Here is a 57065-nt window from a genome sequence, read left to right as displayed (position 1 = left end):
CACTCGCCGCACCCAGATCCAGACCACTTACGACCTGATCGACAGCAACGAGACCACCGAAGCCAAGTTGATGACCGGCAACAGTGGCTATGACCTGGCCAGCCCGTCCAACCACTTTCTGCCGCGCCTGATCAAGGCCGGGGCCATTCAGGAACTGGATCGCAGCAAGCTGCCGAACTGGAACAACCTCGATCCCAAACTGATGAAAATCCTCGAAGCCAGCGACCCGGGTAACCGCTACGCGATTCCCTACATGTGGGTGACCACCGGCATTGGCTACAACGTTGACAAGATCAAGGCGATCTTCGGTAGCACCGACGTGACTCAGTCCTGGGACATGCTGTTCAAGCCAGAGAACATCGAGAAGCTCAGCCAGTGCGGCGTGGCGTTTCTCGACAACCCGACCCAGATCGTATCCATTACCCTCAAGACCCTGGGCCTGGATCCGCATAGCCAGGACCCGGCTGAGCTGAAAAAGGCCGAAGCCGCCTTGATGGCGATTCGTCCCTACATCAGCTACTTCCACCAGTCGAAGTACGTCAGTGACCTGGCCAACGGCAATATCTGCGTGGCCATCGGCTTCAGCGGCGACGTATTGCAGGCCATGAGCAGCGCCCACCAGGCCGGCAACGGCGTGAACATCGGCTACAGCATCCCGCGCGAAGGCTCCACGGTAGCGGTCGACATGGTGGTGATTCCCAAGGGTGCGCCGCACCTGGAAAACGCCTATGCCTACCTCAACTACCTGCTTGAGCCGAAGGTGATCGCCAACATCAGCAACGCGGTGAAGTACCCCAACGGCAATGCCGCCGCGCTGGAGTACATCACACCTGAACTGCGCGACAACCCGGCGATCTATCCACCGTCTTCGGTGCTTGATTCGCTGTTTCCGATCAAGACCCTGTCACCGGCAGGCATGCGCTTGAGCACGCGCCTGTGGACGCGGGTGATCAGTGGGAAATAGCAGGCCTGGCATTGCGCTCGCGGGCGTAGGCCAGAAAGCGCTCTATGTTGTCATTGCAAAGCAGATCGACAACCTTGACCACTTCCTCTTTCGGCCAGCTCCACCATTGCGACGCCAGTAGCTGCGTTCGAGTCTGCTCATCGAACCGCCAGCCGACCACGCGGGCAGGATTGCCGGCAACGATGGAGTAAGGGGCGACGTCGCGGGTGACCACGGCGTCTGCCGCAACCACTGCGCCTGTTCCGACGGTAACGCCAGAGAGGATTGTGCACTGTGAACAGAGCCATACATCGTTGCCGATGATCACATCCCCACGCGAGCCGCCGTAGTCACGAATATGAGCGGCTTGCGCCAGTTTGGCGGGGAAAGGGTAGGTCGTTACCCAGTCCGTGCGGTGGTGCCCACCGAGGATAATCAGGACGCCTTGAGCGATGGAGCAATATGCACCTATCTCCAGGTGTTTGCCGTCTCCGTAATCCTTGACGGTCGGAAGACCATAGGAGCCTGTGCCGTATCCGTATTGAGGGTATTTCTTTTTGAAGATATACGCCCCCCGGTCAAATTCCGGCACCTGCTTGAGGCGTGCCTTGCGCCGGCGACTCTTCGCCTCGGGGTTGCCCCACTTCATATAGAAAATGACAGTGAGCAACGAGCATAGGGAAATCGCCAGGGCGATCCATTCGATCATTTCTTCTCCTAACGTAACGCGTGTACAGGCGCTGGGCAGTGTCGCATTGTGCGGTATCGGTGGCTCGGGCAAAGATTTACACAACAATGCTTCACCTGTGCACACATGGGCAGAAGCGCGAGCTGCACGGGTCAGGCGAGGAGGGAGTTGATCAAAAGGCCAGTTGGCACCTTGAGGTGCTGGGCCGAAGTCTCAGAAGCGCTGAGACCCATGAAGCAGTGGAGCGGGTGAAGGGAATCGAACCCTCGTTATCAGCTTGGGAAGCTGGAGTAATGCCATTATACGACACCCGCTTGCAGGGCTGACGTTGTACCAGAAGCGCGCTGCGATTTGAAGCCTTGTGGTGCAAAAAAGCCTGGGGCGGTGGCCGGTAGCGCGAGGTCATGCATCTTCCTTCTGCCCGATCGGGCCGTTGATGCAGGAGGCTGCGCTACCGCCAACCAGGGTATTCAGATCGCCAGGGCATGATGTTCCTGGACGTACTGATTACGGCTGCGCGACTCTCGGACGGCGGGCTTGAGGAAACCCAGCAAGGCGTCACGCGTGGCATTGCTGGCCGCCTTGTGTTCCATGTCGAGGAAGTGGCCGGTGGCGCGGATTTCACTGAAGTGGCTGTTGCGCACGTGCCGGCTGAACTGCCGGGCATCATCGCTGGTGGTGTATTCGTCCCACTCGCCGTTGATGAACAGCACCGGAATGTCGATCACCCGGGCCGAGCGCAGGGCGTTGTCGAGGTCGTGGTCGAGCACCTGGTTGATGTGAAAGTGCATCTGCGCGTATTCGTGGTTGTCCAGGCTGCTGACGTGCCGGTAGTTGAAGCGCTTGAACAGCGACGGCAGGTGTTTGCCGATGGTGTCGTTGACCAGGTTGCCAACCTGGTAGCGGTCACAGGCACTGAGGTACTGGCAGCCACGTTCAAGGTAGTCGCGCATCGGCTCGTTGATCACCGGCGAGAACGAACTGACCACCGCCTTTTCGATGCGCCGCGGCTTGTGTGCGAGGGCCAGCAGGGTGCAGGCGCCGCCCCAGGAGAACGACATCACATGGTCGGCACCGAAGTGGTCGATCAGTTCGAGGAGAATCTGCCCTTCGGTTTCCTTGGTCAGCAGCCGCTCGTGGCGGTTGTGCGCCTTGGACTTGCCGGCGTAGGGCTGATCGTAAAGCACCACGTTGAATTGCGGATGCAGACTGCGCACCGTCTGCGCAAACGAGGCCGTCGTGGCCAGCGAGCCATTGATCAGGATGATCGTCTTCTCAGCGGCGTCTGCGCGATAGAACTCCGTGTAAACCCGATACTGACCTTGTATATCAAGCACAGCAATTTCTGGCCTCATGTCGTCGACTCCTGGCGCAAAAAGGGTGTTCGCACATGCAAGGATGCGCGTTCTTTATGACAGGTAGGCATACGCCTTGAAGAGAAACTGAGGGCCCTTGTCGATCCTGTAACGCCGGTCGACGGGTATTGTTGTAGGTGGGCAATCTGCCGGACTCCAGTGCTTCAAGGCACGGGTAGCCAGCAAAAAGGTGTCTTGGACTGCGGGCGTGACCGATGAGTCACATGCAGACCGACGATTGGATTCAAGCAGGCAGCGGAGTAACCCGCAAGTGCCTTTGGGGAAATTGAGCAAACTTTTCTGCCAGGCGGTCGTGACCTCAGATCGCCAGGATTTCCTCGGGATAGAGCGCGCGGTACTCGCCGGGACGCAAGCCCGGGTCCAGTTGCAGCGGTCCCATGGCTTCACGGTGCAGGCGCAGCACCTTGTTGTCGAAGTGGCCGAACATGCGCTTGACCTGGTGGTAGCGCCCTTCAACGATACTTAGGCGCGCGCTGCGCGGGCCGAGCAGGGTCAGTTCGGCGGGCAGGGTGGTGAGGTCTTCGAAGGCGAAGTAGAAGCCTTGCTGAAATTTTTCGATGTAGTGGGCTTCGATGACCTGCTCGGTTTCGACGTAGTAGATCTTCGCCAGTTTGGTTTGCGGCTGGGTCAGGCGTCGTGACCACTGGCCGTCGTTGGTCAGCAGCATCAGGCCGGTGGTGTTGAAGTCCAGACGTCCGGCAATGTGCAACTCGTGCTTGTCCGTTTCATCGATCAGATCGAGCACGGTGCGGTGCTCGGGGTCCTGTGTAGCGCTGACGCAGCCCTGGGGTTTGTGCAGCATCAGGTAGCGCGCCGCACGCCCGGCCTGCAGCAGCTGTTCATCGACTTCGATACGGCTGAACTCCCGCACTTCCAGGCGTGGGTCGCTGACACAATAACCGTCCACGCGCACCCGCCGCTCCGCCAGCAGCAAACGTACTTGCTGACGGTTGAAGCAGGGCAGGTTGCTGAGGAATCGATCGAGACGCATACAGGGCCAGGTGCAGGGCGTTGCAGTTTAACCCTCGCCGGCGGGTTTTGCCGCTTGCAGTTGTTCCAGCACCTGGGCGCAGGCGGGGCACAGGCAGGCCTTGTTGCGCTGTTCGGCGGGCAACGCCTCAAGCACTTCGGCGGCGATGCTGACGCTGTAGCACCAGCACGCCTGGGCCGCCGTGCGCGGGTCGGCGAGGCTGCAGCGGTTGCTGGCGCCACAGGCGGGGCAGCGTTGGGTGTCATTCATAGTCGGACCTGGGCATTTCCACGCAGACGCGGTTGCGTCCACTTTGCTTGGCGCGGTACAGCGCATGATCGGCGCGGGCGATCAGGCTGTGCAGGGTATCCTCAGGTTGCAGGCTGCTCAAGCCAATGCTGGTGGTCAAGCGGATCACTTTGTCGGCGAAGCTGAAATGCCGTTGCTCGGTGTGCAGGCGGAGTTTTTCCGCCACCTCCTGGGCATGCGCGCCGTCGGTATCCTTAAGCAGCACGATAAATTCCTCACCCCCCCAGCGACAGATAATATCCGCCTGGCGCAGGCAGTTTTCCAGGACCTCGGCGAACTGACGCAAGACTTCGTCCCCGGCCAGGTGGCCATGGGTGTCGTTGAGTTGCTTGAAGTGATCAAGGTCGATCAACAAGGCGACCAGTGGCCTGGGCTCGCGCTGGGATTCTTGTAGCGCCTGCGCTGCCAGCAGGTCGAAGCCGCGGCGGTTGGGCAGGCCGGTGAGGCTGTCACGGGTGGCCAGGGTCTCGATGTTGTCCTGATGGCGCTTGACCATGGCGTTGAGCAGCGACAGCACCACCAGGCCGATGATGGCGCAGATCACCAGGTTCAGGTACAGCGACTGGCGGATGTTGTCCAGGGCACCGTCTTCGCGTTTGTCGACGAACAGGTACCAGTTCAGTTCGGGCACCAGGCGCACATTGAGAAAGTGACTGTGGCCGTCGCTGCTCAGGTATTCATGGCTGCCGCTGACCGGTGTCGGCATCTGCCTGAGCAACTCGCGCAAGCCATCGAGCTCGCGCAGCGACTGGCCCGTGCGGGCGCCATGGGCACCGCCCTTTGAGCCGGTCAAGACCACATTGCCTTGCGGATCGACGAAGTACACCTGACGCTGGTAACGCTGCTGGTAATCATCGATCAGGCGCACCACGGCTTCGACCGTAAGGCCGATGCCGGCGACGCCGATGAAGTTGCCGTGGTAGTCGAACACGCGGTAGTTGATGAACACCGTCAGCTTGTCCTGGTTGGCCATGTCCAGGTCGACGTTGATTTCGTAGGGGGTGTCCATTTTCAGCACCCGGTAGTACCAGGTGTCGCGCGGCTCCTGCGGGTCGATTTGCTTCAGCACGCCCTTTTGCGCCTGGTAGTAGTTACCGCTGGCGCTGGAGACGAAAAATGCGGTGTAGGCATGGTACTGGTCCATGACTTCGGTGAGGTAGCGGGAGATTTGCGCCGTGTCGCGTTCACCGGCCAGTGCCCAGTCACGCAAGAAGGTGTCATGGGCCATCATCGAGGAGATCAGGATCGGTCGCACCAGGTCCTTCTGGATTTCCGAATAGACCGTGTCGGAGGTCAGTGGCAGTTCGGTGTTGACGATGCTGTCGCGGATCGAACTGCGCGAGGCGAAATAGCTCAGCAGCGACGTGGCCAGAAAGCCGCAGCCGAGCAACAACAGCAAGGTCAGAATCAGCGAGCGCTGCGAAAACAGGGCGGTGCGAGGCAATATGGCAGTCCCTTGATATAAGCCAATGCCGTTCATTCTAGTGTTACGGCCGGAAAATAACTGGATAAATATCAAGGGTATTGCCCTTGTTGCAAATTATTGCGGCAAGGGCACTGGATCGGCTTTATGTGGTCTTAATCTGTGTCGGTCAGCGCTTGCCGATCGACGCCGACCAGCGCCGCTGGGATGGGCAGTTTCGCGGTCCAGGAGGCCGCCATGTATCGCCGACTTGTGCTTGTTGCAGTGCTGAGTTTGCTCACCGCCGGCTGTGTTCCCTATGGAGGAAACGGTTACTACCATCGCACCGAAGTCTATACCGCTGATCGCTATGGTTATCCGGGCTATTACTCGCCTGGTTATCAATACAACCGTGGTTACTATGTGGTGCCGCAGCCGCGTTACTACACGCCGCCACCGCGGTATTACCGTTCAACGCCGCATTACTATTACCGCTCGACACCCCATTACAATCGCGCGACGCCGCACTATTACCGCTCGGCACCGGATCATGACTACAAACCCCACCCAGGTCGTGGGTATGACCGTTATCGCCAGGGCAATTCCCGCCACGACCGCAATGCTGATGGCCGGCGCGACGGCAACTGGCATCGTTAGGCCATTCAGGCCAGGTCCGCCAAGGGGTGCCGACCTTCCCACGCCTTGCCGAAATGTGCCTGAACAACCGCGGTTGGCACCTGAGCAACATCTGCCCAGTGCCAACGCGGTTTCTGGTCTTTGTCGATCAGGCGCGCGCGTACCCCTTCGCTGAACTCCGGATGCTGGCAGCAATTGAGGCTCATGGTGTATTCCATCTGGAATACCTGGGCCAACGACAGGTGCCGAGCCCGTTGAGTCTGCTCCCAGACCAGGTGAGCGGTCAGCGGACAGCCTGCAAGCATGGTTTGCGCGGCTTTGGCCAGCAGCAGGTCGGGGTGATTGCGCAGTTGTGCGATGGCGCGCCAGGCGCACACCGGATCGGCGACATCGAGCAGCGCATCAATCTGTTTGCGCCGTGGCAGCCACTGGGCTTCGGGCAGTTCACTTTGAACGCCGTGCTGTTGGGCCTTGAGCAGGCTGTTGAGCTGCAGGGCGGTCTGTTCCTGCCAGTTCAGTTGCAGCAGGTCGTCGAGCAGTTCTTCTTGCTGGCTTTCCCCGAGCAGACGGTCAGCCAGGCCCAGGTCCAGGGCATCAATGGCGTTGATCGGCGCCCCGGTCAGACCGAGAAACAAGCCGAGCTTGCCGGGTAACCGAGCCAGGAACCAGCTGGCGCCGACATCGGGATACAGGCCGATACTGATTTCCGGCATGGCCAGGCGGCTGCTGGGTGTGACGATGCGCACGCTGGCGCCTTGCAGCAGGCCCATGCCGCCACCGAGCACATGGCCATGGCCCCAGCACAGCAAGGGCTTGGGGTAAGTGTGCAGGCGGTAATCCAGACGATATTCCGCGGCGAAGAAGTTCGCCGCCAGCGTCGGCACCTGGCCTGGATGGTTGCGACAAGCCTCGGCCAGGCTGCGCACCTCGCCGCCCGCGCAGAATGCCTTGGCGCCGGTACCGCGCAGCAAGACGCAGACAATATCCGGGTTGTCGGCCCAGTCTTTGAGTTGTTCGTCGAGCACCTCGATCATTGGCAGTGACAAGGCATTGAGGGTCTGCGGCGTATTCAGTGTGGCGATGCCGATACGGGCACCATCGACGCCGGTGAGTTCTTCGCACTGTACGGCAGCCATGGCGGACCTCTTCGTTTTGATCCGGACAAGTATGGTCGCTGCTGGCGATTATGGCGGTCGCCGGTCGGATCGATTGACAAGCACCGGCAGCTTTCCTAGTGTCGCGCCATTGTTTACGGATGGCCCCATGACTGACGACGATCGCATCAAACTTGAACCGAGCTGGAAAGAAGCGCTGCGCGCCGAATTCGACCAGCCCTACATGCAGCAACTGCGTGAATTCCTGCGCCAGGAATATGCGGCGGGCAAAGAGATCTATCCGCCGGGCCCGTTGATTTTCAACGCGCTCAATTCCACGCCACTGGATCAGGTGAAAGTGGTGATCCTCGGCCAGGATCCGTACCACGGCCCCGGTCAGGCCCATGGTCTGTGCTTTTCTGTGCAGCCGGGAATCCCCACGCCGCCTTCGCTGGTCAATATCTACAAGGAATTGCACCGCGACCTGAACATCGAGATTCCCAAGCATGGCTGCCTGCAACGTTGGGCGGATCAGGGTGTGTTGCTGCTCAACACCACCATGACCGTGGAGCGCGCCAATGCTGCTTCGCACGCCAAGAAGGGCTGGGAGTTCTTTACTGACCGGATCATCCAGGTGGTCAGCGAGCAGCGTTCAGATGTGGTCTTCTTACTCTGGGGCTCGCATGCCCAAAGCAAGCAAAAGCTGATTGACGGAACCAAACATCTGATCCTCAAGTCGGTGCATCCTTCGCCATTGTCCGCGTACCGCGGCTTTCTCGGTTGCGGGCATTTCAGCCACACCAACAAATTTCTGGAGCAACGAGGGATAACACGGATCGAGTGGTCTCTACCTCCGCTGTAAACGAAAAAGGAAGCTAATGCATAGCTCCCTTGTTTTCAGTGCCGGCTTTACTGTTCGCGGCTGATTCGAGCTGGACCTTGATTTGCCACGGAGATAGCGCGTTCTTCGCTCAATCGCAGGTGGTTGATGAGTGCATCGACATCCGCGATGCCGCTATCGACTTGCCGAGTACCCTCGAGGAATGTGGAGAAGTTGTTGCCGCCATAGGCGAGGAACGCATTTGTCGTCACCCGATAGGTTTTATCGAGCTCCAGCGGCTTGCCGTCCAGGCTCAGGCTGCCAGGAACGACTCGGCTTTCGGTTGGACGTTTCGGGTCCCAGCGATAATGAAAGCCAGCCGATACCTGCAACGAAGTGAATTCGTCGCCGTTCCATTGCTGGTTCAGCAGTGACTGCAGTTGAGCAGCCGTGAGGTCCATGACAATCAGGCTATTGTCGAAGGGCTGCGCTGCGAACAACTGCGCAAAGGTGAGTGGCTGATCGTGGTACTGATGCAGGTCTGTCCGAATGCCCCGAAGGTTGGTGAAGGCAATGCGCGCATTTTGTTGAAGAGTCGCGGCCAGTTGCGCATCGGCAATTAAGTTGCCCATCGGCGATTCGCCATCAGCGTTCGGCGTTCGCAACAACGACGCCACTCCGATACGCGCAATCGGTTGGGCCAGTTTCTCAAGCGAGCGAGCCTGTACTTCGCTTGCCAGCCTGGCGAGGCTGGCATTAGGTTGATAGTGAGTCGGGTCAGCCAGCAGATTGCGCGCGGTGACGTGTGTCACACGATGTTGACCTGGGGTCAAGTCGAGTGTCAGGTGGGTAATGAAGTGCCCGTAGTCACCGGATTGGGTTACGTGCAAGTTGCCTATCTTGCACTGGTAGGCCTGGTGTGTATGGCCGCTGATCAGCGCATCCACCGCGGGGTCCAGGAGCCTGGCCACCTCCGTGATATCGCCGCGCAGTTTGCTGCAGTTGGCCTCGTCGAATGCTTCAGATGTATGGCCTCCTTGGTGCACCACTGCAACGATTGCATTCACACCTTGCGCCTTGATCTCGGGAATCACCCGGTTGATCCCTTCCGCTTCGCTTATTACCTCCAATCCTGCGATACCCTGTGGTGTCACGTGCGCGCTCAGGTCGGCAGGCACCGCACCCACGAAGGCGATCTTCACACCCTTGATCTGTTCGATGTGATAGGCCGGCAAAAGCAAACCGCCGCTCTCGCGGTCGATCAGATTTGCCGCCAGATAGGGAAAGCCGGTGCCGGTGTAAGTGCTGCGAAACTGACAAGCTTTGCCAGTGAGTTTGGATTCACAGCCGCCATTGACCTTGCGCAGCAGCTCTGCCTTGCCTGCATCGAGTTCATGGTTACCTGCGGAGCTGAGGTTCAAGCCCAAGCCGCGCAAGGCCTCAATGACCGGCTCATCGGCCCACATGGAGGATGCCGCCGGGCTAGCGCCGATCAGATCTCCCGCACCGACTACCAGCAGGTTCGGATCTTGCGTGCGCAACTCGTCAAGCATGCCGCCCAGAGTCGCGATTCCGCCAGCATCCAGGCGGTGGGTTTTGCCCTCGGCATCTTTGTAGGTCAGTGGGGTGGGATGGAGATTTCCGTGCAGGTCATTGATAGCTGCAATGTTGATACGCACGGTGGCGGAAGTGTCGGCCAGGGCCAGGTTGGCACCGGGCAAGGTCTGCAGTGACAGCATTGTAGCGAGCGCGCAGTTGCGAAACAGCGTGTTAATCATTTGGTTGTCCTTCTTCAGTGGCGGTTAGGCCCCTCTCTTCAGCCGGGGTCAGCCAAGTAGCTGCTGCGGCTCATGTATCAGGGGCAAGGCACTCTGACGAAGGTAAGGATTCGTTTTAGGGGGAGGTGGTATGCGGATACCGCAACTGGCGAATACAACGACGAACAGACAAGCGACCAAGCCCTTAGGTGTCGATGCAGAAAGACGATTTAGTTTTCCCTCTTGTCATGCTTGTGGGCAGGAGAGTGTTCTTGCATCCAGTGGCGAAACAGCGGCTCGGCCAGAAATAGCACAAACAATAAGCGCATAACCTGTAGTGCTGTCACCAAGGGTACTGACAGCTGCAAGGTCTCGGCGGTCAGGCTCATTTCCGCGATACCGCCGGGCATCATGCCCAGGGTCAAGGAGCGCAGATCCAGCTGGGTCAGATGGCTCAAGGTCCAGGCAGCCGCGGCAGCGATGAGCATGCTCAACGCCGTGGCGATCAAGGTGCGTCCGAGGAAGGATGGCGCCCGGCGAAAGAACGCACGGTTGAAGTGACAGCCCAGGCCACTGCCAATCAGCCATTGGCCGATCTGGCTGGCACCGTCGGGCAGGGCGATCTGCAAATCGAAGCCGACACTGGCGACGGCCGCTACCAGCAGCGGGCCGAACAACCAGGGATTAGGCTGCTTCAGGCGCTGCCACAGGCAGGCCATAACGATACCCAGCGGGCAGATCAGCGCCAGCCAGCCCCAGCTGACACTGCCGTTGTGGGTGATCGCCACGCCATCGCCCACCAGGTATTTGAACAGCGCCGGTACGCACAGCACCACCGCCAGTACCCGCAGGCTCTGCGCGGCAGCGACCTGGCTGAGCACCGCACCGTTGCGGGCACCGAGGTTGACCATCTCCCCGGAGCCGCCAGGCATGCTGGAAAAGAACGCCGTGGCGCGGTCTTCACCGGTACGGCGCAATAACCAGATGCCGACGACACTGGAAACACTGGTGATCAACGCGCCGCAGAAGATCAGGCCGAAATTGCTCGCCACCTGCTCGACCACCGCCGGGGTGAAGTGCAGGCCAATGCCGATGCCGATGATCCACTGCCCGCATTTGCGCCCGCCGGGCATTTCGCTCAATTGCCAGGGCGTCAGGCAGCGCACCAGGATGATCGCCAACAGCGAACCGACCATCCACGGCAGCGGCCAGCCGACCTGGCTGGCGAGATACCCGCCTGCCAGGCCGACCAGCCCTGTGGCCCAGAACAGTTGCGAAGGCCGATCAGACATCGGCCAGGGCACGGCGCTGGAGGCTGCGCTTGCGCCAGATACGCAGCAGTGGGAAGGCCAGCATCACCGCGGTCAGCGTCCAGACCGTCATGCTGATCGGGCTCGACCAGAGAATATCCAGGCCGCCGTTGGAGATCGACAGGGCGCGGCGCAGGTTCTGTTCCATCAGGCCGCCAAGAATAAAGCCGAGCAACAACGGCGACAGGGGGAAATCGAGCTTGCGTAGGATGTAACCGAAGATGCCGATACCGATCATCAGGAACAGGTCGAAGGTCGTCGCGTGCACGGCATACACGCCAATGGCGGTAATGATTGCAATCACCGGCACCAGTGCCCAGTTCGGCACGGCAAGGATGCGGGTGAACAGACGCACCATTGGCACGTTCAGAATGAGCAGCATGACGTTGGCAATGAACAACGACGCAATCAAGCCCCAGACAATGTCTGGCTGCTGCTGGAACAGCAGTGGGCCGGGGGTGATGTTGTACAGGGTCAAGGCGCCGATCATCACCGCGGTGGTACCCGAACCGGGCACACCCAGGGTCAGCATCGGTACCAGAGCACCGCAGCAGGCAGCACCGATGGCGGTTTCCGGCGCCGCCAGGCCACGCTTGTCGCCCTGGCCGAATTTACCACTGGCACCCGCCACGCGTTTTTCCGTCATGTAGGCAACCGCGCTGGCCAGGGTTGCCCCCGCACCGGGTAACACCCCCATGATGAAACCCAGCACGCCACAGCGCATGTTCACCCAGAATACCGAGGCCGCTTCCTTGAGGTTGAAGAGCATGCGCCCGGTGGCCTTGACCGCTTGATGGCCATGGTGGGTTTTTTCCAGAAGCAGCAGAATCTCGCTGATCGAGAACAGGCCCAGCACCAGCACCACGAACTGAATGCCGTCGGCCAGGTTCACGCTGTCGCCGGTAAAACGGTATACGCCGCTGTTGGCGTCGATACCGACACAGGACAGAAACAGGCCAATCAGTGCCGCGATAAAGGTTTTCAGTGGTTTGTCGCCTGCCATGCCGCCCAGGCAGACAATGGCAAAGACCATCAGCACAAAGTATTCCGCCGGGCCAAAGGCAATGGCCCACTTGGCCAGCAAGGGCGCGAACAGGACCATGCCGCAGGTGGCGATGAAGGCGCCGATGAACGAGCTCCACGCCGACAACGACAGGGCGACACCGGCAAGGCCTTTGCGGGCCATCGGGTAACCGTCGAGGGTGGTCATCACCGTCGCGGCTTCGCCGGGAATGTTCAGCAGGATCGAGCTGATGCGCCCACCGTATTCGCAACCCAGGTACACCGCAGCCAGCAGGATCAGCGCCGACTCCGGAGGCAGGCCGAGGGCGAAAGCAATCGGGATCAGCAGCGCTACCCCGTTGATCGGGCCCAGGCCCGGCAGCAGGCCAACGACAGTACCGATCAGGCTGCCGCACAGAGCAGTGACCAGGTTGTAAGGGCTCAGGGCAACGCCGAAGCCCTGGCCGAGATAACCAAGCGTATCCATGTCAGTTCTCCAGTACGTCGAGCAGGCCCAGGGGCAGTGGAACATCCATTACACGGTCAAACAGCCAATACAGTGCGATGCTCATCAGCGTGATGATGACGACGCTGGGCAGCCAGCGCCCGTCGTACAGACGTGCCATGGGTACACCGACGAGAATGCTGCTCAGTACAAAACCCAGGGATTCGAAAGTGCTGGCAAAGAGCAGAAGCAAGGCCACACAGATGCCGATCTTGTTCAGGGATTCGCGGTCCAGTTCAGGCTCATCGTCCTTGCGCACGATCGGGGTGGGACGAAATGCCAGGTACAACAGACCGCAGCCCATCAGGCCGATAATCAATAACGGAAAGGCACGAGGGCCGACAGGCTCGTAGGAAAACGCCGCCTGATAGGGCCAGGCCATTACTGCCAGAGCGGCGCAGACCGCCAGCAGCAACAAGGCAAAAACGCGTTGCAGGATCATTGAGGAATCCTCTTTTCGCGGGGCAAGCCCGCTCCCACAGGGCGACGCTGTGTAGGTAGGAGCGGCGGTGCGACGATTCGACTTGCCCCGCGATGCTGTTCGAAAGGGAAGAGGCTTACTGAATCAGCCCGAATTCCTTGGCCAGGGTCTTGTAGTCCGCCACCTGTTTCTTCACGTAGGTGTCCAGTTCGGCGCCGGTCATGGCGAAGGGAAACAGTTCGCGCTGGTCACGCAGCCTGGCGAAGTCATCCGAGGCCAGCATCTTGTCGAACGAGGTTTTCCACCAGTCGTACTCTTCATCGGTGACTTTCGGCCCCAGGTAGAAGCCGCGCACCACTGGCCAGACGATGTCGTAACCCTGCTCCTTGGCGGTCGGAATATCCTTCATTTTCGGCTCGTCCAGACGCTTTTCGGCAAACACCGCCAGCAGGCGCATGTCACCGCTCTGGATGTGCGGCATGGAGTCGGAAATGTCGGTACTGCCCACCTGGATATGCCCACCGAGCAGCGCTGTGGCGATTTCACCACCGCCTTCAAGCGCGACATAGCGCAGGTCGCGCGGGTCGATACCGGCGGCTTTGGCGATCAGTGCAGTCTGCATCCAGTCCTGGCTGCCGACGGTGCCGCCGGAGCCGATGACCACTTTGCTCGGGTCTTTCTTGAGCGCCGCTACCAGATCGTCGAGGGTCTTGTAGGGCGAGTCGTTTTTCACTGCGATGGCGCCATAGCTGGTGCCAACCGCTGCCAGCCAGCGCACCGCGTTCTCGTCGAAGCGGCCGAACTTGCCCTGGGCGAGGTTGAGCAGCGAACCGCTGGACCAGGCCACCAGGGTCCCGGCATCGGCCGGGCGCTGGGCAACCACGGCGTTGTAGGCGACCGCGCCGACGCCGCCAGGCATATAGGTCACGCGCATGGGTTTGGTGAGGATCTTCTCGTTGACCAAGGCGCTTTGCACCAGTTTGCAGGTCAGGTCGAAACCACCGCCGGGGGAGGCGGGGGCGATGCATTCAGGACGTTTGGGTTCGCCCGCCAGGGCGTGGCCGGCAAACATCAGGCAGGCCGTGGCGAGGGCAATGCGGCGCAGTGAAAAGGTCATCGTCTATCTCCGTGAGCATTATTGTTATCGGGGATTACCACAATGCAAGGCTGTAACTCACCAGCAGCCGCACCTCGTCCGCATCGCGGGCAAAGTTCGAACGGAAGGTGGCGTTACGCAGGCGCACGGCGACGTTTTTCAGGGCGCCACTTTGCACCACATATTTGAACTCGGTATTGCGCTCCCACTCCTTGCCTTCACCGCCATCGGCGAGGCTGACATTATCGCCGCTGATGTAGCGGGTCATGAAGGTCAGGCCGGGAACCCCCAGCTTGGCGAAGTCATAGTCGTAGCGAGCCTGCCAGGAGCGCTCGTCGGCGCCGGCGAAGTCGTTGATCTGCACGAAGTTGACCAGGTACGGGTCGGCACCGTCGACGTAAGGGAACGCGGTGTCGCCCGACAGGTGCTGGTAACCGGCGCTGAATTTGTGACCGATGAGGCTGTAGCTGAGCATGCCGTTGAGGGCAGTGTTGTCGATGTTGCCGCCACGGGCCTGGCCCTGGTCATCGCTGAACGCCATGCGCAGGTCGGCGCCGAAGGTGCCCGGGCCCCAGGGCTGGGTGGCGAGCATGCCGACAAAGTGCTGGCGATAGACATCATCGAGCTGCGCCCAGTGGTAGCTGCCGGTGATCCTGTCGGTGAACTTGTAGTCCAGGCCAGCCATGTCGAAATGGTTGCCGGCCACGGTGCCGAGAAAGCGGCTGTTCTTGTTGTTGAGAGCGATGTCCTGGTTGTCGGTACTGTCGCGGTCCTTGGCTTTTTCCAGGCGTCCGCCGGTGAACGTCAGGTTCTTGATTTCGCCGGACGTCAGCAGGCCGCCTTCGAAGGTCTGCGGCAGGATGCGACCGTCGTTGGGCTGCAGGGTCGGCAGTTCCGGCATCAGCGTGCCGACTTTCAGTTCGGTGGCCGAGATCTTTACCTTGCCGGTCAGGCCGAGCTTGGAGTACTCGTCGGCGGCGCGGCCGTTATCGTGGGTAGGCAGCAGGCCGCTGCCGGTACGATCAGGGCTGGAGTCGAGCTTGATACCGAGCATCCCCAGGGCATCGAGGCCGAAACCTACGGTACCGTCGGTGTAACCGGACTCGAAGTTGAGCATGAAACCCTGGGCCCACTCGTCACGCTTGGACTGCTGGGCGCTGGTGCCGTCGCGAAAGTCGCGGTTGAAGTACATGTTGCGGGTTTCGAAGGTCGCCTTGCTGTCATCGAAGAAGGCGGCCTGGCTCAGCGGTGTGACGCCGGCAAGGGCGAGGGCGCTGGCAACTGCGGTCTGGCGGGAGGGTAAACGGCGGATAGGCGCGTGCGCCTGTGGCTGCATGGACAGCATCGTCAAGTGACTCCGTTTTTGTTCTTATTAATTCGAACGTCAATGTTCGGTTATACGGCAAGCAGAGTGAGCCGTGAGGGGATGCTAGGGGCTGAACCTTTCGCTAACCTTTCAACTGTTTTTCGTTGTTGCGAAGGCTTCACAGGTGCGCTGTCGGCTGTACACTCCGCGCCATTGACCGCGACGCAACCGGGGAGAGAACGATGCGTGTACTGCTCGTCGAAGACCATCTGCAGCTGGCTGAAAGCGTGGCCCAGGCCCTGAAAAGTACCGGCCTGACCGTGGATGTGCTGCACGATGGCGTGGCCGCCGACCTGGCCCTGGCCAGTGAGGAATATGCCGTGGCGGTGCTCGATGTCGGCCTGCCGCGCATGGACGGCTTCGAAGTCCTGGCGCGCCTGCGCGCCCGTGGCAAAACCGTGCCGGTGCTGATGCTGACTGCCCGCAGTGACGTCAAAGACCGGGTTCACGGCCTGAACCTGGGGGCCGATGACTACCTGGCCAAGCCGTTCGAACTGACCGAGCTTGAGGCGCGGGTCAAAGCCCTGTTGCGCCGCAGCGTGCTCGGTGGCGAGCGTCAGCAGCGCTGCGGCCCGCTGGTGTACGACCTCGATACCCGGCGTTTCACCCTCGGGGACGAACTGCTGACGTTGACCTCGCGCGAACAGGCTGTGCTTGAAGCCCTGATTGCTCGCCCGGGGCGGGTGATGAGCAAGGAGCAACTGGCCGCTCAGGTCTTCGGCCTCGATGAAGAGGCCAGCGCCGATGCCATCGAGATCTATATCCATCGCCTGCGCAAGAAGCTCGATGGCCATGCCGTGGCCATCGTCACCTTCCGGGGGCTCGGCTACCTGCTCGAGCATCGCGATGCGTGACAGCGTCAGCCTGCGCGGGCGGCTGCTGTGGAACCTGGCCTTGCTGCTGGTGGTGCTGATGCTGGCCAGCGGCCTGAGTGCCTACTGGAATGGTCGCGAAGCGGCCGACACTGCCTACGATCGCACCCTGCTGGCTTCGGCACGAACCATTGCCGCAGGCTTGTCCCAGCGTGACGGCACCCTCAGCGCCGACGTGCCCTATGTGGCGCTGGATACCTTTGCCTACGACAGCGCCGGACGCATCTACTACCAGGTCAATGACATTCATCAGCGCCTGATCTCCGGCTACGAAAACCTGCCCGCGCCACCGCCGGGCACGCCGCGCACCGATGATTACCCGGCGTTGGCGCGCTTCTACAATGCGCGTTACCTGGGGCAGGATGTGCGTGTGGTCAGCTTGCTCAAGGCCGTCACCGAACCGAACATGAACGGCATGGCCGAGATCCGCGTGGCCGAAACCGAAGAGGCGCGAGTGCGCATGGCCCGCAGCCTGATGGCCGATACCCTGTTGCGTCTGGGCATGCTGGCGCTCGGCGCGCTGATGTTGGTGTGGTTTGCGGTGAGTGCTGCCTTGCGGCCGCTGGAGCGCTTGCGCACTGCCGTGGAAGAACGTCAGCCCGACGACCTGCGGGCCTTGCCGCTGGTCGAGGTGCAGCGTGAGTTGACCCCGCTGGTGCGTGCCTTGAACCATTTCACCGAGCGTCTGCGTGGCCAGTTCGAGCGTCAGGCGCAGTTCATCGCCGAGGCCGCCCATGAGCTGCGCACGCCGCTGGCGGCGCTCAAGGCCAGGGTCGAACTGGGCTTGCGTTCGAATGAACCGCAGGTCTGGCGCGACACCCTGGAGTCTGCGGCCCAGGGCACCGACCGGCTGACTCACCTGGCCAACCAGTTGCTATCGCTGGCGCGGGTGGAAAACGGTGCACGAGCGATTGCCGAAGGCGGCGCACAGTCGCTCGACCTCAGTCAATTGGCGCGCGAACTGGGCATGGCCATGGCGCCGCTGGCCTATGCCCGCGGTGTGGCATTGGCGCTGGAGGCCGAAGTGCCTGTACATGTACGTGGCGAGCCGACCTTGCTCAATGAGCTGCTCAGTAATCTGGTGGATAACGCCTTGGCCCATACGCCCCAAGGCGGCAACGTGATCTTGCGGGTCTATGCGCCAGGGGTGCTGGAAGTCGAAGACGATGGCCCGGGGATTCCTGAAAACGAACGTGAACGGGTGTTCGAGCGCTTTTATCGACGCAGCGCTCAAGGCACCGGCCTGGGCCTGGCGATCGTCGGCGAGATCTGCCGCGCGCACCTGGCGCAGATCAGTCTTCACGACGGCGAGCGTGGCGGCTTGAAAGTGCGGGTCAGTTTTACCGTCGATTAACGAAACATCGAGCGGGCATAGAGCAGATCGCTGGCCACCAGTTCGGTGCCGGTCGGCAGCCCGAGGTGGCGGTAGGCGGGTAGCGCCGCCAGTGGCCGCGACTTGCCGATGGCCGGGCTCAGGGCCCGAGCGATCTGGACGATATCGACGTAGTCGACCCGGTCGCTGCCGCGGTCCAGGTCCAGGACCTGTCCAGGCAGCCTGACCAGTTGCTCGGGAAACTCCCAGCTGGTGAGGATCTTGTCACCCAGTACCGGATGGATCTGGTCGATCACATAGTTCAGGCACACCGGGTCGGAGAGCAGCTCGTTGTGCTCTTCGGCATAGATCAGGATCGGCAACACGCCAATCTGGTGAACCAGGCCGGCGAGGGCAGCCTGGTCCGGCTTGAGCTGGGTGTAGCGCAAGCACAATTCATAGCTGATGCCGGCGACTTCCAGGCTGGTTGCCCAGATTTCACGCATTTTCTTTTCCACCACCTCGGAGCGGGCGTGGAAGATCTGCTCGATCACCAGGCCGACGGCCAGGTTGCAGCTGTAGTTGATGCCAAGGCGGGTGATCGCGGTCTGCAGGTCGGTGACCTCGACCGTGGCACGCAGCAGCGGGCTGTTCACCACCTTGATCAGGCGTGCCGACAGGGCGGCGTCACGGCCGATGACCTTGCTCAGGGCGCTGACGCTGATCTCGGTGTCTTCCGCGGCCTCGCGGATGCTCAAGGCAACCTCCGGCAAGGTCGGCAGCACCAGGTCATCGTTTTTGATGGCGGCCAGTAACTGGGCCTGGACCATCTCGGCCAGCTTGTTCATCGCGGTTCTCTACAGCAATTCAATAGGGCCCCGGCGTCCGATGCGCCGGGGCAGGGCTGGCTCAGCGCTGGATTTCGCGGTCGCGGTCCAGTTCGTAAGGCAGCGACAGCAGTTCCAGGCGCGGGCCCTCGAGGCTTCCCAGGTGCAGATTGTTGTCTTCCACGGCATCGGCGGTCAGTACTGCCAGCAGTTCGCTGCCGGTGGCGCTGCGGGCTGCCAGGACGACTTCACCGACCGAAGAGTTATGGGTCGGCGAGAAGATCTCGGTACCCGGCTCAGGCAGGCTTTCGCTCGCCAGGGCCACACGGTACTGGCGGCGCTTGAGCTTGCCCAGGTACTGCATGCGGGCGACGATTTCCTGACCGGTGTAGCAGCCTTTCTTGAAGCTGACGCCACCCACGGCCTGCAGGTTGATCATCTGCGGGATGAACAGCTCACGGGTCTGGGCCATGACCTGACCAATGCCCGCGCGGATCTGCCCGAGCAGCCAGTCGTTAAGCCCGGCTTCCGGCAGCGTCCCGGCCAGTTGCGCCTGCACACGTTCTGCCTGTTCGGCGGGCACCCAGAGTTCGATGCGACCTGCCGACACGGCGACGGCGATCAACCCGTCGTGGCGCGTTAGCGCGTCAATCTGGCCCGGTACCTCAAGGCCCAGTGCCTGCAGCGCTGCGTCACCTGCCTGCAAACCAAAGCGGACCCAGGCATCGCTGTCATCCGTCAGCTTGGCCTTGGAGAACACCGCGTATTTCTTCAGGTCGGCCAGTTGCGCTTCCAGCAACTCGCGGGTCATGGCCAGGAGGAAACCATCGCCTTCAGGCAGGATGCGAAAGCTCGACTGCATGCGGCCCTTGACCATGCAACGCGCGCCGAGGCTGCTGGTGCTGTCGCTCAGGTAGTTGAGGTTGCAGGTCAGTTGGCCTTGCAGGAACTTGCCGGCGTCCGAGCCGCGGACGGCGAGGACGCCTTCGTGGGAGAGGGTGCAGAAAAAAGCGGAATCGGCCATGGGATATCGCAGGGTAGTAAGACTGAGGGCCATGATAGAGCGCCGTTGGCAAAATAGGTAGTTGAGCGCGCCCCTCTGTCATTATTTGCTCACATGTCCGGACCAACGTCTCGTGTCCCGCAGGCGCTGGCTCTGTATACTGGCGGCCTATTTTAGGAGGGCTCCATGGTCGAACAAATTGAACTCAATCGGCTCTTTTGGCATAGCCGCCGCGGCATGCTCGAGCTGGACGTGCTGCTGGTGCCTTTCAGCCAGGACGTCTACCCGACCTTGAGTCAGGAAGATCGTGAGCTGTACTGGCGCCTGCTGGGCTGCGAAGACCAGGACATGTTCGGCTGGTTCATGGAGCGCAGCGAATCCGAAGACCCGGAGCTGCAGCGTATGGTTCGCATCATTCTGGACCGTGTCCAGCCCAAGTGAGCGGTTCGAGTGCCACTGGCAGGGCTCAAAAAGCCTGCTGGTGGCCTATCTGCTCAGCTGGCTGCTGGCCTTGCTGGCGCTGAGCCTGCTGCAGCTTCCCGGGTGGTTGCGGCTGTCTGGCGTGGTCCTGTGCCTGCTGCATGCGGGCTGGATGATTCCCCGGCGCATTCTGCTCAGCCATCCCCAGGCTATCAGCGGTTTGCGTCGTGATCGTGATGGCTGGCAGCTGTTCAGTCATGCCCAGGGTTGGCAGCCGGCGCAACTGCGCCCGGACAGCCTGGCCTTGCCGGGCCTGATCGTGCTGCGTTACCGCCGGTCGGGGCGCTACTGGAGTGAAGGTCTGTGTATCGCCCATGACGCGCTGGAGCCGGTGCAACACCGGCGCCTGCGCGTGCGCCTGAAGTTCAGTCGGCGTAGGTGGGCGGCTGCAGAATAGTGTCGCGGGCTTCGGCGAGCATGCCCGGGTAATCCAGGGTGTAGTGCAGGCCCCGGCTTTCCTTGCGTTGCATGGCGCAGCGGATCATCAGCTCGGCCACCTGGGCCAGGTTGCGCAGTTCGATCAGGTCGCGGCTGACCTTGTAGTTGCTGTAGAACTCGTCGATCTCGTCGAGCAACAGGCGCACCCGGTGTTCGGCACGTTGCAGGCGCTTGTTGGTGCGCACGATCCCCACGTAGTCCCACATGAATCGCCGCAGTTCGTCCCAGTTGTGCGCAATGATCACGTCTTCGTCCGAGTCGGTAACCTGGCTGGCATCCCAGCAGGGCAGGTCACGTGGCATGCTCACCTGGTCCAGCTGCGCTTCGATGTCAGTGGCGGCGGCGCGGCCATAGACGAAGCATTCGAGCAACGAATTGCTGGCCATGCGGTTGGCGCCATGCAGGCCGGTGAAGCTGGTTTCGCCAATCGCGTAGAGGCCGGGCACGTCAGTGTGGCCGCAGTCGTCGACCATGACGCCACCACAGGTGTAGTGAGCGGCAGGCACCACCGGGATCGGCTGGCGGGTGATGTCGATGCCGAATGTCAGGCAGCGTTCATACATGGTGGGGAAGTGGTTCTTGATGAAGTCTTCCGATTTGTGGCTGATGTCCAGGTACACACAGTCCACACCCAGACGCTTCATTTCGTGGTCGATGGCGCGGGCGACGATATCGCGCGGCGCCAGTTCTTCGCGCGGGTCGAAGCGCGGCATGAAGCGCTCGCCGTTGGGCAGTCGCAGCAAGGCGCCTTCACCACGCAACGCCTCGGTAATCAGGAAGCTCTTGGCTTGCGGGTGGTACAGGCAGGTAGGGTGGAACTGGTTGAATTCCAGGTTGGCCACCCGGCAGCCCGCACGCCAGGCCATGGCAATGCCATCGCCGCAGGCACCGTCGGGGTTGCTGGTGTACAGGTAGACCTTGGCGGCGCCGCCGGTGGCGAGCACGGTGAAGCGCGCGCCATAGGTATCGACTTCGCCGGTATTGCGGTTGAGTACGTAAGCACCCAGGCAGCGATCACCGTCCAGGCCCAGGCGCCGCTCGGTGATCAGGTCAACAGCGACCCGCTGCTCCAGCAGCTCGATGTTCGGTCGCTGGCGGGCTTGAGCCAGCAACGTAGTGAAAATCGCCGCGCCCGTGGCATCGGCAGCATGAATGATGCGCCGATGGCTGTGACCGCCTTCGCGGGTCAGGTGAAACTCAAAACCGCCGTCGTCGACGCTGGCGTGTTCGTCGCGGGTAAACGGTACGCCCTGGTCGATCAGCCACTGGATCGACTCGCGGCTGTGCTCGACGGTGAAGCGCACGGCGTCTTCGTGGCACAGGCCGCCACCAGCGTTGAGGGTGTCCTCGACGTGGGACTGCACCGTGTCGGTGTCATCGAGAACTGCGGCGACCCCGCCCTGGGCCCAGAAGGTCGAACCGTTGGCGAGGTCACCCTTGCTCAGCACGGCAATGCGCAGATGGCCGGGGAGGTTCAGCGCCAGGCTCAGACCGGCGGCGCCGCTGCCGATCACGAGGACATCATGTTGGAGTTGTTGGCTCATGTCAGGACACTAGTATCTGAAGGGGGGGATCGGCACAATAGTCAGGCGCTTATGGCATTGTGAAACTATCGTGAATCTGGACCGGCTGCCTTTATAGCAGCCCCAAGGCCCTGATTTCCAATGGCGCTTGCAGCGTCCGGGTGCTTGCTATGGGAACTTTCCATGCTGTGTGGATATCCATAGAAGGTTGCCTGCACGCCACAATGCCGCAGCGACGCCTGTCAGTAGCCCATAATCAAGGTGCTGTCGGCGTATTCGAGACCCGATTATCGACGCAGCCGGCCGTGACCGCGCTGCGTTTTTCGTGCGAGCCGACCAAGGGCCGCAGGAAACTTGCTTGGAGGGGAGAACTTTTGCGAAAAGCCCGAGTCTATGGTTGCAAGCCTGAACGATGCTTCTCGCAACGCTCCTTCACGTTCACTGAGGAGTGTTCATGCTAACCCAGGAAGAGGATCAGCAGCTTGTCGAGCGCGTGCAGCGTGGCGACAGGCGAGCGTTCGATCTGTTGGTGCTGAAGTACCAGCACAAGATTCTCGGGTTGATCGTGCGTTTTGTACACGACACCCATGAAGCCCAGGATGTGGCGCAGGAAGCTTTCATCAAAGCTTACCGGGCGCTTGGTAATTTTCGCGGAGACAGTGCTTTCTACACCTGGCTGTACCGCATTGCCATCAACACGGCAAAGAACTATCTGGTGTCCCGCGGTCGGCGGCCACCGGACAGCGATGTGAGTTCCGAGGATGCGGAATTTTACGACGGCGATCATGGCCTCAAGGATCTGGAGTCCCCCGAACGTGCGTTGTTGCGAGATGAGATCGAAGGCACCGTCCATCGGACCATTCAGCAACTGCCAGAAGATTTGCGTACGGCGTTAACTTTACGTGAATTCGATGGTCTGAGTTACGAGGACATTGCGAGTGTCATGCAGTGTCCGGTGGGTACCGTGCGCTCTCGAATCTTCCGCGCTCGGGAGGCCATAGACAAAGCCCTGCAGCCGTTGTTGCAGGAAACCTGAGACAGCGGCGACAGCCAAGAGAGGAACCGCCATGAGTCGTGAAGCTTTGCAGGAATCGCTGTCCGCGGTGATGGATAACGAAGCGGACGAACTGGAATTACGTCGGGTGTTGAACGCCGTCGATGATGCCGAAACCCGCGCCACCTGGTCGCGTTATCAGGTCGCCCGTGCGGCCATGCACAAGGAACTGGTGCTGCCACAACTGGATATCGCCGCCGCCGTGTCTGCCGCGCTGGCTGACGAAGCCGCGCCAGTCAAGGTCAACCGTGGGCCTTGGCGCAGCCTGGGTCGTCTGGCCGTGGCTGCCTCGGTGACTGTCGCCGTGCTGGCGGGTGTGCGCCTGTACAACCAGGACGAGATCAGTGGTGCCCAGCTGGCTGCCCAGCAACCGGTCCAGCAAGGTGTGATCGTGCCTCAAGTTCAGGGCCCTGCGGTGCTGGCAGGCTATAGTGAGAATGCAGAGCAGCCAGGCCCGATGGCCAATGGCGTGCTGCAAGGGCAATCCGGCTGGCACGACCAGCGTCTGCCCGGCTATCTGCGCCAGCATGCTCAGGAAGCAGCCCTCAAAGGTACCGAGAGCGCTCTGCCTTATGCCCGCGCGGCCAGCCTGGAAAACCGTTAAGTAAGGAGGATCATGCGCGCGCTACCTCTCATTCCGCTGTTGCTGAGTGGCTGGCTGACATTGCCGGCCCATGCGGCCAACTCCTCACCGGAGGCGGGCGACTGGCTCAAGAAGCTGGCGCAGGCCGAGCAACAGCAGAGTTATCAGGGTACTTTCGTTTACGAGCGTAACGGCAGCTTCTCCACCCACGATATCTGGCATCGTGTCCAGGACGGCAAGGTCAGCGAGCGCTTGCTTCAGCTCGATGGCTCGGCCCAGGAAGTCGTGCGTGTCGATGGGCGTACCCAGTGCGTAAGCGGAGCCTTGGTCTCGGGTGTGAGCAGCACCCCGGAATCTACTGCGCGAGTACTTGATCCTCTGAAATTGATGAGCTGGTACGACCTTGGGGTCGCCGGCAAGTCCCGGGTGGCGGACCGTGCTGCGGTTATCGTTACCCTGACCCCGCGGGATCAGCATCGTTATGCCTTTGAACTGCACCTGGATCGCGAGACCGGTCTGCCGCTGAAGTCATTGATGCTCGATGACAAGGGGCGTTTGCTCGAGCGCTTCCAGTTCACCCGCCTGGATACCCGAGAGGCGCCGAGCGATGCTGATCTGCAGGCTGGCGAGCAATGCAAGCCGGTCACTGCAGTTGCTGCCCGGGCTGCACAGCCGGTCACCGGCTGGCGTTCGGACTGGTTACCACCAGGCTTTGAGCTGGTTGACAGCTCGACTGGCAAAGACCCGCAAGGCAAGAACACGGTCAACCGCCTGATGTTCGATGATGGCCTGGCGCGTTTTTCGGTGTTTGTCGAAGCCCTGGACGGCGGCTCGGCGGCGGATATCCGCACGCAGTTGGGGCCGACGGTGGCGGTCTCGCGTCGCCTGACCACGCCCAAGGGTGAAATGATGATTACCGTAGTCGGCGAAATCCCGATTGGTACCGCCGAGCGGATTGCCTTGTCGATGCGGTCTCAGGATGCCCAGGCGCAAAAATGAACAGCAGGCACAGCGCTGAACGGTCGAGGATGACTTGACTGACATGATTGGCAAGCTTTGCAGTTTGCAAAAATCCCAGAATTTTTCTATAGGTCAGTCCTTTCGGGGTCTGGCCTTTCCTGCTTCTGCAGGGCCCTACTGCTAACCACGCTCGATGTGACGGGAGCCGTATGTCAATACCACGCTTGAAAACCTACCTATCGTTGTTCGCCGCCGTGCTCATGCTCGGTCAGGTGGCCACCGCTGCCCAGGCCGAAGCCCTGCCGGATTTCACCACGCTGGTCGAGCAAGCCTCGCCTGCGGTGGTGAACATCAGTACCAAGCAGAAACTGCCGGATCGCCGCTATGCGACCGGCCAGATGCCTGACCTTGAAGGCCTGCCGCCGATGTTTCGCGAGTTCTTCGAGCGCAACATGCCGCAGCAGCCGCGCTCGCCGCGTGGCGACCGTCAGCGTGAAGCGCAATCGCTGGGTTCGGGCTTCATCATTTCCAGCGACGGTTACGTCCTGACCAACAACCATGTGGTCGCTGACGCTGACGAGATTATCGTCCGTCTGTCTGATCGCAGCGAATTGCAGGCCAAGTTGGTCGGCACCGATCCGCGCACCGACGTGGCACTGCTCAAGGTCGACGGCAAGAACTTGCCGACGGTCAAACTGGGTGATTCCGAGAAACTCAAGGTCGGCGAGTGGGTGCTGGCCATCGGTTCGCCGTTCGGCTTCGACCATTCGGTGACCAAAGGTATCGTCAGCGCCAAGGGGCGTACCTTGCCGAACGATACCTATGTGCCGTTCATCCAGACCGACGTGGCGATCAACCCAGGTAACTCCGGCGGCCCGCTGTTCAACATGAACGGTGAAGTAGTGGGGATCAACTCGCAGATCTTCACCCGCTCCGGTGGCTTCATGGGCCTGTCGTTCGCGATCCCGATCGATGTGGCGCTGGATGTCTCCAATCAGTTGAAGAAAGACGGCAAGGTCAGCCGCGGCTGGCTGGGTGTGGTGATTCAGGAGGTCAACAAGGACCTGGCTGAATCCTTCGGTCTGGACAAGCCGGCCGGCGCCCTGGTGGCCCAGGTCCTGGAAGACGGTCCGGCAGCCAAGGGTGGCCTGCAGGTGGGTGACGTGATCCTGAGCATGAACGGTCAGCCGATCGTCATGTCCGCCGACCTGCCGCACCTGGTCGGTAGCCTGAAAGACGGTGCTACCGCCAAGCTGGACATCATCCGCAACGGCAAGCGCCAGAGTCTGGATGTCACTGTCGGTGCGCTGCCTGACGACGACGCTGAAATCGTCGCCAATGCCAACGGCGGCGTCGAGCGCAGCAGCAATCGTCTGGGTGTCTCGGTGGCCGACCTGAGCGCTGAACAGAAGAAGACCCTGGAGCTTAAGGGCGGCGTGGTCATCAAGGAAGTTCAGGACGGTCCGGCAGCCCTGATCGGCCTGCGTCCGGGTGATGTCATCAGCCACTTGAACAACCAGGCGATTCTTTCGGCCAAGCAGTTCACCGAAATTGCCAAGGAATTGCCGAAGAACCGTTCGGTGTCGATGCGCGTGCTGCGTCAGGGGCGCGCCAGCTTCATCACCTTCAAACTGGCTGAATAAGCTGGGTTGAACAGGGAAGGGCAGCCGTGGCTGCCCTTTTTTGTGGGTGCTGCACTGCAGAATCTGTGGGAGGCTGGGGTGTAATGAAGATATTTCCCGCAACCCTCTACCCATAGTTCACGTGACGCCAACGTCACGCTTCAGGTACAATTCCCGGCTATTTTTCGGTGGGCGTCCGGCCCGCAGCCTTTTTGAGTGTTGACCCGTGAGTGATTTGAGTCATATCCGCAATTTCTCCATCATCGCCCACATTGACCATGGCAAGTCGACCCTGGCGGACCGTTTCATCCAGATGTGCGGTGGCCTGACTGCGCGTGAGATGGAGGCCCAGGTACTCGATTCCATGGACCTGGAGCGTGAGCGCGGTATCACCATCAAGGCCCACAGCGTCACCCTGCATTACAAGGCGCAGGACGGCAAAACCTACCAGCTGAACTTCATTGACACCCCCGGCCACGTCGACTTCACCTATGAAGTAAGCCGTTCGCTGGCGGCGTGCGAGGGTGCGTTGCTGGTGGTCGATGCCGGCCAGGGCGTCGAGGCCCAGTCGGTCGCCAACTGCTACACCGCCATCGAGCAGGGCCTTGAGGTCATGCCGGTGCTGAACAAGATGGACCTGCCCCAAGCCGACCCGGACAAGGTCAAGGACGAGATCGAGAAGATCATCGGCATCGACGCCACCGACGCCGTGGCCTGCAGCGCCAAGAGCGGCATGGGCGTGGACGAGGTGCTCGAGCGTCTGGTACACACCATCCCGGCGCCGACCGGTGACATCGACGCGCCACTGCAGGCGCTGATCATCGACTCCTGGTTCGACAACTACCTCGGCGTTGTCTCCCTGGTGCGCGTGCGTCATGGCCGCGTGAAGAAGGGCGACAAGATCCTGGTCAAGTCCACCGGCAAGATCCACCTGGTCGACAGCGTTGGTGTGTTCACCCCGAAACACACCCAGACTGCTGACCTCAAAGCCGGTGAAGTAGGCTTCATCATCGCCAGCATCAAGGACATTCATGGTGCTCCGGTCGGTGACACCCTGACCCTGAGCAGCACCCCTGAAGTCGATGTGCTGCCAGGTTTCAAACGTATCCAGCCGCAGGTTTATGCCGGCCTGTTCCCCGTCAGTTCCGATGATTTCGAAGATTTTCGTGATGCATTGCAGAAACTGACCCTGAACGACTCGTCGCTGCAGTACCTGCCGGAAAGCTCTGACGCACTGGGCTTCGGCTTCCGTTGCGGCTTCCTCGGCATGCTGCACATGGAAATCATCCAGGAGCGCCTGGAGCGCGAATACGACCTGGACCTGATCACCACGGCGCCAAGTGTAATCTTCGAGGTCAAACTCAAGACCGGCGAGACGATCTACGTCGACAACCCGTCGAAGCTGCCGGACGTATCCTCGGTAGAGGACTTCCGCGAGCCGATCGTCGCCGCGACCATCCTTGTGCCCCAGGAGCACCTGGGCAACGTCATTACCCTGTGCATCGAGAAGCGTGGCGTACAGCGCGACATGCAGTTCCTCGGTTCGCAGGTGCAAGTGCGCTACGACTTGCCGATGAACGAAGTGGTACTGGACTTCTTCGACCGCTTGAAGTCCACCAGCCGCGGCTATGCTTCGCTGGACTACCATTTCGATCGTTACCAGTCGGCCAACCTGGTCAAGCTCGATGTACTGATCAACGGTGACAAGGTCGACGCCCTGGCGCTGATCGTGCACCGCGACAACGCGCACTATAAGGGCCGCGCGTTGACTGAGAAGATGAAGGAACTGATTCCTCGGCAGATGTTCGATGTGGCAATCCAGGCCGCCATTGGCGGGCAGATTGTGGCGCGAACCACTGTCAAGGCGCTCAGAAAGAACGTACTGGCCAAATGCTACGGTGGTGACGTAAGCCGTAAGCGCAAGCTGTTGGAAAAGCAGAAGGCCGGTAAGAAACGCATGAAACAGGTCGGCAACGTGGAAATTCCACAAGAAGCCTTCCTCGCCGTGCTCAGGTTGGAATAATTAGGTCCTATGTCGCTAAATTTCCCGCTTTTGCTAGTCATCGCCGTTGCCGTCTGCGGTCTGTTGGCCCTGGTTGATCTGCTGTTCCTGGCGCCACGCCGGCGTGCGGCGATCGCCACCTATCAGGGCAGCGTCAGCCAGCCCGAAATGGCCGTGGTCGAGCAGTTGAACAAGGAGCCGTTGCTGGTTGAGTACGGCAAGTCGTTCTTCCCGGTACTGTTCATCGTCCTGGTGTTGCGTTCGTTCCTGGTCGAACCTTTCCAGATCCCTTCGGGATCGATGAAGCCGACCCTGGAAGTGGGCGATTTCATCCTTGTGAACAAGTTCTCCTATGGCATTCGCTTGCCGGTGATCGACAAAAAGGTCATCGAAGTCGGTGATCCGCAGCGCGGCGACGTGATGGTGTTCCGCTATCCGAGCGACCCGAACGTCAACTACATCAAACGTGTGGTTGGCTTGCCGGGCGACCAGATTGCCTACACCAGCGACAAGAAGCTGTTCGTCAATGGCAAGCCGATTGCCGAGCAACTGGTAGGCACCGAACCGGGCACCCTGGGCAGCGCTGAGCTGTACAAGGAAAAGCTGGGCGAGGCCGAACACCTGATCCGCAAGGAAATGAGCCGTTATCGCATGCCGCCTGACCAGCAATGGACAGTCCCGGCCGGCCATTACTTCATGATGGGCGACAACCGCGACAACTCCAACGACAGCCGTTACTGGGATGACCCCGCTATTCCCAAGGCGCTGCATGGCATGGTCCCGGACCAGAACATCGTCGGCAAGGCCTTCGCGGTCTGGATGAGCTGGCCGGAGCCCAAACTCAGCCACTTCCCGAACCTGTCGCGGGTCGGTCTGATCCAGTAACACTACAACGGCGCTGTCCTGGGACAGCGCCGAATGCATTTCTGGCATAGGCTGTGTTCAGAGGGATCTGCCGATCCGCCTGCACCGCCGACGCCGATGGGCGTGAGCCACATAGTCTTTCAGGATGTTGATTTGAACAAAGCGTTGAATATCGACCACGAACTGCGCGTGGGTACACTGTGAGCGTTTCTTTGAGCCGCCTCGAGCGCCAGCTCGGTTACACCTTCAAGAACCAGGAGCTGATGCTGCTGGCGCTGACGCACCGCAGTTTTGCCGGGCGCAACAATGAGCGCCTCGAGTTTCTCGGCGATGCGATCCTCAACTTCGTCGCTGGCGAAGCGCTGTTCGAGCGCTTTCCCCAGGCCCGTGAAGGCCAGCTGTCGCGCTTGCGCGCGCGCTTGGTCAAGGGCGAGACCCTGGCCGTGCTGGCCCGTGGTTTCGACCTCGGTGAGTACCTGCGCCTGGGCTCCGGTGAGCTGAAAAGCGGCGGTTTCCGCCGCGAATCGATCCTGGCCGACGCCCTTGAGGCGTTGATCGGCGCGATCTACCTCGACTCGGACATGCAGACCGCCCGCGAGCGCGTGCTGGCCTGGCTGACCGGTGAGTTCGAAAGCCTGACCCTGGTCGATACCAACAAGGACCCGAAAACCCGACTGCAAGAGTTTCTGCAGTCGCGGGCCTGCGAGCTGCCGCGTTACGAAGTGGTGGATATTCAAGGTGAACCCCATTGCCGGACGTTTTTCGTCGAATGCGAAGTGACCCTTTTGACTGAAAAAAGCCGAGGGCAGGGCGTTAGCCGGCGTATCGCCGAGCAAGTCGCGGCCGCCGCAGCACTGATCGCCCTGGGCGTGGAGAATGGCAATGACTGATACGAACACCACCCGCTGCGGCTATGTCGCCATTGTCGGCCGCCCGAACGTCGGCAAATCGACCCTGCTCAACCACATCCTCGGCCAAAAGCTGGCGATCACCTCGCGCAAGCCGCAGACCACCCGGCACAACATGCTCGGGATCAAGACCGAGGGTGATATCCAGGCGATCTACGTCGATACCCCGGGTATGCACAAGAGCAACGAAAAGGCGCTCAACCGCTACATGAACAAAACCGCCTCGGCCGCCCTCAAGGACGTCGACGTGGTGATCTTCGTGGTCGACCGTACCAAGTGGACCGACGAAGACCAGCTGGTGCTGGAGCGTGTGCAGTACGTGCAGGGCCCGGTGATCCTGGCGATCAACAAGACCGACCGGATCGAAGAGAAAGCCGAGCTGATCCCGCACCTGCAATGGCTGCAGGAGCAACTGCCAAACGCCGAAATCGTGCCGATCTCCGCGCAGCAGGGACATAACCTCGAAGCCCTGGAAGGCCTGATCGCCAAGCACCTGCCGGAAAATGATCACTTCTTCCCGGAAGACCAGATCACCGACCGCAGCAGCCGCTTCCTCGCCGCTGAACTGGTACGCGAAAAGATCATGCGCCAGCTCGGTGCCGAGCTGCCGTACCAGATCACCGTGGAAATCGAAGAGTTCAAGCAGCAGGGCAAGATCCTGCACATTCATGCGCTGATCCTGGTCGAGCGTGACGGCCAGAAAAAGATCATCATTGGCGACAAGGGTGAGCGTATCAAGCGTATCGGTTCCGAGGCGCGCAAGGACATGGAAGTGCTGTTCGACGCCAAGGTCATGCTCAATCTCTGGGTCAAGGTCAAAGGCGGCTGGTCCGACGACGAACGCGCCCTGCGTTCGCTGGGCTACGGCGACCTCTGATCGCATCAGGCCCGGCAGCGTCCGCTGTCGGGTCGAACCTCTTCTGAAGCGCTGCTCATGGAACTGCCAGTTGGCCAACCGGCCTACGTGCTGCACAGCCGGGCCTACCGTGAAACCAGTGCGCTGGTGGACTTCCTCACCCCGCAAGGGCGCCTGCGCGCAGTGCTGCGCCGTGCGCGTGGCAAGGGTGGCAGCCAGGCGCGGCCGTTCGTACCGCTTGAAGTCGAATTCCGTGGTCGTGGCGAGCTGAAGACGGTGGGCCGCCTGGACAGCATCGGCGTGGCCGCCTGGCTCAATGGCGATGCCTTGTTCAGTGGTCTGTACCTCAATGAACTGCTGATTCGCCTGTTGCCCGCCGAGGATCCGCATCCGGTGGTGTTTGAGCACTACGCGGCCACCTTGCAGGCGCTGGCTGCCGGACGGCCGCTGGAACCGCTGCTGCGGGCCTTTGAATGGCGTTTGCTGGATGAACTGGGCTACGGCTTTGCCCTGGACCAGGACATCAACGGTGAACCGCTGGTGCTCGATGGTCTGTACCGTCTGCAGGTGGACGCAGGGCTTGAACGGGTTTACCTGCTGCAGCCCGGTTTGTTCCGTGGTGACGAGCTGGCGGCCATGGCCGAGGCCGACTGGAATGTCCCGGGTGCCTTGAGTGCGGCCAAGCGCCTGATGCGCCAGGCGCTGGCTGTGCACCTGGGTGGACGGCCATTGGTCAGTCGGGAACTGTTTCGCAAGCGCTGAGCACGTCGTATGCTGTCGGGCTCAATCTTCAGGAGAGCCTCTTCGTGACTCAAAGCAACCGCATGCTCCTCGGCGTGAACATCGACCACGTGGCGACCCTGCGCCAGGCGCGTGGCACGCGCTACCCCGACCCGGTCAAGGCCGCGCTGGACGCCGAAGAGGCGGGCGCCGACGGCATCACTGTGCACCTGCGCGAAGACCGCCGGCATATCCAGGAGCGCGACGTGCTGGTGCTCAAGGACGTGCTGCAGACGCGCATGAACTTCGAAATGGGCGTGACCGAAGAAATGATGGCCTTCGCCGAGCGTATCCGCCCGGCGCACATCTGCCTGGTCCCGGAAACCCGCCAGGAACTGACCACCGAAGGTGGCCTGGATGTGGCCGGTCAGGAAGCGCGGATCAAGGCGGCGGTCGAGCGCCTGTCGCGCATGGGTTCGGAGGTGTCGCTGTTCATCGATGCCGATGAGCGTCAGATCGAAGCGTCGCGTCGTGTCGGTGCGCCGGCGATTGAACTGCACACCGGTCGCTATGCCGATGCCGAAACGCCAACTGAGGTTGCCGAAGAGCTCAAACGTGTGGCCGACGGCGTGGCTTTTGGCCTGGCCCAGGGGCTGATCGTCAATGCCGGTCATGGCCTGCATTACCACAACGTTGAAGCGGTTGCGGCGATCAAGGGCATCAACGAGCTGAACATTGGTCATGCGCTGGTGGCGCATGCGCTGTTCGTTGGCTTCAAGTCGGCGGTGGCGGAGATGAAAGCGTTGATCATGGCGGCTAGCCGTCATTAAAAACATTGCGGGGCAAGCCCGCTCCCACCGGGGTGGTGCACACTGGTGGGAGCGGGCTTGCCCCGCGATGCGGTCTACGAGCCCCGGAAAACCAGGCTGAATCGAGTCAACCCATTCACCTCGCTGCTCACCTCAACCCGCCCGCCATGCACGTCCATGATCGACTTGACGATCGCCAAGCCCAATCCCGTCCCGCCTTCCAGCCGCGAACGCCCTGATCCGGCCCGATAGAAACGTTCGAACAGGTACGGCAGATGGGCCTGCTCAATGCCCGGCCCCTGATTCTCCACTGACAGGCGGACGTCATCCCCACAGCGCTCGACCGCAATATCAATCGGCAGCCCCTCAGGGCTATGGCGAATGGCATTGCTCAACAGATTCGACAACGCTCGCTGCACCATCAAGCGATCAGCCATGATCGAGCCCCAGCCGTGCAGGCGCAGGCTGATGTTTTTCTGTTCGCTGCTGAACTCGAACAGCTCACTGACGCGCTTGGCTTCATCGGCCAGGCTCACCGGTTTGAGCGGCAACTGGGCATGCGGCTGACTGACCTGGGCGAGAAACAGCATGTCATTGATGATCCGGTTGAGCCGGGTCAGCTCCTCAATGCTGGCTTCCAGCACGTCCTTGTATTGCTCGACGGGACGCTCCCGGCTCAGGGTCACCTGGGCCTTGCCCATCAGGTTGCCGATTGGCGTGCGCAGCTCATGGGCGAGGTCGTCGGAAAACTGCGAGAGTTGCTGCACACCACCATCAAGCCGGTCGAGCATGACATTCACGGCATGGGCCAGCTCTTTCAGCTCCAGGGGCAAGTCCTCCAGCGGCAGGCGCAAGGCCAGTTGCTGGGCGGAAACCTGCCCGGCGATCTGGCTGAACCTGCGCAGTGGCGTCAGGCCGCGTTGTACCAGCTTCCAGGCGCCAAAACCGATCAACAGCACCAACAATGGCAGCGCCAGCAACGTCGAGCGAAGGTAGGCCTGCAGCAGGCTGTGGTCGTCGGCACGGTTAACAGTGAGCAACACGCGAGCAGCGGTGCCGTCCTGCAAACGCATCAGCCGCGAGGCAGTCAGCAGGTGATTGTCATCGCTGTCGCGCCATTGCTGAAAGGCCAGCGTGGGGCCGCCGGGAATCTGCAGCAGGGCCTCGGCGTCGAGTCCCGGCCCGAGGGTCAACAGCGCCGAATGGCGGCCGGTCAGGGCGATCACGCTCAGGCTCAGGTTGTCATGGCCCATCACCACATCCAGAAGCGGGTGTGCGGACGTTTGCAGGTCAGCGGACTTGAGGTCGATGCTCAGGCCGTGTTCGATTTGCGCCATCTTTGCCGTCAGGCTTTTGCGCGCCCGGCTGTCCAGTTCATGGTCCAGGGCCAGTACCGCCAGGCAGGCCATCAGCAAGACCAGCGCTGCACCCATCAGGCTGACGCTCAGGCCCAGGCGCAGGGAAAGCCGCGCCGGTTTCATTCGCGCGCCTCAAGCACATAGCCGACGCCGCGCAGGGTATGGATCAGCTTGTTGTCGAAGGGGTCATCGATCTTGGCGCGCAAGCGGCGGATCGACACTTCCACCACGTTGGTGTCGCAATCGAAGTTCATGTCCCAGACCAGCGAGATGATTTGCGTGCGCGACAGCACTTCGCCGCTCTGGCGCATCAGCAGGTGCAGCAGGGCGAACTCCTTGGCCGTCAGGTCGATACGCTGGCCGCCGCGGTAAGCGCGGTGACGGCCAGGGTCCAGCTCAAGGTCGGCGACTTTCAGGGTGTTCGGTTGCAGGGCCTGGTCGTTACGCCGCAACAGGCTGCGGATACGTGCCAGCAGCTCGGGGAATTCGAAGGGTTTGAGCAGGTAGTCGTCGGCGCCCAGGTCGAGGCCTTTGACGCGGTCCGAGAGCCGCCCGTGAGCGGTGAGCATCATGATCCGGGTGCTGGAGTCGGCGCGCAGGCGCTGCAGCACGGTCCAGCCATCGAGCTCGGGCAGGTTGACGTCGAGAATGATCAGGTCGTAGGCCTGCTGGCGGGCCAGGTGCAGGCCATCGGCACCGCTGTGGGCACAATCGACGATGTAGCCGTTTTCGCTTAGACCCTGCTGCAGGTAATCGGCGGTGCGAAGTTCGTCCTCGATAATCAGTAAGCGCATGAAATGACTCGATGGTGTGAAAAGCGGTGATTCTCAACCCTGAAGTAACTGGAAGGTCAAGGGCTGGAAGGCGTCAAGCGGCGGATACTAAGCCATCTGGTGCAGGGCATTGGCTGGATTACAGATTTGTAATTTTCAAGTCATCTTGGGGATAAACCCCGATTACTACAGTGCGGGCTCCAAAAAAGGCGCAGGAGTCCGCCATGTTTTGCACCCTGGACAGGCCCGGCACAGGCCGTGGCCGCATTCTGCTGACGCTGGTGTTGCTGGCTTTGCCCGGCATGGCACTGGCCCAAGGCCCCGTGCTGACCCTCGACAGCGCCCTGCAAACCGCCCAGGCCAACAACCCTGAGCTGGCGGTCGCGCGTTGGGGCATCGATATCGCCGAAGGTGAACGACGCCAGGCCGGGGTGCTGCCCAACCCCGAATTGAGCTGGGAGGTTGAAGACACCCGCAACGGCTCGCAGACCACCACCGTCAGCGTCAGCCAGATGTTCGAGCTGGGCGGCAAGCGCGGTGCGCGGCTGGGTGTGGCAGGGCGCGACGCGGAACTGGCGGGGCTGGAGCTTGAACGCCAGGGCAATGCCCTGCGTGCCGAAGTGATCGGCGCCTTCGAGGCGGCGGTGCAGGCCCAGGAGGGGCTGCAACTGGCAGAACAGTCGCTGCGCTTGAGTGAGCGGGCCTTGCAAGTGGTGCAGGGGCGGGTCAAGGCCGGCAGCGCCTCGCCAGTAGAGGCGACGCGGGCGCAGGTGCAGCTTTCTGAAGTGCGGCTGGAACTAGGGCGTGCCGAACAGGCGCTGACCGTTGCCTATCAGCAATTGGCGGCCGCGACCGGTGCACCCATGGCCGAGTTCAGCCGGGTCGAAAGTGTTGGCAACCAGGAGCCCGGCGTGCCGAGCCGCACCCAGCTGCTGGAACGCCTGGAGCAAACGCCGGACATGCGTCTGGCGCGCACGCAGATCGACCAGACAGATGCCGCCCTGAACCTTGCGCGCACGCAACGGATTCCCGACCTGACCGTGAGTGTCGGCAGCCAGTACGACGAAGCCGAGCGCGAGCGCGTCAACGTGGTCGGGCTGTCGTTGCCGATACCGCTGTTCGACCGCAACCAGGGCAACATCCTCGCCGCCGCCCGCCGTGCCGATCAGGCCCGCGACCAGCGCAACGGTGCCGAACTGCGGCTGCGTAGCGAAGTGATCCAGGCCCTGGCCCAGTGGAGTACCGCTGCCCAGGAGGTGCAGGACTTCGACCGCGCGATCCTGCCGTCGGCGCAGCAGGCAGTGGATGCCGCCACACGCGGGTTCGAACGCGGCAAGTTCGCTTTCCTCGACGTGCTCGATGCCCAGCGCACTCTGGTTGCCGCACGTCTGCAGTACCTCCAGGCCCAGGCCCAGCGCAGCGAAGCGCGGGTGCGCCTGGAGCGAATTTTTGGCGACCTGAGCCTGGCCAGCCGCTGAGCCCGACCGACTTTCCCTTAAGGAGACTGCATGAACAAGAAGTCCACCACGTTGCTGATCGCAGCCTTGTTGCTGGGTCTGGGGCTGGGCGTGCTGCTGGCGCGCCAGACCGCTCCGCAGCAGCCGCAGGCGGCAACGCCAGCGTCCACCCACGATCATGCTGAAGGTGATCACGATGAGGAAGAACAAGGCGAGCACGGGCATGCCGAGGCTGAATCAGGGCACACGGAGGAAGAGGGTGCGATCACCCTGAGCCAGGAGCAGATTGCGCTGGCCGGGATTGAACTGGCCGCTGTCGCGCCACGCCAATTGCAACGCAGCTTGTCACTGCCGGGTGAGATCCGCTTCGATGAAGACCGCACCGCGCATATGGTGCCGCGAGCTGCTGGAGTGGTCGAGTCGGTCGCAGTGGTACTCGGCCAGCAGGTCAAGGCCGGTGACTTGCTGGCGGTGATCGCCAGCCCGCAGATCTCCGAGCAGCGTAGCGAACTGGCCGCGAGCCAACGGCGCCTGGAGCTGGCGCGCAGCACCTACCAGCGCGAAAAGGACCTCTGGCAGGAAGGTATTTCCGCCGAGCAGGACTACCTGCAAGCCCGCCAGGCCCTGCAAGAGGCTGAGATTGCCCAGGCCAACGCCCGGCAGAAAATCAGCGCCTTGAGCGGCACTACGGTGCTGGCTGGCGGTAACCGTTACGAACTGCGCGCGCCGTTTGCCGGGCAGATCGTCGAGAAGCACCTGGTGCCGGGCGAGGTGGTCAACGAAACCAGTGCCGCCTTCACCCTGTCCGACCTTTCGCGGGTGTGGGCCACTTTTGGTGTGGCGCCGCGCGATCTGGGCAAGGTCCGCGCCGACATGGACGTGACCATTGTCGCCAGCGAGCTGGGCGAGCAGGTGCAAGGGCGCATCAGTCATGTTGGCAGCCTGCTCGGTGAGCAGACTCGCACCGCCAGTGTTCGTGTCACCCTCGACAATCCGCGAGGCGCCTGGCGCCCGGGTCTGTTCGTGGCCGTGCAGGTGCCGAACGAGACCATTGCCGCCAGCCTCGCCGTACCCGACCAGGCGATCCAGAGCCTCGAAGAAAAGCCCACCGTGTTCGTGCGCACCGCCGAGGGCTTCGTCGCCCAGGCGGTGGAGCTCGGCGCCAGTGCCAATGGCTATGTCGAAATCCGCAAGGGCCTGCAAGCCGGTCAGCAGGTGGCGGCGTTGGGCAGCTTCGTTCTCAAGTCGGAGCTGGGCAAGGCCAGCGCCGAGCACGCCCACTGACCCGCGCGAGTACCTCTCATGTTCGAACGCCTTATTCAATTTGCCATCGAGCAGCGCCTGATGGTGCTGCTGGCGGTGCTGCTGATGGCCGGGCTCGGTGTCGCCAGCTACCAGAAGCTGCCGATCGATGCGGTCCCGGACATTACCAACGTCCAGGTTCAGATCAACACCCAGGCGGCGGGTTTCTCGCCGCTGGAAACCGAACAGCGCATCACCTTTGCCATCGAGACGGCCATGGCCGGCTTGCCGGGCCTTGAGCAGACCCGTTCGCTGTCGCGTTCGGGCCTGTCCCAGGTGACGGTGATCTTCGAGGAAGGCACCGACCTGTTCTTCGCCCGGCAACTGGTCAACGAGCGCCTGCAACAGGCGCGCGGGCAACTGCCCGAAGGTGTCGAGGCAGCGATGGGGCCGATCTCCACCGGCCTCGGCGAGATTTTCCTGTGGACAGTGGAAGCCGCCGAGGATGCACGCAAGGAGGACGGCAGCCCGTACACGCCCACCGACCTGCGCGAGATCCAGGACTGGATCATCAAACCGCAACTGCGCAACGTGCGCGGGGTCGCCGAGATCAACACCATCGGCGGCTTCGCCAAGGAATATCAGATTGCCCCTGATCCCAAACGCCTGGCGTCCTACAAGCTGACCCTGGCCGATTTGCTCACCGCCCTGGAGCGCAACAATGCCAACGTCGGTGCCGGTTATATCGAACGCCGCGGCGAGCAGTTGCTGATCCGCGCACCGGGGCAACTGGCCGGGATCGAGGATATTGCCAACATCGTCCTGACCACCATCGACGGCACGCCTATCCGCGTACGCAATGTCGCTGAAGTCGGCATCGGCAAAGAGCTGCGCAGTGGCGCGGCGACTGAGAACGGCCGCGAAGTGGTACTCGGCACGGTGTTCATGCTGATCGGCGAGAACAGCCGCACGGTGTCCCAGGCGGTGGCGCAGAAACTGGTTGAAATCAACCGCTCACTGCCTGCCGGGGTCAGTGCGGTGACGGTCTATGACCGCACCAATCTGGTCGACAAAGCCATTGCCACGGTGAAGAAGAACCTGATCGAAGGTGCGATCCTGGTGATCGTGATTCTGTTCCTGTTCCTCGGCAACATCCGTGCTGCGTTGATCACCGCGATGATCATTCCGCTGTCGATGCTGTTCACCTTCACCGGCATGTTCAGCAACAAGGTCAGCGCCAACCTGATGAGCCTCGGCGCGCTGGACTTCGGCATCATCGTCGATGGCGCAGTGGTGATCGTCGAAAACGCGATCCGCCGTCTGGCCCATGCCCAGCAGCATCATGGTCGCTTGCTGACCCGCTCCGAACGCTTCCATGAAGTCTTCAATGCCGCACGCGAGGCGCGCCGGCCGCTGATCTATGGGCAACTGATCATCATGGTGGTTTACTTGCCGATCTTTGCCCTGAGCGGCGTCGAGGGCAAGATGTTCCACCCGATGGCGTTCACCGTGGTGATTGCCCTGCTCGGTGCCATGTTGCTGTCGGTGACCTTCGTCCCCGCGGCGATTGCCCTGTTCGTCACCGGCAAGGTCAAGGAAGACGAGAACCTGTTGATGCGCAGCGCCAAGCGTGGCTATGCACCGCTGTTGCAGTGGGTGATGGGCCATCGTTCGCTGGCGTTCAGCCTGGCTGCGGTGATGGTGCTGTTGTCGGGGGTGTTGGCCAGTCGCATGGGCAGCGAGTTCGTGCCGAGCTTGAGCGAAGGTGATTTCGCCCTGCAGGCGTTGCGCGTGCCGGGCACCAGCCTGAGCCAGTCGGTGGCCATGCAGCAGCAACTGGAGCAGAGTGTGTTGAGCCAGGTGCCCGAGGTCGAGCGGGTGTTCGCACGCACCGGCACCGCCGAGATTGCTTCGGACCCGATGCCGCCGAACATTTCCGACAGTTACGTCATGCTCAAACCGCAAGACCAGTGGCCGGATCCGGGCAAGTCGCGCGAGCAGCTGATCGCCGATATCCAGCGCGCCAGTGCGCGGGTACCGGGCAGCAACTATGAGCTGTCACAACCGATCCAGTTGCGCTTCAACGAGCTGATTTCCGGGGTGCGCAGTGATGTCGCGGTGAAGGTCTTCGGCGACGATATGGAGCAGCTCAACCGCACTGCCGGGCAGATCGCCGCGGCGCTGCAGGCGGTGCCGGGGGCGTCGGAAGTCAAGGTCGAGCAGACCTCGGGATTGCCGGTGCTGACCATCGACGTCGATCGCGACAAGGCAGCGCGCTATGGACTCAATGTCGGTGATGTGCAGGACACCATCGCCGTGGCGGTTGGCGGACGTCAGGCCGGCACCCTGTACCAGGGCGACCGCCGCTTCGACATGGTGGTGCGCCTGTCTGACAACCTGCGCACCGACATCGACGGCCTGTCGCAGTTGTTGATCCCGGTGCCGGCAGGTACTGCCGGCAACGGCCAGATCGGCTTTATCACCCTGGCCGATGTCGCCAGTCTGCAACTGGTCCAGGGCCCCAACCAGATCAGCCGTGAAGACGGCAAGCGCCTGGTGGTGGTCAGTGCCAACGTGCGGGGGCGTGATATCGGCTCCTTTGTCGAAGAGGCCGGTGAGCGTATCGACGGCCAGGTCAACATTCCGGCGGGCTACTGGATTCGCTGGGGCGGGCAGTTCGAGCAGTTGCAGTCGGCGGCACAGCGTCTGCAGGTGGTGGTACCGGTGGCCTTGCTGCTGGTGTTCGGCTTGCTGTTCATGATGTTCAACAACCTCAAGGACGGCTTGCTGGTGTTCACCGGTATTCCCTTTGCCCTGACCGGGGGCGTGGTGGCGCTGTGGCTACGGGATATTCCGCTGTCGATTTCGGCCGGGGTCGGGTTCATTGCCTTGTCGGGTGTGGCGGTGCTCAACGGCCTGGTGATGATTGCCTTTATCCGCGGTTTGCGCGAGCAAGGGCGGACACTGCGCCAGGCTATCGATGAAGGCGCGCTGACCCGTCTGCGGCCTGTGCTGATGACCGCGCTGGTCGCCTCGCTGGGCTTTATCCCCATGGCCCTGGCCACTGGCACGGGCGCCGAGGTGCAGCGACCGCTGGCGACCGTGGTGATCGGCGGGATTCTCTCGTCCACCGCGTTGACCTTGCTGGTGCTGCCGGCGTTGTACTACCGGGCTCACCGCAAGGATGAAGAAGAGGACGCCAGTGAAGTGACAAAACTGTAATTTCACACTCATCTTCGAGTTATTCAGCCCTTGTCAGGATAACCACGGCGGCCGCATCAGCGGCCGTCGTGCGTATTACGGCGAATAATCAGGAGTTGAGATGGGGAATAAAACCACAACCTGTATCACCGGCGTCCTGGCCCTGGCCGGTTGCTCAGTCAGCAGTGCAGCGGTCGAGTCCGGGGGCTTTGTCGAAGACAGCAGCCTCACCGTGCTCAGCCGTAATTTCTATTTCAATCGCGACTATCGCAAGGGCGGCGAGTCACCCACCGGCAAGGCCGGTTATGCCGAGGCCTGGGCGCAGGCGTTTATCGCCCGGTTCCAGTCGGGCTACACCGAGGGCACCGTCGGCTTTGGCCTCGACGCCTATGCCATGCTCGCGCTCAAGCTCGACAGTGGCGATGGCCGCAGTGGCGGGCGCAGCTCGTTCGATATGTTGCCAGTCGACAGCAACGGCGACACTGCAAGCAATTTCAGCAAGCTGGGCGGTGCGCTCAAGGCGCGCCTGTTCGACACTGAAATCAAAGTGGGCGATGTGTTCCCGACCACGCCGGTGGTGCATTTTGGCGACTCGCGCTTGCTACCGGAAAGCTTCACCGGCTGGACCCTGGAAAACACCACGCTGGAGGGGCTGACTGTGCAGGGCGGACGCCTGCATGCCATGAGCCAGCCGCTTTCAAGCAACACCCGTGACGGCTTCGAGACCTTTTACGCAGGTCCCGTTGACTCGCCCTGGCTGGGCTATTTCGGCGGCGATTTCCAGGCCACGGACAACCTCAGCCTGAGTCTCTACAGCAGTCGCCTGAAGGATGCCTGGGACCAGTACTACGCTGGCGTCAGCTATCAGTACCCGATCACCGAGCAGCTCAGCGTGTTCAGCGGTTTCAATTACTACAAGGCCAAGGATCAGGGCCAGCAATTGCTCGGCAGCTTCGATAACGATATCTGGAGTGCACGGGTCGGCTTCAGCTATGGCGCCCATACCCTGGCGTTGTCCCATCAGCGAAACCAGGGCGACAACGACTTCGACTACTTGCGCCAGGCCGATTCGATCTACCTGGACAACTCGATCCAGTACAGCGACTTCAACTCCCCCAAAGAGCGCTCGTGGATGCTGCGCTACGACCTCGACATGGCCAGCTACGGGGTACCCGGCCTGACCTTCATGACCCGCTACGGGCGTGGCAGTGACGCGGATTACTCCGAGGCCAACGCGGTGTACATGCGCCGTGACGCCGAGGGTAACCCGCTGACTGATCAGAAGCGCTGGGAGCGCGATATCGAAGCGAAGTATGTGGTGCAGTCGGGCACCTTCAAAGACCTGTCACTGCGCATGCGTCAGGCGACTACGCGAGCCACGGCGTTTGAGTCGGACCTGGACGAAGTGCGCCTGATTGTCGAGTACCCGCTGACTCTGTTGTAGGGCGTTTCTTGCAACACTGTAATGTCCTGCTCACCTTGTCGTTAGCTTGCCCTTCGTAAGATTGAAGCGTACCGACATTCAATCACGAGGTGAGCAACATGAGCCTGATCAAGTATGCATTGATGGGCGTTCTGGCCCTTGGCAGTGGTGCCGCGCTGGCCGAAGGCGGCGCGGAACGTTCGAAACAGTTCTGGGAGAAGTTTCGCCTGAGCCAGGAGCAGATCCACGGCAAGCAGGATCAGGCGGTTGCCAGCTCCGAGGCGCAGAAGCGCGCCAACGCTCAGCAGCAAGTGGTCAAAGAGTAGCTCCATTCACCTTTGTGACTCCCCGCTCCTTTGGAAAAGGTGAATTTTTGGCGCCCACACGGGCGCCTTTTTTATGCGCGCATCATCCAACTGGATGACAGCCTGGAGGACTTACTCCACCTCTTCTCATTGAGTTTTCTGTAGTGGACCAAGCCATCGAGATGGCTGTGCCAACGCTGTCTGGAACGTAGTGTCGAGCAGTACACCCGATCACCTGATCCAGGTGGGCTAAAGACGTTTCAGGAACAATGAGGAGGTCATCATGACCGTGGCTATGACAGAGAACGCATCTCTTGTCGGAATGGATGCACAGCAAAAAGCTGAACGGGTACCCGAGCAGTACTTCGAGGCCATCACCGGCAGTGCGTCCAGTCTGGACCCTGCTTTGATTTTTACCCAGGACAACCTCCTGGCGATCAAACGTTATGCCAGCGTGGTGCGCAGGCTGCCCCCGGACCGGGAGAGTCTGCAGCGATCCATGAACTTCGTATTGCTGGAGATCGACCCTGAGGCGATCCACCAGTTCTACGAGGATCTGCGCAGGCATGTTGCAGGCTGGAATGTACTGGAGCAGGAGACCAAGACCCTCGGCACCCAGCTTGACAACTTCGCCACGAACTTCACGTCGGATGGGCAAGCGCTACTCAGTGCGATCCGCGACTCGGAGGCCATTCGCAGTGCAGGCCTCTTGCGTGAGCTGGACGAGCAGCTTTTGGATCATTTGCAGGCACAACGCCTGGAGCCGATGGAGCGTGCCCAGGTCATATCTTCGATTGAGGATTATCTGGCGGTGATAACGGAAGACGTCAGCCTGGCGATCGAGCGCATCACCGCAGTCGAGGCCCGGGCCAACAGGTTCGCCCGCGACGTCGTGGACATTCTGCGACCCAAGGCCGAGGGGCTTCTGCGAGGATTCAAAGGTAAAGCCGACGCGGAGAAACTCGATGAGATGAACCAGCAGCTGCTTCGATTGGACCAGCTGATTACCGAGAAGACTGAGGCGTACAAGTCACTGGTCGGCTACACCCTCGCCGGGCTTTTGTTTGGACCTGTCGGTGTGGCGATCACCGGCGGGATTTACGGTTCTCAGGCTGAATCGGTCAGGAAGGAGAAGAATCAGTACATCGAGCAACGAAAGGGATTGGCTGAAGCCGTTGAGGAGCTGGAGCCCGAGATCGGCAGGTTTCAGCTCACTATGACGCTACTGCGAGATCTGGAACTGCGTCTGGTAGAGGTCGAGACGGCGGCGAAAAATCTGGAGGATGTGTGGAACACGCTCAGCGTGTACGCCGAGGAGTCGCATCTTGACCTTAAGCGCATCGATACGGACATCAGCCTGGCGCGATTCGCCATGCGCTTTGAGCGGGTGATTCGTCCCTGGAAGTCGATTCGTAGCAAATCCCACCAACTTTCTGAAGTGTTCAACGAAGTAGTCGACCGTTATGTTGAGGAGAACTGACATGGACCGTCAAACCAGCCTGGAAGCTGTAGTTCCCGATGTAAACGCCATGCGAACGCTGCAGGAGAATATCTTTCGCCTGCTCGGCAGCGATACCAACTCGCTTCTGCCATCAGTGCGGGAGAAGCTCAGTGATCTGTTGGCCTTGATTCGGGATACCGACGCGCTGTTATCCGATCATGTGCTGCGGGGGCTGATCATGCTCAACAACCAGCCGTGGCAGGAACTCCTGCGGGTGGGGGACAGTGCATCCGGGCAGCGAAGCGAGATGGAGAAGGAGATGGAGGAGGATCTGCTGCGTGCCTATAGCCGTCTGGACACCCTTTGCCAGAGTATTGATAGCAAGCTTGGCAGGTTGACTGCGTTCAGGCTACCGGATGTAGGGACGCGTGCTGGCATGCTGGCCAAGGACCGCGATGAACAGAAGATCCGTGTTGAGCGCCAGGCCCAGGTAGTGCGTCAACTGGAGCAACGCAAAAAGGACCTGGATGAGCTCCTTGGACTTTTCCAGGCCCCTGGCATCATAGACGTGATCAAGGGGCTGATTCCTCGGGAGGAAGAGCTGGATGTGTTGTTCAAGCAGATACAAAACCCCTCGCTCGATCTCGACCTGTTCAAGCAGGGCGTGAAGAAGTTCAACGCCAATCTGGATATCATCGGCGAAGGCCGCAAGTTCAGCGACTTGCTCAAGGCCCGGGATGCGCTGGCCTTGAAAATCAAGGAGCAGCAAGCCGCGCTGTCCAGTCAGCGGCAAGTTCTGGAGACGATCGAACGAGAGGTCTCTGAGCTTCCGGGCATTACCAAGGTGATGGATTGGCGGGATCAATGGCTGATCGAAGGGCGCAAACTCCATCAGGGCTGGCAGCAGCGCCTGAACATCGTGAAAAGCGCCACTGAGCTGCGCTCATTGAGCGCGGCGCTGGATGTGCTGCGGGGTTATCTTGCACAGGTGCGCAGAGTTTATGAGAAACCTCGAGGCTGAGTGACCTTCCCCAACCGGACTGGCTAGTTCCTGGCCAGTCCGGTCGCTGCTGCTTCAGCCTTACTTGCGTGCCACCAGTACCGCCCGGCGTGGCGCAGGCAAACCTTCGATGGTACGGCGGTGGTCGGCGGGGTCGAGGAAGTCGCTGAGCGACTGGTAGCGCATCCACTCGGTGCTGCGTTGCTCCTCGATGCTGGTGACGCTGACATCGACGCAGCGCACATCACTGAAACCGGCGCGGCGCAGCCAGCGCTCCAGGGCCGGCACCGAAGGCAGGAACCAGACATTGCGCATCTGCGCGTAGCGGTCTTCGGGCACCAGTACCTGATGCTCGTCACCCTCGACCACCAACGTTTCCAGCACCAGTTCGCCGCCTTTTACCAGGCAGTCCTTGAGCGCCAGCAGGTGCTCGATGGGCGAGCGGCGGTGGTAGAACACACCCATGGAAAACACCGTGTCGAAGCCTTCGAGATTGGCCGGCAGGTCTTCCAGGGCGAAGGGCAGGTGCCAGGCAGGCAGTTCTGGCAAGTAGCGCTGAACCGCCTGGAACTGGCAGAAGAACAGCCAGTTGGGATCGACGCCGATCACGCTGTCGGCACCGGCACCGAGCATGCGCCACTGGTAGTAACCGTTGCCGCAGCCGACATCGAGAATGCGCTTGCCCTTGAGGTTCAGGTGCGGGGCGACCCGCGACCATTTCCAGTCCGAACGCCACTCGGTATCGACATGCACACCGAACAGGTCGAACGGGCCTTTGCGCCAGGGCGACAAGCCCATCAGCGCCTGGCGCATGCGTTCGCGGGTGTCCGCGTCGCAGTCGCAATCCAGGTTCAGGCCGTTGAGCAGATCGACGTGGCTCGGCACCAGCGGCGGTAGCGCGTCCAGGGCATTCTGCCAGCGCTCCAGGTCGCCGTGACCTTTCTCCATCTTGGCGTCGAGTTGCGCCTGCAGGCCTTGTGACCATTGCGCCAGGGGGGTGCCCGCCAGGCGGCGGACCAGAGGGGAAAGATCAATCATGGCAGGGCAATCAACGAGGCAAAGTTAAGGCATTGGAACCAGGGCACGACCTTGGAGAAACCGGCTGCCAGCAGGCGCTCGCGATGTTCTTCAAGGCTGTCGGGCTTCATCACGTTCTCGATGGCACTGCGCTTCTGGGCAATTTCCAGTTCGCTGTAGCCATTGGCGCGCTTGAAGGCGACATGCAGGTCAGTGAGTAACGCGTGTTCATCCGGGTCGTTGAAGCGCAGCTTCTCCGAGAGGATCAGCGCGCCGCCCGGCAGCAGCGCCTGGCGAATACGCGTAAGCAGTTCCAGGCGTTGCTCGGGGGCGATGAACTGCAGAGTGAAGTTCATCGCCACCACCGAGGCTGGCTGGAACTCCAGCGCGAGGATATCGTCCTCGATCACCTCGACCGGCAGCAATTCCTGGAACATCGAGTCCTGGGCATTGAGGTATTGCCGGCAGCGCTCGACCATGGCCGCCGAATTGTCGATGGCAATCACCCGGCAACCGTCGCTGCGCACGTGACGGCGCAGCGCCTGGGTCACCGCGCCCAGCGAGCTGCCCAGGTCATACAGGGCTGTATTTGGCTGGGCGAACTGGGCAGCGAGCACGCCGAGGTTTTCGACAATGGTCGGGTAACCGGGCACCGAGCGCTTGATCATGTCCGGGAACACCCGCACCACGTCTTCGTTGAAGGCGAAGTCGGGCACCTGGCCAAGGGGCTGGGCGAATAGGCGGTCGGGTTCTTTGCTCACGGGGGCAATCCAGGCGTTGGGCGGTAAAAGGCGGGCATTTTAGCCAAACTGGCCGGCAGATGCATGGCCTGGCTGACCAGCGCCGTCACTTCACCGTGATTGCGCAGTCGAAGGTCTGCACCGGACGCACTTCCGGCGCCCAGGGCTGTTGGTAAACCAGCAACAAATTTCCCTCACCGGCGGCCTGGGCCTGGAAGCGCCAGGTCGATTGCCCCGCACTGCCGACCATCCCGGCATCTTCTGGATGGCTGTAGACCTCAGGGCCGAGGCTGCGCAGGATGGCTGCGGCGGGGTTCTGCACCAGCCAACGATAGCCGGTGCTGGGGTTGCTGGGCAGGCTCAAGGTGAGCGTTTGGTCCATCTCCAGGTGGACAGGGCACTGGCTTACCCTTTCCAGCACCACGTTGTCGTGTTTGCCCGGCGTTTGTGAACAGGCTGCCAGGAGGGGCAGGCCAAGGATCAGCAATTTGCACTTATTCTTCATTGATAATCCATTCATTCTGACTGGCTTTGGCTTTCAGGAAAGCCTGCCCTCTGCTGGGCAGTACCCAGCCGTAATAGTTTGAAAGTCCCAGGCCGGATTGGCCTATCAACAGGGACATGATCATGAGCAGTACACTCAAGAATTTTGACACATTGCAGAAAGAGGCTGAACTCCTGCCCGGGAACCTTATCCAGGCCATGGCAGAGCGCGATGGGCCCGAGGAAGGGGGGCTGACCCTGACCAGGGAGCACATTGTCACCCTCAACCAGTATGCAAATCATGTCTTCAGCCTTCCAGTTGCCCAAGATGCGCTGATTCGCTGGTTGGGCTATTCCACCATCACCGAGCCGGCGCTAATGCCGAACAGCTTAGGCGACCTGCACAAACAGTTGCAGAAACACGGACGCAGCTGGACGACACTTGCCGACAACAGCAAGAAACTCGGCTTCGAGTTGGCTGCCAGTGCCAATGGCATCAATACCACAGGTGACGAGGTATTGGTGCTTCTCGAAAAAAGCAGCGCTCTGGGTAAGAGAAGGGAGGCGTGGGACACCCTGCGTTTCGACACACCGATCAGTCTTGGTGCGGAAGACAAACGTCGGGTCCTGGACTTGGTTGACTGTATGGAGGTCCTGCGCGAAGACGTGGAGCTTTTCGCTCGACGTGTGAGTGCGGTACGCGAGGAAACCGAGCAGTTTCGAGATCACGCGCGTGAAAAGCTGCTGCCCTTGGTGGCAACAAAAACCGAAGCGATCAAGCGTCAAAAGGCGAGTGGGGCGGTACAGCACCTACGTGAAGATTTGGCCGAGCTTGATAAAGAAATCAAACGCCTTGAAGCCGAATATGACCAGTATGTCAAAGCAGCGCTAAGCGGTTTGGCGGCAGGGGCGCTGGGCGTGGTTATCACCGGCTCCATCTATGGCAGCAAGGCGGAGAAAGTACGCAAAGAGCGCAACAAGCGTCAGAAGCAGCGTGGTGAAGTGAGCCAGAAGCTGAAAGTCGCCATGCGGCTGGAAGGGCTCGTGGAGGAGTTGGCTACCCAGATGGGGCAGATGGATACCCGACTGAGGGATGTAGTCACCGCGTCCTCCCATCTGCAATCTGCCTGGCAGCTCATTGGTGTTTACATCGATGCATCGATTGAACACCTCAACCGTATTGAATCCGATCAGGCACTTTTTAAGTTTGCGACGTTTTTTAAGCGTTTCATTGGGCAATGGAAAGATATCGAGCGTTTTGCCCAGCATATGAATCGTGTATTTGACGACGCCGCAGCTGCTAAATAAGGAGACTTCTTCATGAATGACAATGTTATTGCGCTTCACGCTGCTCTGCAAACCCCTGATATGGCTAAAGTACTGGCAGCAGCTTCTGCTTATTCAGGGTTCTGGGAGCGGCGTACGTTCGATTTTCTGCCGCTGTTGCATACCTCGGTCGAACGACACTACAAGGGTTTTCTAACGTATGTCGAAGAGTTGGCTAAAAACGCTGAAGTTCTCGCTGTAGGTATAAAGTCGGAAAATATTGAAGTTTTGCTTAAGGATCTTCAAGCGAGTGGGGGAGCGCCAGATGAAGAGGAGTTTCTCCTGGAAGAAATCCAGCGTTCGGCGGGCAATATTCGCAAAAAAGTTGATGTCCTGCTGGTGGGGGTGAAATCCGCCACTCAGTCGATTGCCAGCCTTCCGGTTTATGACCCGAATCGTGACCGTAGGAACTACCTGGAAGCCCAACAGCAGTTGGACAGCAACTTGCAAACGCTGACCACTAGGCTGACCGGCAAACGCAACGAGCTTGCAGAGCTGGAGAAAGCACTCCAAGTCTTTGAGGCTAATGGAATAGAAAAGCAGTTTGAGGGCAAGCTGCCAACGGTTGAGCAGGTCCAGGCGATGGTCGCCACGGGGGCCACTACCGCCGGCGCTGCCTTGGCAATCGAACAGGCAATGGAGGCACTGAACAAGCTGATGGGCGGTATCCAGGAAGGGATGCGTTACTCGCAACTCCAAAGCCAGCGCCGTGCACTGCGGGACCAAGTGAATGAAATGGTCGCTGAGCAGCGTGATCGGGAGCAACGCGCGAATCAGCTGCAAGGCTATCTAAAGGCACTTTCGGAGTACGCGCCACTGATTGAAAAGCGCCTGGAGTGGCTGGCTGAAAAAAATCAGATCCGCGTGAAACTGGAAACGGTACGTAATCAGTTAAGCAGTCTGAAGTTGCAAGGCATCGAGAGCGCTCAGTTGTTGAATAAACTGCTGGTGGCACTGATCGCCTATGTGCGCCATGTGGTCGATGAGTACAAGAAAGCATTCTAACCACGTTGGGTGTCAGGTCGCGGCTTGACACCCTGTGGGGTGCCAGGAATACGGAATGTATTGTGGGGGTAAAGGAATGAATGCGAGAGGGGATTTAGATTGGCAAGAGCAGGCCTTGCGCCTGCCTGGAAACTTGCTGAACGTAATGGAGGCAGAACTGGATACCGGTGCGCTGACCTTGTCACAAGCGCATGTTCGAAACCTCGACGAGTATGCAAAGTATGTGAGGGGGTTACCGAACTCACCGGCGGATTTGACCCAGTGGCTAGGCGGGGTCCCGATAAATCAGGGCGATGCCGAACTTGATCGTAACAGTATGATGAGCTTTTTCTTTCAACTGAAGGAACACGCCAATCGTTGGGAAGTGTTGTTCGGTAAAAATTTGCAGTTGACAGCTGCATTGGCAGCAGTCGCCAGCAAAATCAATACTACCGGATCCACTATGCTTGAAGCGTGTGAACAAACCAAGGCGTTAGGTAAACGACGTGAGGCATGGGACGCCCTGCAGGGCGGCGAATTAGTCCAGCTCAGTCCAACAGACAGGCAGATTGTTTCAACCCTGCCCAAGCATGTGAATACGCTGAAGGGAAAACTGACGGAGTACTCCGGACAAGTCGGTCTTGTGCGCGTTGAAGTCCAGCGGTTTCGCGATGAAGCCCGGATGCAGCTGATTCCTGCGGCTGCAAGAAAGGTAAAGGGTGTCGAGAAGTACAAAAAACCAACGACCAGGGATTTTAGTCCAGCCACTATGGCGCTGGTTAACTTGCAACTGCGTATCCGGGAACTGTCAGAGCGACTTCAGAAAATGGAGTCGCTGCTAAGGGAAGTGCTGACCGCTTCTTCACATTTTCATTCAGCCTGGCAAAGCCTCACCGCCTACATCGATGCGTCGGCTGAACAGCTTCAGCAAATCACCACGGGCCAGCAACTGGCCCGATTCGCAATCTATTTTGGCAGGTTTCTGGGGCAGTGGAGCACCATCGAGCAAAGCGCCCGGGAGATGAAGCGCAAGCTCACCCGCCTTCACGCGTGAGCCCCATGGCGCCACTTAGAAACCGCTGACAGCACTGATGCGGGGCTTCCATGCCCACATTCAGGCTCGAGGAGACCTCAACTGAATAATACTTTTGCTACATCACTGAAGCGTTTGGCGAAATGTACGCTCAGGCCTTCCTTGAGGTAGTCGGGCAGCTCTTCGAAGTCGCCGCGGTTGGCTTCCGGCAGGATCAGTTCAAAGATCTTCTGCCGCCGCGCGGCAATGACCTTCTCACGGACGCCGCCAATCGGCAGGACCTGCCCGGTCAGGGTCAGTTCGCCGGTCATCGCCACACCTTTCTTCGGTGCCTGGTCGCGGGCCAGGGACAGCAGGGCACTGGCCATGGTCACCCCGGCGCTGGGGCCGTCCTTGGGTGTGGCGCCTTCGGGCACATGCAGGTGGATGAAGGCTTCATTGAAGTACGAGGGTTCACCGCCGTACTTGGTCAGGTTGGCGCTGACATAGCTGTAGGCGATTTCCGCCGACTCCTTCATGACATCCCCCAGCTGGCCGGTCAGCTTGAAGCCGCGGTTGAGGGTGTGGATGCGCGTGGCTTCAATCGGCAGGGTGGCGCCGCCCATGCTGGTCCAGGCTAGGCCGGTGATCACGCCTTTGCCCGACAGTACCTGCTCGCTGCGAAACACCGGCATGCCCAGCGACGCTTCAAGGTCTTTGCTGGCGATCTTGATCTTCGCGTCGGGGTTTTCCAGCAATTGCATCACCGCCTTGCGCACCAGTTTGCCCAGCTGTTTTTCCAGCTGACGCACACCGGCCTCACGCGCATAGCCCTCGATGACCGTGCGCAGAGCGCTGTCGGTAATGCTCAGACTGGACTTGGCGACACCGGCCTTTTCCAGCTGTTTGGGCCACAGGTGGCGCTTGGCGATCGCCAGCTTTTCTTCGGTGATATAGCCGGACAGGCGAATCACCTCCATGCGGTCGAGCAACGGCCCGGGGATCGAGTCGAGGGTGTTGGCGGTGCACACGAACAGCACCTTGGACAGGTCCAGGCGCAGGTCCAGGTAATGGTCGAGGAAGTCGACGTTCTGCTCGGGATCGAGGGTTTCCAGCAGTGCCGAGGCGGGATCGCCCTGGTAGCTCTGGCCCATCTTGTCGATCTCATCGAGCATGATCACCGGGTTCATCACCTCGACGTCTTTGAGCGCCTGCACCAGCTTGCCCGGCTGGGCGCCGATGTAGGTTCGCCGGTGGCCCTTGATCTCGGCCTCGTCGCGCATGCCGCCGACACTGAAACGGTAGAACGGTCGGCCCAGGGACTGGGCGATGGACTTGCCGATGCTGGTCTTGCCGACACCGGGCGGGCCCACCAGCAGGACGATGGAACCGCTGATTTCACCTTTCCAGGCACCGATGGCAAGAAATTCGAGAATCCGGTCCTTGATGTCATCCAGCCCGGCATGGTGCTGATCGAGGATCTTGCGCGCGTGCTTGAGGTCGAGCTTGTCTTTGCCGTACACGCCCCACGGCAGGGCGGTGGCCCAGTCCAGGTAGTTGCGGGTGACGGCGTACTCCGGCGAGCCGGTTTCCAGGATCGACAGCTTGCCCATTTCTTCGTCGATGCGTTTTTTCGTCGCTGCCGGCAAGGTCTTGCCCTGCAAGCGCTGTTCGAACTGCTCAAGATCGGCGCTGCGGTCGTCTTTGGTCAGACCCAGTTCCTGCTGGATGACCTTGAGCTGCTCCTTGAGGAAGAACTCGCGCTGATGCTCGCCGATCTGCCGGTTTACCTCGGCAGAAATTTCGTTCTGCAGGTGTGCGACTTCGACCTCTTTGCGCAGCATCGGCAGGACTTTTTCCATGCGCTTGAGCATCGGCACGCAATCGAGCACTTCCTGCAGCTGGTTGCCGGTGGCCGAGGTCAGCGCCGCGGCAAAGTCGGTCAGCGGCGACGGATCGTTGGGGCTGAAGCGGTTGAGGTAGTTCTTCAGCTCTTCGCTGTACAGCGGGTTGAGCGGCAGCAGCTCCTTGATCGCGTTGATCAGGGCCATGCCGTAGGCCTTGACCTCGTCGGTCGGCTCGCTCGGCTGATGCGGGTATTCGACTTCGACCAGGTAGGGCGGGCGATGGTGTTTGAGCCAGGTGCGGATGCGGACCCGGGTCAGGCCCTGGGCGACGAACTGCAGCTTGCCGTTCTCGCGGCTGGCGTGGTGAACCTTGACCAGGGTGCCGTACAGCGGCAGCGCCGAGGTGTCGAAATGGCGATGATCTTCCGGCGGGGTGTCCATGAAGAACAGTGCCAGGGAGTGATGTGGGGTTTTCGCGACCAGGTCCAGGGTTTCCGCCCAGGGTTCTTCGTTGACGATGACCGGCAGTACTTGGGCCGGGAAGAACGGGCGATTGTGGATCGGGATCACATAGACCCGCTCCGGCAGTTGCTGGCCGGGCAGGGCGAGGTGGTGGCCGGTGTGTCGGGAGGCTTCAGGATGCTCGACTTCGGCGTGTTCCTCGGGATGTTCGGGTAGATCCTGCTGATCACTCATGGGGCACCTGCGTAAATGACTATGGTGCTTACATGGGGCGGGTTGGCGGTGGTTTCAATGGCCTGGGCTGATCGCGGGGCAAGCCCGCTCCTACAGTACCGTGTAGGAGCGGGCTTGCCCCGCGATGATGTTATTCAGCCAATTTGTAAGCGATTACGTAATCGCCCATCTTGGTTCCCAGCGAACCATGCCCACCTGCGGTCACCAGGACGTATTGCTTGCCGTCCTTGCCGGTGTAGGTCATCGGCGTAGCCTGACCGCCTGCTGGCAGGCGCGCTTTCCACAGCTCCTTGCCAGTGTTGGTGTTGTAGGCACGCAGGTACTGGTCGAGGGTACCGCTGAGGAAGCCCAGGCCGCCGGCAGTGACGATCGAGCCGCCCATGCTTGGCACGCCAATCGGCAGGCCGATCGGGATCGGCGAACTGTCGCGGCTGGTACCGTTCTTGTGCTTCCACACCACCTGGTTGGTGGTCAGGTCGATACCGGCCACGTAGCCCCAGGCCGGCGCCTGGCAAGGTACGCCCAGCGGCGACATGAACGGGTGCATGATCACCGCGTACGGGGCGCCGGTGTTCGGCTGTACGCCACTGGTTTCGCTCTCGCGCTTGCTGCCGGCGGCGACTTGCTCACGCGGCACCATCTTCGAGACGAAGGCCATGTAGTTCGGCGAGGTGAACAGCAACTGGCGGACCGGGTCGACCGAAACGCTGCCCCAGTTGAACACACCCACGTTACCCGGGTACACCAGGCTGCCCTGCAGCGACGGCGGGGTGTACTGGCCTTCGTAGCGCAATTCGCGGAACTGGATGCGGCAGAGCATCTGGTCGAACGGGCTAGCGCCCCACATGGCTTGTTCGGTCAGGTCCGGGCCCAGCAGGTTTAGGTCGGAACGGGCCTGGGTCGGGGCGGTATGGTCGCCTTCGACAGCACCTTGCGGGGCCGGAATTTCGCGGATCGGCACGATCGGGGTGCCGTCACGACGGTCCAGCACATACAGGCTGCCCTGTTTGGTCGGGGCGATCAGTGCAGGTTTGACGCCATCGGCGGTCTTCAGGTCCAGCAGGGTTGGCTGGCTGCCGACGTCCATGTCCCACAGGTCGTGGTGGGTGAACTGGTAGTTCCAGCGCACCTTGCCGTTGGCCAGGTCGAGGGCGACGATACCGGCGCTGAATTTTTCCGCGCCCGGGGTGCGGTCGGCGCCCCACTGGTCAGGGGTCTGGTTGCCCAGCGGCAGGAAGACCATGCCGAGCTTCTCGTCGACACTGGCCAGCGACCACATGTTTGCCGAGTTGCGGCTGTAGGTCTTGCCTGGCGCCAATGGCGCGGTGTCGTCCGGGTTGTTGCTGTCCCAGTTCCACACCAGGCGGCCATCGTGAACGTCGTAGGCGCGAATCACCCCCGACGGCTCGTTGGTCGACTCGTTGTCAGTCACATGACCGCCGATGATCACCAGTTCACGGGTGATCGCCGCAGGCGAGGTGGAGTAGTAACCGCCTGCGGTGAACGGGCCGATGCCGGTGGTCAGGTCGATGACCCCCTGGTTAGCGAAACCTTCGCAGACTTTACCGGTGTCGGCGTTCAGGGCGATCAGGCGGGCGTCGGCGGTGGGCAGGTAGAGGCGCCGCGGACAGGCGCGGGCCACCACTTGACCGGCGTCGGAGATCTTCGGCGCCGGGCTGCCGTCAACACTGAGGTAGCTGTTTTCGTCGTAATACGAAACACCGCGGCAGGTCATGTGGGCGAAGCCCTTGAAGCCCACCGGGCTTTTGATCTGCGGGTCGAAGCGCCAGATTTCGGCACCGGTGTCCGGGTCCAGGGCCAGCACTTTGCTGTGGGCGGTGCAGGCATAGAGCATGCCGTTGACCTTGAGCGGGGTGTTCTGGTTGGTCAGTTCCACTGGATCGTTGTCGGTTGGCAGGTCGCCGGTACGGATCCGCCAGGCTTCCTGCAGTTTGTGCACGTTGTCCGGGGTGATCTGGCGCAGCGGCGAATAGCGGTCGCCGAACTCGGTGCGGCCGTAAGCCTGCCATTCGCCATCGGGCATCTGTGGCGCGGTGCTGCCCAGGCCAGCGCTGTCGCGGCCCAGTTTGCCCTTGATTTCACCCGGATGGGTGAATTGGCTGGCCACGGCGGTGGCGCCGGACAGGACCACGGCCAGGCTCAGCAGCGCCGGATTGATCTTCGACGGATTGCCGAGCAGCGGGCGGCGTGCCCATGGCAGCAGCAGGACCACGCCCAGGGCGAACCACAGGGCCAGACGCGGCACCAGTTGCCACCAGTCCAGGCCCACTTCCCACAGTGCCCATAGCGTGCTGCCCAGCAGCACCAGGCCGTACAGGCCGAGAGCGTGGCGGCGCAGGGCCAGCAGGAGGATACCGGACAGGGCGAAACCGATCCCGGCGATCAGGTAATACAGCGAGCCGCCGAGCTGGCTCAGTTTGATGCCGCCCGCCAGCAGGGCCAGGCCCATCAGCAGCAACAGCACGCCGATCAGGCGCGGCAGCCAGCGGGTTCTACTCAGGGCACCTTCTGTGCTCATCGTGTGTTCTCCGTTAAGTGAAAAGGGCGATTAAAAACTGCTCTGGATCTTGATCCCGCCGATCAGCGCGTCGTCGACCTGGCTCACGCCACCGGGGTGGCGGATGTACTGCAGGTTCGGGCGCACGGTCAGCCAGTCGGCCAGGTGAATGCCGTAGTACAGCTCCGCGCTGTATTCGGTGTCCTGGATCGGACGGAACAGGGGATCGTTGTAGTCGCTGACGCCGTTGGCCTCGTTGAGCGCCTTGGCGTTCTTGCGGTAGGCAGGGTTGACGTGCACGCGGGCCAGGGCGAAACCGATATCGTCCTTGGCGCGGGCATCGAAGGGCCCCTTGTACACCACACCTGCCGAAATATAGTTGTCGATGGCATTGGTCTTCTTGTCGTGCAACGTGGCGTTGGCGAACACGCTCAGGCCACGGGAGTGGTCGGAAGCCTGCGACGTCAACTGTTGCTGGGCACCGAGCCAGAAGCCGTGCTTGCTCGAACTGCTGCGATAAGCCTGGCCGCTCAGTGCTGCCGGTTGGTCATTGCTGTCCTTGTAGACATCAGTTGCCTTGGCATTACTGTAGTAGTAACCGGCGCGATATTCCCCTGGCAGGCCATTGACCGCCGGGCTCCAGACCAGCTCGACCGGGATCACCGCGCCCTGGGTGCCGCTGCCGCTGAGCTTGAAGCCGTTGTCACGGTCCAGGTTCGAAGGGTTTTGCTCATAGGCGCCGATCTGCGCGTAGAGCTCCGGCGTGAGGTTGTATTTGACCCGCAGGGCCCACTGGCTGACTGGCCAGTTGTACCAGATGTCGCCGGCCCAGTTGCCCACCTGCGAGCCGCAGAAGGCCAGGTTCTGGAAGTCGCAGGGGAAGCTGTTGAAGTCTTCACCCTGACCGAAGCGGCCGAATTTCACATCCAGCGCGCCGTCGAAGTACTTTTGCTTGATCCACATCTGGGTCAGCCGCCAGGTCTGGCCACGCCCCCAGACTTCCTGGGCCGAGGTGAAGCCGCCGACCCGTGGGTCGTTGATGCGGTCGTTGCTGATGTTGTCGCCGTGGCGTTGGGTCACGGTCAACTGCAACTCGGCATCGTGCCAGCCGAGGATTTTCTGCAGGTCCAGGTGCGTGCCGAGGGCGAACTGGCCGCTGTAGCGCGCAGTCTGGTCGTCGTCGTAACCGCCGTGCAGGTTGGCGCCCATCTCGCCGGTGTAACCAAGGGTGAAGTCGTAGCCGCGTTCAGCCAGCGCCGTGCGGGTGCCGCCCCAATCGCCGAGCATCCATGGTGAGTCGCTGGCGAACATCGCGGCGGCCTGGGCGCTGGGGGCGAGGCTGGCGATGGCCAGACCGGAAATCAGCGTCCGGGTGGCGGGGGAAAGGCGGAAACGATGAATCAGAGGCATGAGATAGCGCTATCTTTTGATTGTTGAAAAAACGGCAAGTGCGCCGGGTCCGGGGGATCGTCGGCGATAAGGCTACAGAGGGGATTGACTGAAGCGGTTCAGCTTGCGGCGGAGAGGATATAGCTGAACTTGTAAGAAAAAAAGTCAATTCAACAAGAGGGTGCGTTGCTGGATTGGTAATAGTCCATGTGGGAGCCGGCCTTGCCGGCGATGGTATCAGCGCGATGTCAGCTCATCGGCGGTGCCTGTATCGCTGGCAAGGCCAGCTTGTATGGTAAGACTCGAAGGGGTGGTGGGACGACAA

50 protein-coding genes and 1 tRNA gene (1 of these 51 running past the window's edge) are annotated in these 57065 nt (G+C 61.0%); 27 read left to right on the top strand and 24 right to left on the bottom strand.

What is annotated here, in order from left to right; genetic code table 11:
- Window positions 1-964, top strand: partial view of a polyamine ABC transporter substrate-binding protein gene (locus NPS47_RS10110; protein WP_274294847.1) — the 3' portion only. The gene continues 125 nt to the left of window position 1, outside the view; only the last 964 of its 1089 coding nucleotides appear in the window; the start codon falls outside the window, past its left edge; its stop codon occupies window positions 962-964.
- Here the strand turns inward: NPS47_RS10110 and NPS47_RS10105 are convergent.
- From NPS47_RS10105 to NPS47_RS10080, 6 genes are all read right to left on the bottom strand, one after another.
- Window positions 951-1592 carry a CatB-related O-acetyltransferase gene (locus tag NPS47_RS10105; protein WP_274294940.1) on the bottom strand — a complete coding sequence of 214 codons (642 nt, stop codon included), beginning with the start codon at window positions 1590-1592 and terminating at the stop codon, window positions 951-953. The two genes, NPS47_RS10110 and NPS47_RS10105, sit on opposite strands and share 14 nt — an antisense overlap.
- 279 nt (window positions 1593-1871) lie before the next feature.
- Window positions 1872-1945: transfer RNA gene (locus NPS47_RS10100), tRNA-Gly, on the bottom strand.
- 156 nt (window positions 1946-2101) lie between these two features.
- Window positions 2102-2986, bottom strand: a complete 885-nt coding sequence (locus tag NPS47_RS10095; protein ID WP_274294846.1) for an alpha/beta fold hydrolase — start codon at window positions 2984-2986, stop codon at window positions 2102-2104.
- Between the two features lie 319 nt (window positions 2987-3305).
- Window positions 3306-3998, bottom strand: a complete 693-nt coding sequence (locus NPS47_RS10090; RefSeq protein ID WP_274294845.1) for a pseudouridine synthase — start codon at window positions 3996-3998, stop codon at window positions 3306-3308.
- Between the two features lie 27 nt (window positions 3999-4025).
- Window positions 4026-4247 (bottom strand): cysteine-rich CWC family protein, encoded by a 222-nt coding sequence (locus NPS47_RS10085; RefSeq protein WP_274294844.1) that lies wholly within the window; start codon window positions 4245-4247, stop codon window positions 4026-4028.
- Complete coding sequence (locus tag NPS47_RS10080) at window positions 4240-5766, bottom strand: sensor domain-containing diguanylate cyclase (RefSeq protein ID WP_425313492.1); 1527 nt, start codon at window positions 5764-5766, stop codon at window positions 4240-4242. The genes NPS47_RS10085 and NPS47_RS10080 overlap by 8 nt, the downstream gene beginning before the upstream one ends.
- Before the next feature lie 180 nt (window positions 5767-5946).
- Here NPS47_RS10080 and NPS47_RS10075 point away from each other — a divergent pair, with 180 nt between their 5' ends.
- Entirely contained in the window at window positions 5947-6345 is a 399-nt protein-coding gene (locus tag NPS47_RS10075) for a hypothetical protein (protein WP_274294842.1), read from the top strand.
- 5 nt (window positions 6346-6350) lie between these two features.
- On the opposite strand, the gene NPS47_RS10070 is transcribed toward NPS47_RS10075, so the two are convergent.
- Window positions 6351-7460, bottom strand: coding sequence for an enoyl-CoA hydratase/isomerase family protein (locus tag NPS47_RS10070; protein ID WP_274294841.1), 1110 nt, complete (start codon window positions 7458-7460; stop codon window positions 6351-6353).
- A 127-nt stretch (window positions 7461-7587) separates the two neighbouring features.
- Here NPS47_RS10070 and ung point away from each other — a divergent pair, with 127 nt between their 5' ends.
- Window positions 7588-8280 (top strand): uracil-DNA glycosylase, encoded by a 693-nt coding sequence (gene ung, locus NPS47_RS10065; protein WP_274294840.1) that lies wholly within the window; start codon window positions 7588-7590, stop codon window positions 8278-8280.
- A 47-nt stretch (window positions 8281-8327) separates the two neighbouring features.
- Here ung and NPS47_RS10060 read toward each other — a convergent pair whose 3' ends face one another.
- The 6 genes from NPS47_RS10060 to NPS47_RS10035 all read right to left on the bottom strand — a co-directional run bounded on the left by NPS47_RS10060 (window position 8328) and on the right by NPS47_RS10035 (window position 15674).
- Window positions 8328-10016 carry a bifunctional metallophosphatase/5'-nucleotidase gene (locus NPS47_RS10060; RefSeq protein ID WP_274294839.1) on the bottom strand — a complete coding sequence of 563 codons (1689 nt, stop codon included), beginning with the start codon at window positions 10014-10016 and terminating at the stop codon, window positions 8328-8330.
- 209 nt (window positions 10017-10225) lie between these two features.
- Entirely contained in the window at window positions 10226-11287 is a 1062-nt protein-coding gene (locus NPS47_RS10055; RefSeq protein ID WP_274294838.1) for an AbrB family transcriptional regulator, read from the bottom strand.
- On the bottom strand, window positions 11280-12794 hold the full coding sequence (locus NPS47_RS10050; protein WP_274294837.1) for a tripartite tricarboxylate transporter permease: 1515 nt from the start codon (window positions 12792-12794) through the stop codon (window positions 11280-11282). The genes NPS47_RS10055 and NPS47_RS10050 overlap by 8 nt, the downstream gene beginning before the upstream one ends.
- Window position 12795: 1 nt before the next feature.
- A complete protein-coding gene (locus NPS47_RS10045) occupies window positions 12796-13254 on the bottom strand; it encodes a tripartite tricarboxylate transporter TctB family protein (protein ID WP_274294836.1) in 459 nt (152 codons plus the stop codon).
- Between the two features lie 115 nt (window positions 13255-13369).
- Window positions 13370-14350, bottom strand: a complete 981-nt coding sequence (locus NPS47_RS10040; RefSeq protein ID WP_274294835.1) for a Bug family tripartite tricarboxylate transporter substrate binding protein — start codon at window positions 14348-14350, stop codon at window positions 13370-13372.
- Between the two features lie 34 nt (window positions 14351-14384).
- Window positions 14385-15674, bottom strand: coding sequence for an OprD family porin (locus tag NPS47_RS10035; protein ID WP_274294834.1), 1290 nt, complete (start codon window positions 15672-15674; stop codon window positions 14385-14387).
- A 203-nt stretch (window positions 15675-15877) separates the two neighbouring features.
- Between NPS47_RS10035 and NPS47_RS10030 the strand changes: the two genes are divergently transcribed.
- The gene (locus tag NPS47_RS10030) at window positions 15878-16549 is read left to right on the top strand and encodes a response regulator (protein WP_038607596.1); all 672 of its coding nucleotides are present in this window, start codon (window positions 15878-15880) and stop codon (window positions 16547-16549) included.
- The gene (locus NPS47_RS10025; RefSeq protein WP_274294833.1) at window positions 16542-17921 is read left to right on the top strand and encodes a sensor histidine kinase; all 1380 of its coding nucleotides are present in this window, start codon (window positions 16542-16544) and stop codon (window positions 17919-17921) included. Before NPS47_RS10030 ends, NPS47_RS10025 begins: the two co-directional genes overlap by 8 nt.
- Here the strand turns inward: NPS47_RS10025 and NPS47_RS10020 are convergent.
- Both NPS47_RS10020 and NPS47_RS10015 read right to left on the bottom strand, forming a co-directional pair.
- The gene (locus NPS47_RS10020) at window positions 17918-18727 is read right to left on the bottom strand and encodes an HDOD domain-containing protein (protein WP_274294832.1); all 810 of its coding nucleotides are present in this window, start codon (window positions 18725-18727) and stop codon (window positions 17918-17920) included. The genes NPS47_RS10025 and NPS47_RS10020 overlap by 4 nt on opposite strands.
- 61 nt (window positions 18728-18788) lie before the next feature.
- The gene (locus tag NPS47_RS10015; protein ID WP_274294831.1) at window positions 18789-19730 is read right to left on the bottom strand and encodes a YgfZ/GcvT domain-containing protein; all 942 of its coding nucleotides are present in this window, start codon (window positions 19728-19730) and stop codon (window positions 18789-18791) included.
- Window positions 19731-19895: 165 nt separating this feature from the next.
- Here NPS47_RS10015 and NPS47_RS10010 point away from each other — a divergent pair, with 165 nt between their 5' ends.
- Both NPS47_RS10010 and NPS47_RS10005 read left to right on the top strand, forming a co-directional pair.
- Window positions 19896-20150 carry a succinate dehydrogenase assembly factor 2 gene (locus tag NPS47_RS10010; RefSeq protein ID WP_157191351.1) on the top strand — a complete coding sequence of 85 codons (255 nt, stop codon included), beginning with the start codon at window positions 19896-19898 and terminating at the stop codon, window positions 20148-20150.
- Window positions 20134-20586: a protein YgfX gene (locus NPS47_RS10005; RefSeq protein WP_274294830.1), complete on the top strand. Its 453-nt coding sequence runs from the start codon at window positions 20134-20136 to the stop codon at window positions 20584-20586. Before NPS47_RS10010 ends, NPS47_RS10005 begins: the two co-directional genes overlap by 17 nt.
- Here the strand turns inward: NPS47_RS10005 and nadB are convergent.
- A complete protein-coding gene (gene nadB / locus NPS47_RS10000) occupies window positions 20555-22171 on the bottom strand; it encodes an L-aspartate oxidase (RefSeq protein ID WP_274294829.1) in 1617 nt (538 codons plus the stop codon). The genes NPS47_RS10005 and nadB overlap by 32 nt on opposite strands.
- Window positions 22172-22604: 433 nt before the next feature.
- Here nadB and rpoE point away from each other — a divergent pair, with 433 nt between their 5' ends.
- The 10 genes from rpoE (at window position 22605) to pdxJ (ending at window position 32549) form a co-directional block, all read left to right on the top strand.
- Window positions 22605-23186, top strand: coding sequence for an RNA polymerase sigma factor RpoE (gene rpoE, locus NPS47_RS09995; protein WP_010220971.1), 582 nt, complete (start codon window positions 22605-22607; stop codon window positions 23184-23186).
- Between the two features lie 31 nt (window positions 23187-23217).
- Window positions 23218-23808 carry an RseA family anti-sigma factor gene (locus NPS47_RS09990; RefSeq protein WP_274294828.1) on the top strand — a complete coding sequence of 197 codons (591 nt, stop codon included), beginning with the start codon at window positions 23218-23220 and terminating at the stop codon, window positions 23806-23808.
- A 12-nt stretch (window positions 23809-23820) separates the two neighbouring features.
- The gene (locus NPS47_RS09985) at window positions 23821-24786 is read left to right on the top strand and encodes a MucB/RseB C-terminal domain-containing protein (RefSeq protein WP_274294827.1); all 966 of its coding nucleotides are present in this window, start codon (window positions 23821-23823) and stop codon (window positions 24784-24786) included.
- 221 nt (window positions 24787-25007) lie between these two features.
- Window positions 25008-26390, top strand: a complete 1383-nt coding sequence (locus NPS47_RS09980) for a DegQ family serine endoprotease (RefSeq protein ID WP_425313493.1) — start codon at window positions 25008-25010, stop codon at window positions 26388-26390.
- 205 nt (window positions 26391-26595) lie between these two features.
- A complete protein-coding gene (gene lepA, locus NPS47_RS09975; RefSeq protein WP_274294825.1) occupies window positions 26596-28392 on the top strand; it encodes a translation elongation factor 4 in 1797 nt (598 codons plus the stop codon).
- Between the two features lie 9 nt (window positions 28393-28401).
- Window positions 28402-29256 (top strand): signal peptidase I, encoded by an 855-nt coding sequence (gene lepB, locus NPS47_RS09970; protein WP_274294824.1) that lies wholly within the window; start codon window positions 28402-28404, stop codon window positions 29254-29256.
- A gap of 179 nt (window positions 29257-29435) precedes the next feature.
- Window positions 29436-30125 (top strand): ribonuclease III, encoded by a 690-nt coding sequence (rnc, locus tag NPS47_RS09965; protein ID WP_028943430.1) that lies wholly within the window; start codon window positions 29436-29438, stop codon window positions 30123-30125.
- The gene (gene era, locus NPS47_RS09960) at window positions 30118-31020 is read left to right on the top strand and encodes a GTPase Era (RefSeq protein WP_038607646.1); all 903 of its coding nucleotides are present in this window, start codon (window positions 30118-30120) and stop codon (window positions 31018-31020) included. Before rnc ends, era begins: the two co-directional genes overlap by 8 nt.
- Before the next feature lie 57 nt (window positions 31021-31077).
- On the top strand, window positions 31078-31761 hold the full coding sequence (recO, locus tag NPS47_RS09955) for a DNA repair protein RecO (RefSeq protein WP_274294823.1): 684 nt from the start codon (window positions 31078-31080) through the stop codon (window positions 31759-31761).
- A 62-nt stretch (window positions 31762-31823) separates the two neighbouring features.
- Window positions 31824-32549, top strand: a complete 726-nt coding sequence (gene pdxJ / locus NPS47_RS09950) for a pyridoxine 5'-phosphate synthase (RefSeq protein WP_232239771.1) — start codon at window positions 31824-31826, stop codon at window positions 32547-32549.
- Between the two features lie 74 nt (window positions 32550-32623).
- Here pdxJ and NPS47_RS09945 read toward each other — a convergent pair whose 3' ends face one another.
- Window positions 32624-34009, bottom strand: coding sequence for a heavy metal sensor histidine kinase (locus tag NPS47_RS09945; RefSeq protein WP_274294822.1), 1386 nt, complete (start codon window positions 34007-34009; stop codon window positions 32624-32626).
- Complete coding sequence (locus NPS47_RS09940; RefSeq protein ID WP_107024573.1) at window positions 34006-34680, bottom strand: heavy metal response regulator transcription factor; 675 nt, start codon at window positions 34678-34680, stop codon at window positions 34006-34008. The genes NPS47_RS09945 and NPS47_RS09940 overlap by 4 nt, the downstream gene beginning before the upstream one ends.
- A gap of 203 nt (window positions 34681-34883) precedes the next feature.
- Here NPS47_RS09940 and NPS47_RS09935 point away from each other — a divergent pair, with 203 nt between their 5' ends.
- The 7 genes from NPS47_RS09935 to NPS47_RS09905 all read left to right on the top strand — a co-directional run bounded on the left by NPS47_RS09935 (window position 34884) and on the right by NPS47_RS09905 (window position 44749).
- Window positions 34884-36137: a TolC family protein gene (locus NPS47_RS09935; protein ID WP_274294821.1), complete on the top strand. Its 1254-nt coding sequence runs from the start codon at window positions 34884-34886 to the stop codon at window positions 36135-36137.
- Between the two features lie 30 nt (window positions 36138-36167).
- The gene (locus NPS47_RS09930) at window positions 36168-37400 is read left to right on the top strand and encodes an efflux RND transporter periplasmic adaptor subunit (RefSeq protein WP_274294820.1); all 1233 of its coding nucleotides are present in this window, start codon (window positions 36168-36170) and stop codon (window positions 37398-37400) included.
- An 18-nt stretch (window positions 37401-37418) separates the two neighbouring features.
- Entirely contained in the window at window positions 37419-40580 is a 3162-nt protein-coding gene (locus NPS47_RS09925) for a CusA/CzcA family heavy metal efflux RND transporter (RefSeq protein WP_274294819.1), read from the top strand.
- 100 nt (window positions 40581-40680) lie between these two features.
- Window positions 40681-42003: an OprD family porin gene (locus NPS47_RS09920; protein ID WP_274294818.1), complete on the top strand. Its 1323-nt coding sequence runs from the start codon at window positions 40681-40683 to the stop codon at window positions 42001-42003.
- Between the two features lie 98 nt (window positions 42004-42101).
- Entirely contained in the window at window positions 42102-42308 is a 207-nt protein-coding gene (locus tag NPS47_RS09915) for a hypothetical protein (RefSeq protein ID WP_274294817.1), read from the top strand.
- Window positions 42309-42570: 262 nt separating this feature from the next.
- Entirely contained in the window at window positions 42571-43767 is a 1197-nt protein-coding gene (locus tag NPS47_RS09910; RefSeq protein ID WP_274294816.1) for an alpha-xenorhabdolysin family binary toxin subunit A, read from the top strand.
- Between the two features lies 1 nt (window position 43768).
- Window positions 43769-44749, top strand: coding sequence for an alpha-xenorhabdolysin family binary toxin subunit B (locus NPS47_RS09905; RefSeq protein WP_274294815.1), 981 nt, complete (start codon window positions 43769-43771; stop codon window positions 44747-44749).
- A 60-nt stretch (window positions 44750-44809) separates the two neighbouring features.
- On the opposite strand, the gene cmoB is transcribed toward NPS47_RS09905, so the two are convergent.
- From cmoB to NPS47_RS09890, 3 genes are all read right to left on the bottom strand, one after another.
- Entirely contained in the window at window positions 44810-45766 is a 957-nt protein-coding gene (cmoB, locus tag NPS47_RS09900) for a tRNA 5-methoxyuridine(34)/uridine 5-oxyacetic acid(34) synthase CmoB (protein ID WP_274294814.1), read from the bottom strand.
- Entirely contained in the window at window positions 45763-46506 is a 744-nt protein-coding gene (gene cmoA, locus NPS47_RS09895; protein WP_274294813.1) for a carboxy-S-adenosyl-L-methionine synthase CmoA, read from the bottom strand. The genes cmoB and cmoA overlap by 4 nt, the downstream gene beginning before the upstream one ends.
- An 85-nt stretch (window positions 46507-46591) precedes the next feature.
- On the bottom strand, window positions 46592-46990 hold the full coding sequence (locus tag NPS47_RS09890; protein WP_274294812.1) for a protease inhibitor I42 family protein: 399 nt from the start codon (window positions 46988-46990) through the stop codon (window positions 46592-46594).
- Between the two features lie 122 nt (window positions 46991-47112).
- On the opposite strand from NPS47_RS09890, the gene NPS47_RS09885 reads away from it, so the two are divergent.
- The 3 genes from NPS47_RS09885 (at window position 47113) to NPS47_RS09875 (ending at window position 50332) form a co-directional block, all read left to right on the top strand.
- A complete protein-coding gene (locus NPS47_RS09885) occupies window positions 47113-48276 on the top strand; it encodes an alpha-xenorhabdolysin family binary toxin subunit A (protein ID WP_274294811.1) in 1164 nt (387 codons plus the stop codon).
- Between the two features lie 12 nt (window positions 48277-48288).
- Complete coding sequence (locus NPS47_RS09880; RefSeq protein WP_274294810.1) at window positions 48289-49299, top strand: alpha-xenorhabdolysin family binary toxin subunit B; 1011 nt, start codon at window positions 48289-48291, stop codon at window positions 49297-49299.
- A 115-nt stretch (window positions 49300-49414) separates the two neighbouring features.
- Entirely contained in the window at window positions 49415-50332 is a 918-nt protein-coding gene (locus tag NPS47_RS09875; RefSeq protein ID WP_274294809.1) for a hypothetical protein, read from the top strand.
- A gap of 77 nt (window positions 50333-50409) precedes the next feature.
- On the opposite strand, the gene lon is transcribed toward NPS47_RS09875, so the two are convergent.
- The 3 genes from lon to NPS47_RS09860 all read right to left on the bottom strand — a co-directional run bounded on the left by lon (window position 50410) and on the right by NPS47_RS09860 (window position 56761).
- Window positions 50410-52833 (bottom strand): endopeptidase La, encoded by a 2424-nt coding sequence (gene lon, locus NPS47_RS09870; RefSeq protein ID WP_274294808.1) that lies wholly within the window; start codon window positions 52831-52833, stop codon window positions 50410-50412.
- Between the two features lie 130 nt (window positions 52834-52963).
- Entirely contained in the window at window positions 52964-55372 is a 2409-nt protein-coding gene (locus NPS47_RS09865) for a glucose/quinate/shikimate family membrane-bound PQQ-dependent dehydrogenase (protein ID WP_274294807.1), read from the bottom strand.
- 30 nt (window positions 55373-55402) lie between these two features.
- Window positions 55403-56761 carry a carbohydrate porin gene (locus tag NPS47_RS09860; protein WP_274294806.1) on the bottom strand — a complete coding sequence of 453 codons (1359 nt, stop codon included), beginning with the start codon at window positions 56759-56761 and terminating at the stop codon, window positions 55403-55405.
- Window positions 56762-57065 lie beyond the last annotated feature (304 nt).

Source organism: Pseudomonas putida (assembly GCF_028682475.1).
GTDB classification, from domain to species: Bacteria; Pseudomonadota; Gammaproteobacteria; order Pseudomonadales; family Pseudomonadaceae; genus Aquipseudomonas; species Aquipseudomonas putida_AG.
This window is presented reverse-complemented; position numbering and strand designations above follow the sequence as displayed.

Bases quoted from the DNA above. Each gene is read 5' to 3' on its own strand.
- NPS47_RS09990 (WP_274294828.1), top strand. From the start codon at position 23,218: ATGAGTCGTGAAGCTTTGCAGGAATCGCTGTCCGCGGTGATGGATAAC.
- NPS47_RS09905 (WP_274294815.1), top strand. From the start codon at position 43,769: ATGGACCGTCAAACCAGCCTGGAAGCTGTAGTTCCCGATGTAAACGCC.
- NPS47_RS10090 (WP_274294845.1), bottom strand. From the start codon at position 3,998: ATGCGTCTCGATCGATTCCTCAGCAACCTGCCCTGCTTCAACCGTCAG.
- NPS47_RS09915 (WP_274294817.1), top strand. From the start codon at position 42,102: ATGAGCCTGATCAAGTATGCATTGATGGGCGTTCTGGCCCTTGGCAGT.
- NPS47_RS10075 (WP_274294842.1), top strand. From the start codon at position 5,947: ATGTATCGCCGACTTGTGCTTGTTGCAGTGCTGAGTTTGCTCACCGCC.
- lon (WP_274294808.1), bottom strand. From the start codon at position 52,833: ATGAGTGATCAGCAGGATCTACCCGAACATCCCGAGGAACACGCCGAA.
- NPS47_RS09865 (WP_274294807.1), bottom strand. From the start codon at position 55,372: ATGAGCACAGAAGGTGCCCTGAGTAGAACCCGCTGGCTGCCGCGCCTG.
- NPS47_RS10085 (WP_274294844.1), bottom strand. From the start codon at position 4,247: ATGAATGACACCCAACGCTGCCCCGCCTGTGGCGCCAGCAACCGCTGC.
- NPS47_RS09925 (WP_274294819.1), top strand. From the start codon at position 37,419: ATGTTCGAACGCCTTATTCAATTTGCCATCGAGCAGCGCCTGATGGTG.
- NPS47_RS09890 (WP_274294812.1), bottom strand. From the start codon at position 46,990: ATGAAGAATAAGTGCAAATTGCTGATCCTTGGCCTGCCCCTCCTGGCA.
- NPS47_RS09885 (WP_274294811.1), top strand. From the start codon at position 47,113: ATGAGCAGTACACTCAAGAATTTTGACACATTGCAGAAAGAGGCTGAA.
- recO (WP_274294823.1), top strand. From the start codon at position 31,078: ATGGAACTGCCAGTTGGCCAACCGGCCTACGTGCTGCACAGCCGGGCC.
- NPS47_RS09930 (WP_274294820.1), top strand. From the start codon at position 36,168: ATGAACAAGAAGTCCACCACGTTGCTGATCGCAGCCTTGTTGCTGGGT.
- pdxJ (WP_232239771.1), top strand. From the start codon at position 31,824: ATGCTCCTCGGCGTGAACATCGACCACGTGGCGACCCTGCGCCAGGCG.
- NPS47_RS10010 (WP_157191351.1), top strand. From the start codon at position 19,896: ATGGTCGAACAAATTGAACTCAATCGGCTCTTTTGGCATAGCCGCCGC.
- cmoB (WP_274294814.1), bottom strand. From the start codon at position 45,766: ATGATTGATCTTTCCCCTCTGGTCCGCCGCCTGGCGGGCACCCCCCTG.
- NPS47_RS09935 (WP_274294821.1), top strand. From the start codon at position 34,884: ATGTTTTGCACCCTGGACAGGCCCGGCACAGGCCGTGGCCGCATTCTG.
- NPS47_RS10045 (WP_274294836.1), bottom strand. From the start codon at position 13,254: ATGATCCTGCAACGCGTTTTTGCCTTGTTGCTGCTGGCGGTCTGCGCC.
- NPS47_RS10050 (WP_274294837.1), bottom strand. From the start codon at position 12,794: ATGGATACGCTTGGTTATCTCGGCCAGGGCTTCGGCGTTGCCCTGAGC.
- NPS47_RS10095 (WP_274294846.1), bottom strand. From the start codon at position 2,986: ATGAGGCCAGAAATTGCTGTGCTTGATATACAAGGTCAGTATCGGGTT.
- NPS47_RS10070 (WP_274294841.1), bottom strand. From the start codon at position 7,460: ATGGCTGCCGTACAGTGCGAAGAACTCACCGGCGTCGATGGTGCCCGT.
- ung (WP_274294840.1), top strand. From the start codon at position 7,588: ATGACTGACGACGATCGCATCAAACTTGAACCGAGCTGGAAAGAAGCG.
- NPS47_RS09980 (WP_425313493.1), top strand. From the start codon at position 25,008: ATGCTCGGTCAGGTGGCCACCGCTGCCCAGGCCGAAGCCCTGCCGGAT.
- NPS47_RS10015 (WP_274294831.1), bottom strand. From the start codon at position 19,730: ATGGCCGATTCCGCTTTTTTCTGCACCCTCTCCCACGAAGGCGTCCTC.
- NPS47_RS09985 (WP_274294827.1), top strand. From the start codon at position 23,821: ATGCGCGCGCTACCTCTCATTCCGCTGTTGCTGAGTGGCTGGCTGACA.
- NPS47_RS09920 (WP_274294818.1), top strand. From the start codon at position 40,681: ATGGGGAATAAAACCACAACCTGTATCACCGGCGTCCTGGCCCTGGCC.
- lepB (WP_274294824.1), top strand. From the start codon at position 28,402: ATGTCGCTAAATTTCCCGCTTTTGCTAGTCATCGCCGTTGCCGTCTGC.
- NPS47_RS10030 (WP_038607596.1), top strand. From the start codon at position 15,878: ATGCGTGTACTGCTCGTCGAAGACCATCTGCAGCTGGCTGAAAGCGTG.
- NPS47_RS10040 (WP_274294835.1), bottom strand. From the start codon at position 14,350: ATGACCTTTTCACTGCGCCGCATTGCCCTCGCCACGGCCTGCCTGATG.
- NPS47_RS10105 (WP_274294940.1), bottom strand. From the start codon at position 1,592: ATGAAGTGGGGCAACCCCGAGGCGAAGAGTCGCCGGCGCAAGGCACGC.
- NPS47_RS10060 (WP_274294839.1), bottom strand. From the start codon at position 10,016: ATGATTAACACGCTGTTTCGCAACTGCGCGCTCGCTACAATGCTGTCA.
- NPS47_RS09880 (WP_274294810.1), top strand. From the start codon at position 48,289: ATGAATGACAATGTTATTGCGCTTCACGCTGCTCTGCAAACCCCTGAT.
- NPS47_RS09860 (WP_274294806.1), bottom strand. From the start codon at position 56,761: ATGCCTCTGATTCATCGTTTCCGCCTTTCCCCCGCCACCCGGACGCTG.
- NPS47_RS10020 (WP_274294832.1), bottom strand. From the start codon at position 18,727: ATGAACAAGCTGGCCGAGATGGTCCAGGCCCAGTTACTGGCCGCCATC.
- NPS47_RS10025 (WP_274294833.1), top strand. From the start codon at position 16,542: ATGCGTGACAGCGTCAGCCTGCGCGGGCGGCTGCTGTGGAACCTGGCC.
- rpoE (WP_010220971.1), top strand. From the start codon at position 22,605: ATGCTAACCCAGGAAGAGGATCAGCAGCTTGTCGAGCGCGTGCAGCGT.
- nadB (WP_274294829.1), bottom strand. From the start codon at position 22,171: ATGAGCCAACAACTCCAACATGATGTCCTCGTGATCGGCAGCGGCGCC.
- NPS47_RS10035 (WP_274294834.1), bottom strand. From the start codon at position 15,674: ATGCTGTCCATGCAGCCACAGGCGCACGCGCCTATCCGCCGTTTACCC.
- NPS47_RS10055 (WP_274294838.1), bottom strand. From the start codon at position 11,287: ATGTCTGATCGGCCTTCGCAACTGTTCTGGGCCACAGGGCTGGTCGGC.
- NPS47_RS09910 (WP_274294816.1), top strand. From the start codon at position 42,571: ATGACCGTGGCTATGACAGAGAACGCATCTCTTGTCGGAATGGATGCA.
- NPS47_RS09945 (WP_274294822.1), bottom strand. From the start codon at position 34,009: ATGAAACCGGCGCGGCTTTCCCTGCGCCTGGGCCTGAGCGTCAGCCTG.
- NPS47_RS09940 (WP_107024573.1), bottom strand. From the start codon at position 34,680: ATGCGCTTACTGATTATCGAGGACGAACTTCGCACCGCCGATTACCTG.
- era (WP_038607646.1), top strand. From the start codon at position 30,118: ATGACTGATACGAACACCACCCGCTGCGGCTATGTCGCCATTGTCGGC.
- NPS47_RS10080 (WP_425313492.1), bottom strand. From the start codon at position 5,766: ATGAACGGCATTGGCTTATATCAAGGGACTGCCATATTGCCTCGCACC.